This window comes from Thalassotalea agariperforans, assembly GCF_053470345.1.
The window spans coordinates 1-57,671 of the sequence record NZ_JBQMWH010000015.1 but is presented as its reverse complement, the minus strand read 5'-3'; the positions used below and the strand labels follow the sequence as shown (position 1 = coordinate 57,671).

The following is a 57,671-nucleotide window of genomic DNA, read 5'->3' as shown; positions in this document are numbered from 1 at the left end:
GCCCACCAGCGTTTATTAGGCGATGTTTCTCATGAACTGCGTTCGCCGTTAACTCGTTTACAAATGGCGTTAGGCTTAGTTGAAAGGTATCAGCACTCACCCACAGAGCAAGCTCGACATTTAGCACGCTGTGAAAAAGAAATCGATCAACTCGACAATATGTTATCTGATGTATTAACCCTATCACGATTAGAACACAGCGCCGTAAAAGGACATTTTAATCAAGTATCACTCGATAATTTATTAACGACGCTTATTGATGATTACCAATATCTTGCTAATGAAAAAAACGTCACCATCATAGCGCCACCGCTGAGTAATACTTTAATTAAAGCTGATGAAAAACTACTAGCCAGTGCCATTAGTAATATTTTGAACAATGCCGTGAAATATTCTCCCGCACACAGTGAAATTACAGTTGCACTAAAAATTTCTAACGATACTATAGACTTATCGTTTTCCGATCAGGGAACTGGTGTACCAGAAGAAAGCTTGCCAAAACTATTTAAAGCCTTTTATCGTGTTGCTGATGCCCGTGATAGAGAGTCGGGTGGTACTGGTTTAGGTTTAGCAATAGCATTACAAGCTATAGAATTACACCAAGGGAAAATAATCGCTGAAAACAATAAAAATGGCGGCTTAACCGTACATATTAAACTTCCTTTAACTACGCATTAGGTTTCGTGATATGGAAATCACTCAGTCAATAACTAACGAACAAACATTACCGAAAAGGTATAAAAATGAAATTAACCGTTTTTGGCAAACGGGGACTTTTTCATCTTTTCAAGGGGTGGATGATATTCGCATTAACTTTGCCATTTTTTGTCAAGCCAACCAGCATAAAAACCTAGTAATAGTACCCGGCCGCTCAGAAAGCTATATAAAATATCAAGAACTTAGCTATGACTTTGCTCAGCAAGGCTATAATATTTTTATTTTAGATCACCGCGGCCAAGGCTTGTCTGAACGCATGTTGGATAACCCACACAAGGGCTATGTTAATAACTTTGAAGATTATGCCGCCGACCTTAATACCTTTATCAATACCTATGTTTTGCCCCATTGCGTAGAGGGAACTAAACCTTATTTATTAGCTCACTCTATGGGCTGTGCCATCAGTTGTTTATACTTAGCCGAACATGCTGATAAAATACAAGCTGCAGTATTATCTTCCCCGATGTTTGCGATTAATACCGGTAAAATTTCACCACAAATTGCCAATGGTTTGATCTGTTTTACCAGCAAAATTGAAAAAATATTCGCTAATACCGCGTGTTATTTCCCCGGCCAAAAAAACCATGACTTTAAAGCATTTGAAGATAATAAATTATCGCACTCGCAAACCCGCTACCAAATTTTTAAAGAGTTATATCAAAAAGAAAAATCGGTACAGTTAGGTGGTGTGACAACTCAATGGTTAAAACAAGCCCATCAAATTAAAGAAAAAATTTTTAAACAATTAGATAAATTATCAACCCCCATTAGCGTGATGCAAGCGGGAGCTGACACCATAGTCGATAATCAAGCGCAAAATGAGTTTTGTCAGCAATTACACCAGCAACTGCCACAACAGTGTCCTGAACAAAAACCGCTTGTCGTTGAAGGGGCATGGCACGAATTATTTTTTGAACAAGATCAATATCGCCAACCGGCAATAGCGCATTGTTTAGCTTGGTTTAATCAACACAGCCAATAAAACTAACTCAAGCAACAACAGATTGTGGATCATGGTGAATAAACACTTCACATGACGCAAATTCAGCACATATTTCTGCTTCTATTTTGTCACCAATGGCATGCGCTTCTTTTAATGATAGATGATCAGCAAACTCTAAATGAAATTGAATAAATTTCATATTACCGGCTTGGCGTGTACGTAAGTCATGCAAGCCCAAAGCATGCGGGTGTTTATCTACAATTTGTTTAATTTTAGCGGTTTCTTCCTCCGGTAACTCATGATCCATTAAATGATTAACGCTTATCCATACTATTTTTATTGCACCATAAAGTAAGTAACTACCTACCAACATAGTAAAAAAACCATCGGCTCTAAGCCAATAGTTTTCACTTAATAACAGGGCCGCCAATACCCCTAAATTAAGAATAAGATCCGATTGGTAATGTAACGAGTCTGCGCTAATTGCCACCGACTGCGTTTTTGCAATGACCCGTTTTTGTACGACCACCAAGGCTAAGGTCATAAAAATAGTAAAAATCGTTACCGCAATACCAACATTGGTTTTTTCAATCATCACGGGATTTATAATGCGGGCAACACCATTAATCATCAATAAAGCAGCAGAGCCCATAACAAAAGCTGATTGCACTAAACCCGCTAAACTTTCCGCTTTGCCATGACCAAACTTATGCTCTTCATCAGGCGGCTGCAATGCAAAGCGAAGGATCACTAAACTCATTAAAGAAGCAAACAAGTCTAACAACGAATCTGTTGCACTTGCTAACATAGCGCTAGCATCAGTTACTAACCAAGCATACAGTTTCAGCATGACTAAAATAAAAGCGGTACCTGAAGCAAGCCAAGCCGCTAGGCTTACCCATTTTTTGTATTGAGGATCAGAGGTCATAGAACGTTGAATAAATTAAATTAAGCCTTAATAATCAGTATATACCGATATCAACTAAAGATGATAAAGGTATAACGTCAGCTTAATTTAAAGGTATGGAGAAATAACTATTGTGCGCCTTGAAAACCTAGCTGACGCCAAGCTTCATAACTAATAATAGCAACCGAGTTAGATAAGTTTAAACTACGATTATTAGCCGCCATTGGAATTAAGATTTTATTTTCTGCTGGAATAAGCTCATGTACATCAGGAGTTAAGCCATGTGTTTCAGCGCCAAATAACAAAACATCATCCGGTGAAAAAGTAACGTCGGTATAATATTTTGTGCCCCGAGTCGTACAAGCATAAATATTTTTACCAGCCATTGCCTCGGCAAATTCAAGATAGTTTTTGTGAATAGTTAAGTTGGCTAAGTCATGATAATCAAGACCCGCTCGGCGTAACCCCTTTTCTTCTAAATTAAAGCCCATTGGCTCAATAATATGTAAGGTAGCGCCATTATTCGCCGCTAAGCGAATAATATTACCAGTATTAGGTGCGATCTGCGGTTCAAATAAAGCAATATGAAACATAGCTTATGATTCTATTTTTGGTGATCGGGCTAATAAATCTTGTGCTGCCAATAACGCAGATTTACCTTGATATAACACTTGATAAACTTGTTCAACAATTGGCATTTCAACGCCTAATCGCGCTGCTAGCATATGTACTTCACGGGTATTACGATAACCTTCTACCACTTGGCCGATATCTGTCATCGCTTGTTCAACACTTGAGCCTTTGCCTAATGCTAAACCAAAACGACGATTACGCGATTGATTATCAGTACAAGTGAGTACCAGATCACCAAGCCCGGCCATGCCCATAAAAGTATTTTGGTCGGCACCAAGCTCAACGCCTAAACGAGTCATTTCAACTAAACCACGTGTAACCAAGGCTGTTCTAGCATTGGCACCAAAACCAATGCCATCAGCAATACCTGCGGCAATTGCAATCACATTTTTAACCGCACCACCGAGTTGCATACCAATAAAATCGGTATTGCGATAAACCCGAAACGATTTTTCACAATGCAATAAACGGGTAATATCTTCAGCAAAGGCATCATCTGTTGAAGCAACAGCTATCGCGGTTGGCATACCGGCAACCATTTCTTTTGCAAACGTTGGTCCTGATAACACAGCTAAAGCTATATCATCACCTAAAATATCACGAGCAACATCTTGTAATAAACGGCCAGTTTGATGATCTAGCCCTTTAGTGGCCCATGCTATCCGACTGTTTTTGGTTAAATGCGGCTTAATACTAGTTAAGGTATCGGCAAAAGCGTGCGATGGCACAACCAACAAAATATTATTGCTCGCTTGTAGTGCCTTACTTAAGTCAGCTTCTAACGCTAACGACTCAGGAAAAGTAAACCCAGGTAGATATTTTTCGTTTGAACGAGACTCAGCCATCGCATGAATATGAGCGGCATCACGCCCCCACATTAAGGTACGATGACCATTTCTAGCTAAACAAAATGCTAGCGCAGTACCATAAGAACCTGCGCCTAAAACCGTTATTTCAGCTGATGACATAAGTATTAACTAGTGAGTTTCTTGACTTGCTGGTGCATTTGCTTCAGCGGCACGTTGTTTCACATAAGAAGCAAACAATGCATCAAAGTTCACTGGTGCTAAGTTTAATTGTGGGAATGAACCACGGTTTACTAAGCTAGCAATTGATTCACGAGCATAAGGGAATAAAGTGTTAGGGCAAAAAGCACCAATAGTATGTGCTAATTGTGCTTCAGGCATATTACCAATAGTAAAAATACCCGCTTGTTGTACTTCCGCTAAAAAGGCAGTTTGATCTTCTACTTTAACTGTTACGGTTAATGAAAGAATCACTTCATAAGTATTGTCAGCAATTTTTGCAGATTTAGTATCTAAGTCTAACTGTACTTCTGGTTTCCATTCTTTTTGGAAAATAGCCGGTGAGTTTGGTGTTTCAAAAGATACATCTTTCATGTATACACGTTGAATAGCAAATTGTGGCTCTTGAGCTTGACCAGCTTCTGGGTTTTTAATTTCGTCAGACATTGTTACTTCCTATTATGCTGAAGTTTTTCATTCAGCTTTTTATGTTAATTATGTTTAGCCTTAATTTTAGCTTAATAAGGCATCTAGTTTACCCGCGGCATGTAAAGCAAATAAATCATCACAACCACCGATCGACTGATCATTAATAAAAATTTGTGGCACTGTCATACCACCATGGCTACGCGTTATCATTTCAGGACGTAAATCAGGTTGTTGATCAATTTTATATTCTTGATAACTCACTTGCTTGTCGTCTAATAACATTTTTGCCCGGTGACAATATGGGCAATGCCCTTTGGTATAAATTTCAACAGTTGCCATAATTTATCTCTATTTGAATGAGCCGTTTATTTTTTCGCAAGCGGTAAACCTGCACTTAACCAAGCGTTCAAGCCGCCTTTAAGCACGTTTACATTCGCAAAGCCCGCTTTAAATAATGCCGATGACGCTTTACCAGCGGTCATACCTGCGGCACATACAACAATAATGGGTCTGTCTTTATATTTTTCAAGGCTAACAAAGTCATTATTGTTCACTTTATCATTGGCAAAATGCACCGCATCAACAATGTGGCTAGCTTTAAAGTCTTTTTCTGAACGAATATCAATGACAACGCCATTTTCACGATTCACCAAAAAAGTTAATTCTTGTGGTGAAAGTTGTTTGATCGGAGAAAGCTTCATCTTAATTGTCGTGAAAATAATCAAAACAACTAACACAGCCCAAATTGCACTTAATAACGGATGGTTACCAGCAAAAGTAATAAATTGTTCCATAAATAAATGAATCACATAGTCAAAAAAATTGGCTACAGTATACAGATTAAAAAGCGATTACAAAACTGCTAAATTCATCTCTAAAATCGTTCTGCTTGCACGCTTGCAGGTATAGACAATCCTTATCATGATAATAACCAATTTAAACTTTCAGATAGTGTAAATATTCTATTAAATATGTCAGAATAGCAGGGTTAATTAACAGCGCAATTTAATAGGAAATAGGCATGCCAAATAAAAAACCAACGGTTTTGATTATTTTAGATGGTTGGGGTTACAGCCAAAACACCGAATCAAACGCAATTTTTCATGCAAAAACTCCAGTTATTGATAATTTAATGGCAAATTATCCTAATATGCTTATTGGCACTTCTGGTATGGCAGTAGGCTTACCTGAAGGTCAAATGGGTAACTCAGAAGTAGGTCACGTTAATTTAGGTGCTGGCCGTGTGGTTTACCAAGATTTTACCCGTATTACTAAATCAATTGCTGATGACGAATTTAAAGATACACCAGCACTTTGTCAGGCGGTTGATAAAGCAGTAACTAACAATAAAGCCGTTCATATTTGTGGTTTATTATCACCGGGTGGTGTGCATAGTCACGAAGATCACATTATTGCTATGATTGAAGCGGCCAAAGCCCGTGGTGCTGAAAAAATTTATTTACATGCCTTTTTAGATGGCCGTGATACGCCACCAAGAAGTGCTGAAGCGCCACTTAAAAGAGCCAATGACAAGTTTGCCGAACTTGGTTGTGGCCAAATTGCTTCTGTCATTGGTCGTTATTATGCCATGGATCGTGATCAACGTTGGGAACGTGTTGAAGCCGCATACAACGTTATGGTTGATGGCAAAGCAGAATATCAATACAGCTCAGCTGCAGATGCCTTAGCAGCCGCTTATGCTCGCGATGAAAATGATGAGTTTGTTGCCGCAAGTGCGATCACAACACCAAATGGTGACACCATTAAAATTGAAGATGGCGACTCGGTTATTTTCATGAACTTTCGAGCTGACCGCGCTCGACAATTTACCCGTGTCTTCACTGATGAAAACTTCAATGGTTTCACAAAAGCACGTGCGCCAAAACTCGCTGATTTCGTGATGTTAACTGAATATGCTGCCGACATTACTGCCAGCTGTGCTTTCCCACCTGCGGAATTAACTAACGTATTAGGTGAATGGTTAGAGAAAAAAGGCAAAACACAATTACGTATTTCAGAAACCGAAAAATATGCTCATGTGACCTTTTTCTTTAGTGGTGGCCGTGAAGACGAATTTAATGGTGAACAACGTATTTTAGTACCATCACCACAAGTGGCTACTTATGACTTACAACCTGAAATGAATTCTGTGTTATTAACTGACAAGTTAGTTGCGGCCATTGAATCAGGTGAGCATGATGTCATTATCTGTAACTATCCGAACGGTGATATGGTTGGTCATACGGGTAAATTTGATGCCGCTGTAAAAGCCTGTGAAGCCGTAGATACAGCCATTGGTCGTGTAGTAACAGCATTAGAAAAAGTTGGTGGTGAATGTTTGATCACCGCGGATCACGGTAATGCTGAACAAATGACTGACCCAACATCAGGTCAAGCGCACACTGCACACACCTGTGAGCCCGTGCCATTAATCTATTTTGGTCGTAAAGCGACAATGGCAGAAACCGGTACCTTGAGTGATATCTCACCAACCATTTTACAATTAATGGGCGTTGAACAACCAAGCGAAATGACCGGTACTAGCTTAGTAAACTTAACTAACTAGTTCTGCTCAATGTTTCAGCCAAGCTGGAAGCATTATAGTATTCGCTTACTATGTAGTTTTTGCTGCATAGTAAGCCTTGCTACCTTTGCTTTTGAGCAAAAAGCTAATTCTGATCAGCAGCTTGATGAAATTAAGCAAAAAATTAATTCTGAAAAAAACAAAATAAGCCAAGTTAGCCAACAAGCAAAAGATTTAGAAAAACAACTCAAAAAAGACGATTTCGCCATTGCCAAGGTCGCCAAAGCACTCAATAAAACCAGTGCCGACCTTAAAAAAACACAAACAAGAATTACTGAGTTAAGCAAACAGAAAAAACAACTAAGCGAACAAAAGCAACAGCAAGAAACGTTACTCGCCAAGCAATTACAAGCCGCTTACACGTCAGGTAATCACGATTATTTAAAATTACTTCTCAATCAAGAAGATCCGAGTAAAGTTCAACGAGCGATTACTTATTATCAATATTTAAATAAAGCACGTATTGCAGAAATAGAAACGTTTAAAGCAACAATTACTGAATTATTAACCGTTGTTACGGAATTAGAAGAAAAGTCAGCCACTTTAAACAACTTAAAAACTCAGCAAATTGTTCAGCAAAACAACCTCAAGCAATCAAAAAATGAACGTGCTAAAACGATTCAAAAGCTCAACCAAGAACTTTCAAGTAGTAAACAACAACTTGCGAAATTGGTTGAAGCAGAAGAAAACCTATTAATTGAAATTCAACGCTTAGCACGCCTTGCTAAAAAGTCAGTTGAACTAAACGGCTTAAGTAAATTGAAAGGCAAACTAGCGTGGCCGTTAAATGGCAAAATTCGCCGTAGTTTTGGCTCTCGTAAGCAAGGTTATTTGAAATGGAAAGGCGTTTTATTAACCGCGCCGGTAGGCAGACAAGTCAATAGCATTTACAATGGCAAAGTTTTGTTTTCTGACTGGTTAAAAGGCTACGGTTTAGTCACAGTTATTGACCACGGTAACGGCTATATGAGTTTATATGGTTTTAACCAAGCTTTGCTTAAATCAGTTGGTGATACTGTTGAAGCCGGTGAGCCTATTGCCTTAGTCGGTCAAAGTGGTGGACAAGATCAAGCGGCGCTATATTTTGAAATACGTCACCAAGGGCAAGCTGTAAACCCTAAAATTTGGTGTAAATAACCCGAACTCGGAATAAATAATGATTTAGCGCTTATGACCAATCATAAACCTGAATAATCTCCTGTTAGCTTTTAAAAGAATAATAATATCATGCGTTTTTTCTTCACTTTTATTTTCACTATTTTCTGTCTGTTTTTAAGCGTTTTAAATAATGTTTCATCAGCAACAACAAACAAAGTTGTCATTGTGATTGATGATTTAGGTTATCGACCAACCGATGCTCAAGCCTTATCTTTACCCGGAGCGATCACGTTTTCGGTATTGCCTCATACTCCTTATGGTCAAAAGCTTGCAATTGAAGCACACAACAATGATAAAGATGTACTACTGCATATCCCGATGGAATCCACTATCGGTAAAAAATTAGGACCCGGTGCCTTAACCAGCGAGATGAGCGAGCAGGATATTAAATCTCAGCTTAATAAAGCGTTTCTTGAAGTGCCCTTTGCCATTGGCATTAATAATCATATGGGTAGTAAGCTCACACAATTATATTCCCCCATGGCCTGGACAATGCAGGTATTAAAAGAAAAAAACGTGATGTTTTTAGACAGTATGACCACCAAATTAAGCCAAGGTGAAGCGGTTGCCAAGCGCTTTGGTGTACCGACACTGCATCGTCATGTGTTTTTAGATAACCACTTAACCGAAGCTTATATAAGCAAACAATTTCAACAGCTGATTAATATAGCTAAAACCAACACAACAGCCGTTGGCATTGCTCACCCGCATCCAGAATCAATTGCTGTATTAAAAAAGCTGATCCCAACCCTAGCAGACAACAATATTGAACTCGTCGCGATTTCAACGTTAGTGAATCAAACCGCAGCTGCCATTAAAACCGCACAAGTTACCGAATAAAAAAGGCTACCATGGATAGCCTCTCATAACTTGTATCTCGTACCTTGTAGCTCGTAGCTCGTACCTTGTAGCCTGTCTCTTATACAAAAGTTTCTATTTTCTTATATTCATGATCTAATAAAAAAAAGTTTAGGTCATGAATATGATAAGCAGTGAATCTATCGAATGGGCGCAACTTATTTTTAGCAAAGCTAAATTAAACGATCCACGCCGTACAAAACGCCTTGTGAATATAGCCGCTTCTTTGGCAAGTCATGCGGGTAAGTCTTTAATGTCTTCTTGCCCTGACCCTGCTAGCATAGAAGGTGCGTATCGCTTTATCCGTAATGATAACATTTCAGCTCTTGATATAGCGCTTGCGGGCTATACCCACACTGACAATATTGTGAAAGAGCGACCACTTGTTCTTGCTCTTCAAGATACAACAGGGTTGAGCTATAAACATTCTGTGTGTGATCAGTTAGGTGAAGTCAACTCAGCATCAAGCGAAAAACGCAACCCCAAAGGTCGTACTCTGTACGCACATTCAACACTCATGCTTGATGCAAATGAAGAAAAAGTCATTGGACTTGCCTATCAACATTATTGGTATAGAGAGCGCAAACAAACAGGCAAACAAAATACCCTTCAATGTCGTGATAGAGAGCTAAAAGAAAGCTATAAATGGCAAAACAACGTTGAAGAAGTAAAGCAACGACTGGGTGACTTAAGTAATATTATCGATGTATGTGACCGCGAAGCAGACATGTATGAATACCTTGATTATCAAATACAGAATGGGCATCGTTTTATAGTTAGGGCAAAGGACAATAGGCGCCTTATTGGAGAGCAACCTAAGTTAGAAGATGTTTTGCCAACACTGAACTCGGCAGGACAATATGAAATTGATATTCAACAAAAAGGTGGACGAAAAGCACGGACAGCGAGCATAGATGTCAGCTTCACACAGATAAAATTAAAAAAACCTCAAAGAGCAAAAGGTGAAAAAGAAGTCCCACTTACACTTGTAGTATGTACGGAGCAAAATAATAATAATAAAAATAAGCTGCAATGGTTACTGTATACGACCGAACGAATTGTTGATGCTAGGAAAATTGCCCGCTACTACGAGCTAAGATGGCGTATTGAAGAATTTCATAAAATCTGGAAAACAGAAGGAACTGAAGTCGAAAAATTGCGCATGCAACACCTAGAGAATTTAAAAAAGCAGCTGTAATAGAAGCTTTTATAGCTGTCAGATTATTACAGTTAAGAGAGCTTGCACAAAACAGAAAAGAAGCAGAAAAGGTCAGTTGTGAAGTGTATCTAAACACGCTCAGTTGGAAGCTTCTTTTTAAAGCGACAACCCCAAAAGCCCTCTTACCGAAAAAGGCACCATCATTAAAATGGGCTTATTACGCCATAGCAAAACTAGGGGGCTGGCATGATAGCAAACGAACAGGGCGAGTCGGCATAAAGGCAATATGGGATGGCTGGATAAAATTAATGTTTTTAGTCGAGTCCTATGCTTTTATGAAAGAACTCGACTTGTGATCAAGAGACAGGCTTCAAGCTTCAAGCTTCAAGCTTGATGGCTTCTGACTTCTGGCTTCTGGCTTCTGGCTTCTGGCTTCTGGCTTATAACCGAATATTATTTTTTTCTAATAACTCATGAACATACTTAACTGGAATAGCATAAGTAATACCACTCGGTTTACTGATCACTGACTCTTTGGTTTCTTGCACAAACACTTTATTAATCACGCCAATCACTTTGCCATTATCTGCTTGATATAAAGCACTACCACTGTTACCTGGATACGCAACCGCATCTAATTGATAAACCATATAAGGATCACGCATACGTTTTAGCATTTTAATTGAAATTTGGCCGGCATCATCCACAGGAATAACCACAGGTGTTACCGCTGAAATAATACCGCGGTGAGTTACTGGATATAAACCTAACACAGCGCCAATCGGAAAGCCGGTAAACGCAATACTGCTGCCTTCATCCAGATAATTTTTGTCTGCTAGTTTCAGCGCCGGTAACTTTTTTCCTGATAGCTTTAAAATAGCTAAATCATAAGTTTTAGAACGATCAACTATCTCAGCATCACGCACTTGTGCATTATTACCTGTACCAACAAATACCGCCATTTTTTGATTTAACGCTTCATCTAATAACAAAGGTAAAACATGATCATTGGTAATAACATAACTACCATCACCAATAACAAAGCCTGTACCTCTTAAAATATTTTGTGGTCGTGTTAATGGCGTATGAATACCAATGCCAACCACCGAAGGTTTAACTTGTTTGATCACCTTAGGAAGCGCATTAGCAAATGCACTACATTGGAAAACACTTATAATGATTATCAAAGCCTGAAGTAACAAACGCATAACATATCCTTAGTTATTTTTAACAAATAGAGGCAAAAAAAATAATATTAACCATAATTACCGATATAACAATACTTTATTCACTTAAAAATTGAGCGATATGGAAAATAAAAAAATAGTCCCTATTTTTGCTGGTGGAGGAACACGTCTCCCTGCTCATGTTGGTATTTTACAAGCTTTATTAGAATATGATATCCAATTTGATCATTTAGTTGGCGTTTCTGGCGGAAGTATTGTCAGTAGTTTATTTGCTGCTGGCTTACCTGTCGAAGAAATCAAGCATATAGCATTAGAAACAAACTATAATCAGTTTCGTGAATTCTCATTAATAAAGTTAATCCGTAATGGCGGCTTAAGCTCTGGTGATTTATTCGAACAATGGATAGACAGATTATTACAAGGTAAAACCTTTGCCGATTTAGACAAAAACTTACATATTGTCGCAACCGATGTTAGAAAAGGCGCACCGGTAATTTTTGATAAAGAGCGTACACCAGATATCAAAGTTTCATTAGCGGTTCGCTTTTCTATGTCTATCCCGTTAGTGTTTAGCTTTAAAAGTTTTGGTCAACATTTAATGGTTGATGGCAGTATTTTATCTGAAGACGCGTTACATCGAGATTGGGCTGGCGATGGTACTCCCGTGTTATGTTTTCGCCTTAGAGGAGAACATTCGCACGATGAGCTAAAGGTTACGGGATTTTTTCCGATATTTAATTATGTCACTATGTTAATACGCACATTTATGACCACTATTTCACGTGAATATATTAATGAAGCATTTTGGCATAATACGATTGTTATTAATACGGGCTGCAGCTCTGCTATTGATTTCACAATGAATAACGAAGGCAAGGAAGAATTGTTTCAAAAAGGCTACCTTACCGCAAAAAAAGTTATCCCAATAAAAATATAACAATAGTGATAAATATTCCTAGCTAGATTGGGATAGTTAGATATACTAAATATCTGGAGTTTTTGTTCAATATTGACGATTTGGAACGTATAACAAACTTATATTTAAGTTTACGAGGTAAGGATGAGCTGGAGTAAAAAAATCTTAAATACGCCTCTTATTGGCGATGTGGCTAAAAAAGTTGCATCAGTAAAAGTCAGTCATGATGCCCATAATATTGCCCAGCATTTTATTCAATTTCTACAGCCTGAAGTAGCAACCACTACCGAGCTCAGAGAAGAAGTGTTCCGTATTCGTCATAATGTTTATTGTGAAGAGCTCAGTTTTGAACCGCTTAGACCGGATCAAATGGAAACTGACGATTTTGATGCTCAATCTCTGTTTGCTCTAATAAAGCACAAGCCATCAAATACCTATACTAGCTGTGTTCGCCTAGTGACTTCATCAAATACCGAGGAACTACTTCCAATTGAAAAATATTGCCGTAACTCAATAGAGCACGATGAATTTGATCCTGCGTTATTTAAGCGTGATGAAATTTGTGAAATATCCCGTCTTGCCGTTCGATCTGATTTTCGCCGTCGTCAAACAGATAAATTTGCCGGTTCAGCTACCGGTGTGATCAGTGAAAGTACTTATTCTGAAACAGAACTGCGCTGCTTTCCTTTTATTGCCATTGGTTTATACATGGCTGCCGCTTCGTTAGCATTTAAAGCAGGAAAAAAGCATGCTTTTGTTATGATGGAACCAAGACTTGCAAGAAGTATGAAATTTGTTGGTATTAAATTTATTCAACTAGGTAAGCCCGTTGATTATCATGGTTTAAGAGCGCCTTATTATATCAATGCTGAAATTTTCATGGATAATCTAACATCGGGCTTTCAAAGTTTATTTCGTGTTATTGAAGCGGATATGGCGCGCCAACTTGCACTAAGTAAATAAAGTAACTTATTTACACCACGCTGCTGATAAGAGTAACTATACTACTTAGCATAAATTCAAAATATCATGATACCAATAACAACCACATACAACACCTATTGAACACTTAAGGAATAACTATGTTCGATTATAATAACGCCTTCTCCCGCAATATTGGTTGGGTAACTGAACAAGAACAACAACTTTTAAAGCAAAAACGCGTTGCTATGGCTGGCGCTGGTGGTGTCGGTAGCGAACATATAGTGACCTTAGCAAGGCTTGGCATTACAAAATTTAATATCTCTGATTTCGACGAATATGAAGTGCATAACTTTAACCGCCAAGCCGGCGCCTTTATGTCGACCATCAATCGCCCAAAAGCTGAAGTGATGGCCGAAGTTATTCATGATATTAACCCTGAAGCTGATATTCGCTCCTTTCCTGAAGGTATTAATGAAGATAACGTTGACGAATTTTTACAAGACGTTGATATTTATGTTGATAGTTTAGATTTTTTTGCTTTAAGCGCACGTAAACTGGTTTATCAAAAATGTTATGAAAAGCAAATTCCTCTTGTGACTGCTGCGCCAATAGGTATGGGTGTCGCCCTATTATGCTTTATGCCTGGCTCGATGAATTTTGAAGAGTATTTCCGCTTCAATGACTGTAAAACCGAACAAGAACAGCTGGTTAAATTTTTAATTGGTGTTAGCCCGTCATTAATGCAAAAAACTTATTTAGTTGATCCATCATCAAGTGATTTTATCGCCCAAAAAGCGCCGTCTTTAGCGATGGGTGTTAAGCTTTGTGGCGGTTTAGCGGGTTCATACGTGCTGAAAATATTATTAAACCGTGGTGAAGTACTTACTGCGCCGTGGGGGCTGCATTTTGACGGCTACCGCAATAAAATGAAAAAAACGTGGCGACCGTTGGGGAACAATAATCCCATTCAAAAGCTTGCCTTTAACATAGTTAAAAATGTTGTACTTAAACCTAAGCCAGTTAAGCCTGAACCAAAAGAATTAACGCCAATAGAATTTCTCTACGATGAATATGCTAAATGGGCACCTAGCGGTGACAACATGCAACCACATCAAATAGAAGTAATTGATGACACTAGTTGTATTATTCATGGTTCAGATACCCGTGATCATGTGGTTTATGACTTACAAGGTAACGCCAGTAAATTAGCTTTAGGCTGCTTATTAGCAAATTTTGAAATAGCCGCTAATTCTCATGGCTATGAAATATCAATAACCCCATATAAAAATAAATTTGATATTGAGCCAAATGAAGCCAGCTATGATTCACACCCAACCTTTAAAGTTATTATCACTAAAAACGAAGAAAAAACACAGCAAAGCCATTTATTACCCTATATCCAAACCCGTTGTGTTCAACGTAAACGTATGGGAACACGGGCGCTTTCAAGCAATGAAAAACAGCAATTAGAAGCCATATTACCGGAGGGGTACTCGGTGATTTGGCAAGAGTCATTTGCCGAGCGCTGGCGCAACGCTAAATTTATGTACGCAAATGCTACAACACGTTTAAGTATGAAAGAAGGGTTTGACGTACATTCTAAAATTATGGAATTCACGCCAATCAATAAAGACTCAAGCCCTGAGCAAAACTGTAACTCAACCTTTAGTAAAGATAAACTACCCGCTAAGTCACTTGGTTTAGACCCACTGAATATTGCCATGACACAATGGGCCATGAACAGCTGGGAGCGATTTAAATTATTAAACCAACTTGGTGGCACCATTATTCCAAAATTGCTGTTAGACTTTTCTACCGCGATTAAAAGCTGTGCACATTTTGTGATTGTGGCAGATAAACAACCTGAAACAATGGAAGATTATGTTAATGCGGGTAAAGCGGTACAAAAATTCTGGCTACAAGCAACGGCTTTAAAATTAGGATTTCAACCTGAGCAAACACCGATTATTTTTTCAGAATACTTACGTAATGGCGTTGATTTCACCACCAATCAAGACACCATTAAAAACGTCGTCAAAGTAGATGCCGAGTTTAAAGCTATGATTGGTGAAGACAACGTACAACGTTCTGTTTTTATGGGACGATTAGGCCGCTCTACAACCCCTAACAGCCGCTCCGTAAGACTATGTTTAGATGAGCTTAGGTTTACCAAAGACTAGCTTCCGAATCAATTGCTGTATACAAGCTAATAAATCACTCCAATAAAAAAGCATTACTAAATCGGTTAGTAGTGCTTTTTTAATTCTTAGCCTAAATACATCAACATAACTGAACAAGAATTTGCCAACGAATACTTTATCTATTCCAGCATCCAGCATCCAGCATCCAGCATCCAGCATCCAGCATCCAGCATCCAGCATCCAGCATCCAGCATCCAGCATCCAGCATCCAGCATCCAGCATCCAGCATCCAGCATCCAGCATCCAGCATCCAGAAAAATGATACAACCCAATAAATTATAGGCAATAAAAAACCCCGCCGAAGCGAGGTTTTTTGGTAACTAGTTTAGTTATAAACTATAGCGTTAGTGATTAAGCTTTACGACGACGGCTTAAACCAAGACCTAATAAACCTAAGCCAAAGATAGCTAAAGTAGTAGGCTCTGGAACAACACCAAATTCATCAAGAGTTAAATCAAGCTTTGGAAGATCTGATCTTAAAGTAACAATAACAGCAGCTACATCAGAAAAATCAGCTGAACCAACAAACTCACTAAATGCAATATTTCTAGTAGAAGGAACCACTGTTTGTGCAGAAACAAAACCAATTGAACTTGCGAAACCATTAGTATCGAAAACAGTTACATTTACGTCGAAATTTGCATCACTAGAAACACGCGTAAAGTAAAAATATTCACCAAGTAGAGGTAAATCTAAAGGACCCGCAGAATTTCCGTTAAAGTCAGAGTAAGTTAACACTAAAGTAGACTTACCGGTAGACGAATTGTTTAAAGATAAAGTACCTGTTAATTCATCTGTTACTGTAGCTGAACCAGTGCCGCTGTTCAACGTTAATTCATGATTAACATCACCGTTAAAATCGTTAATATCATAAAAATTTTCAAAATCTACTGGGTTAGTAGTATTAACCGTTAAGTCAGATGCATAATCAAATGCGTCTAAAACCACTGCCTGCGCTGAAGTCATTGTACTTAAAACAACAATTGCAACAGCACCTAATTTTTTTCCTAAGTTTAAATTAAACATGTTTTACTCTCCGTTAAAAATAATTTTATAAAGTATTGGAACCTTTACCTGTTGTAGTAAATGCACCCAACATGCCAACTATTAAAAGCCATTATTTAACAACAAGTTATACTTTCTAGTTGTAATTACCATTAAACTATTGTAAAAAATACTGACAATCTATTGAAGATTATTTAGTAAATGTTTAATTTCTATATCTTCTGATACGTTATCGGTACTCAAACTGATCAAAAGCGATTTAGCTGCTTGTACTTGATTATTTAATATTAACGCTTTCGCCTTATTGATGCTAATTTCAATATTATCTCTATCTAATAACAACGCTTTATCATAAGCAGCAATACTTTCTATCAGCTTATTATTTGCAGCTAATACTTGACCATAAGTATCTAAAACAGCAGGTAGCTGAGGCGCTACCGACACTGATTTTTCAGCATACTTTAGTGCATCCCTATTATTACCTTTTTGTAATTCTAAATATGCTAGATTATTCAAAGCTATAATATGCTCAGGTAGACTCACTAATACTTGCTTATAAATTTCACGGGCTCGTTCATCCTTTTTCTTTGTCAAATAAGCCCCCGCTAACATCACTTGTAGAGTAATATCTTGAGGATTCTCTAATAAATGCTTTTCCATAAATGCTATAGATTTACCATACTCTCCAGCCAAAACTAATGTTTTAGCCAAATCAGCTGCGTTTTTACTTATTGGCTTTTTGTTATAAGCGGATTGATATTCAATAATCGCCAAAGAAAAACTTTTATTATTATAATGTCGGTTACCTAATACTTTATTTAGTAGCCAATGTTTGGCTATTTGCGCTGATTCCTGCAACTTTTGGATGTCTTGTGGAACAATAGGTTTATTCAATTTTGATTGAAAATAGACTTTATACAATAAAAGACCATCATTCGCTTGATGCTCTTTATACAATTGCTCGACAAGAGTTAAAGCATTATCATACTGTTTATCCACTTCGTAAACATTCAGTAGCCTTTGTCCAATTAATAAGTTACCTGTTTTTTTGTCTAACAATTTTTTGTACGCTGATATAGCAGCAGGGATATTTTTTAATTCAATGTATGAATCACCTAAAGCAACCTCAATATCTTCAATAGGCTGTCGGCTTTCTAGAATTTGCAGATATAAATCAACTGCTTTTTTATGATTATTGGTTACTTTATAAATGTACGCTAAACCTAATTTAGCGTAATTATCATTCTGATCCTTATCGATATTTTTTTGATATAAATTTATTGCTTGGGTGTGAAATTCAGGGTTAGTAGATACAAAGCGAGTAAAGTTAATAATACCGCGAAGATGATCCGATTTTATCTTTAATAATTTTTCATACAAGCCAAAAGCACTATCGACTTCATTCGCTGAATGAGCATAAAAAGCTAATTTATAAATAGCAGGGATATTACTCTCATCAATAGCTAAGACATCTCTCAATAATTGTTTAGCTTTATCTAAATCTTTTTGTTTATTAGCTATTTCAGACTCTAATAGCAAGCCCTGAATTTTTTTATCTTCCTTTGTTTGCCATTTTTTAGCTATTGCTAACGCCTGCTCAAACTGCTGATTATCTAAGTAACCTAAGGCTAAGCCTGCTTCTGCTTTTTCTGAATTAGGATCTAACTTTAACGCATTTTCAAGCATCTCAATACCTGAACCTAATTCATTCAACTTTAATTTCATAATACCTTGATTGGTAACATCAGTTGGGTTATCAGAATTTAAATTAATTGATTGTTGTAATAATTCTTGCGCTGCCGCTTTATTACCTGATTTTAGTAACTCATTACTAGCTGCTGTTAATAAAGAAGTGCTAGCAGTGCCTGCTTCAGATAATTGGTTAATTGATTCTAATGCTTCGTTGTCATAACCTAAGCGTAATTGCAACTCTACTAACACTTTATTAACTAAATGTTCTGCTGATACTTTGTTTTTAACTTTTATTAACTGTTTATAAGATTGCTCATAATCTCCCAAATAATAAGAGCTCATACCCGCGATAATAATAGCAAATGTTAAATCATCTTTTTGCTGATAAGCTTTAACGCCAAAATCTTTTGCTGCTTGGTAATTTTTACGATCAAATTCTATTTGAGCTTTCATTTGATTAGTTAACGGGTGATGCTCTGAAATTTTTAATAATTTATTTATCACTGGCTCAGCTTTATCTAGTTCGTTTGCAGATAAATAATTTTGCGCAATAAAAAACTGCACTTGGTATTCTTGCGGACGTAATTGAGCGTAAGCTTCAAAAGCTTTAGCTGACGCTAAATATTGTTGAGCACCTTGTAATAAATAAGCTTTTAATAAATAAGTATCGGCAATATCAGGAGCATAAGCGATTAAACTATCCAATACCTTAAGCGACTTTTCAGCCTCTTCCGCTGTATTAGCTAAATACGCTTTACCGATTTGACCATAAACCGATTCACTACTAATTTGATTAGCACTATCAATATACTCTTTAGCCTGTTCTCTTTCACCTTGGTATAACGATGACAAACCAGCATAGGTTAATGCTTGAACATATGCACTATCAGGTAACGCATCCGCAGCCTGAGTTAATGAATAAACTTCATCGTATTTATTTAACTTAAATTTTGTTTCAATTAAGCGCGGTAAATTTTGAATAGGGTCAAAGCCTAGCTGTTCTGCCTTTTCTAATTCTTTTTCGGCACCAGCATAATCTCCTTGATTTACATACGAATTACCTAATTGAAAACGTAACTCTGCGTTGTTAGGTGCTATGGCAACGGCGTTTTTTAACGCAATAATCGCGCTTTTATGATCTTTCTGCTCAATAAATTTTGCTATATCAACCTGGTATTCTTCAACAGTTTTAGAGTCGGTACAGGCATAAGAGCCCATGACCATCGATGATGTTACTAAAACTTTTAGCCACTTATTAACCTGCGTCATTGCTAGCGTCCTTTTTAATTTTATTATTTCTTTAGATATTCAAAAATACTGAAAATATTGTACGTTAATTGATTGATTACACAAGGAAGTAAAGATGAGTTTTTATAAAATAAAATACGCTTATTTTTGCGTAAACTGCTCTTTTACCAAACGTAATATTTGCTCACAAAACAAAGCTAAGCTTGAACGATAAAAACAAAACATCTGCTGCTGATACTGATGATTAGTTAGTGATTTTTTATAACGGGCATCACCAGCCAGAAAATCGTACTGCTTCAATCCTAATGCTTGATAATGCTCTATCGCTTTTTGCTGTAATAACATGCCAAGTTTAATCTTATTGTTTGGCAACTCAGCTAACGCCGATAAATAAAAATACACTTTATCTTGGTAAATAAAATTAACCAGATAGGCAATTGGTTTATCATTTAATAACAAACACAAAAATTCAGCCTCAGGTCGTGCTATCACTTGCTCCAACATTTGTTGGAAATACTGATTTACAAAACCACTCGGCGTTGCTGTATTTTGCCAGCGCTGAATATGTAATTGTGCTATCTGTGATAAATGCTGATTTTTTTCATTGTTCGTACTGAACACTTTGAACGATAATTGACCCGATTGCTTTAATAACTTTTCAGATTGCCGAAGTTTTTGGCGAGTATTTCGAGAAAGCACATGTTGTTGATAGCTATCATCCGCAGAGTCATTAATATCAGCATAATTAACAGCATAGCCAATATCATCAAGTAATACTCTGTGCTTCACTGAGACTACTGAAAAACCATCTAGTGTTGAACGGCTAGCCATGCCAACATTCAACTCTTGCCAAGAATTATCGGCCTTTATAAAAGCTAATAGTGCGGCTCTTATTTGTTCTTGTTTAACTTCTGCTAGTAAAAAATCATTTTCTTCAATCCAGCATTGATCAAAACATTGTTCACCGGTGCGATTAAGCCACCATTGTTCAACAGGTATAAAGCCGAATACTTTTCGCTTGGTCTTAACAATAATGCTTAAGCCAACAGTTTGTTTATCTGAGGTAGCTTTCAATAAATAATATTTACCTTTAAATACTTTAAGCCAATTGCCTATCCATGCCCAAGTTAAAAAAAACGAACGATTGCCTTGCTTTTCCAACGCCAACCAATCTGCAGCTAATGTGTCTAAATCGATTTCATGATGAGGCACCATGATCACTGAAATCTCAGATTGCATATTTTTCCATCTATTTGTTAATAAAACCGATTCATTGATTGACAAGGAACACCGATAGGCCGCAATATTTATCACCTATTTTTTAATTTACAGTGTATTGTTTTTTGGATGATGTTGGAAGTTCCATTTAGTATTGGCAGTAAACCAGCTGCAAACAATAAAAATCAATTGGTGAGCTTTTCAATTCCATTATCTAAATCCACTGTTTATTCAGTTGATCAGTTAGTTGTTATTGATGAAAAAAACACGCAGTTAAATGCCGATTTTATCACTACCACTTTCTGGCCAGATAATTCGATAAAATGGCTGCGCTGTGAATTTATTCCTCAAAGTACACAACAATCGCCAACTGGCTATAAAATAGTCTTAGCTGACAAAAATCATTCGCCAGCACAAAAGCCAATGTTTGCTATCAGCGAACAAGCAGAACAATTCCTAGTAAATTGCCAGCAACATCAATTTTTAGTAAATAAGAACCAATTAGGCTTTAACTGTTTACCTTGGCAAGTTGCATTATTTGATAACAACGGACAATTGCTCAAACAAAAAGTCACAAAAGCCCAAGTGCTTGAACAAAGTGCTAAGCAGTTTAGCCAACAAATATCGCTAACTGGTAACTTCAGTAATAATCAAGAAGTTCTGGCCGAATTTGATGCCAAACTGACCTTTTTCAATTATCAATCAAGTGTGCAAGTAGATTTTACCTTACGCAACCCCAAAGCCATGATCCATCAAGGCGGTAAATGGGATCTAGGTAATGCCAATTCGTTGTTTTTTAAAGCCTGCAATATCGTTTTTGAACAAACACAAGAAAACCAACATCAAACACAAATAAAATTAGCGCCTGAAAAAAACTGGCAAGCATTTAACAACCAAAGCTTGTTTCAAGCGAGCTCTGGCGGTGAACATTGGCAATCAAGTAATCATGTTAATGCCGATAGGAAAAACAATTTAGCGTTTCAGGGTTATAAAATATTTGATAATAACAACCTTGAACTTGCAGCCGGTTCAAGAGCACAGCCGAGTGTTATTTTACCGATAGACGCTACTAAGCAGCTCGCTATTACCCTTGAAAATTTCTGGCAAAACTTCCCTAAAAGCATTACAACTGAAGCAAATAAAACCATTGTGGGTTTATTTCCACAGCAGCATCATGAATGCCATGAATTACAGCCAGGCGAACAAAAAACACATCGTTTTTATCTAGCATTAAACGAAGCTGATTTAACTGCGATAAGCTCACCAAAACAAGTTAATGTTTGTCCAAAATATTTAGCAAAAACTAATGTTTTACCATTTTTTGCTGATAATGAAACAAGTGATGATATCGATAAACTGATTAACTTAGGTTTAAGCCACCCAAACAACTTTTTTGAAAAGCGTGAACAAATTGATGAATTTGGTTGGCGTAATTTTGGTGACTTGTACGCCGATCACGAAACCTTATCGTTTGAAGGTGAACAAGAATTAATTTCTCACTACAATAACCAATATGACCCTTTATATGGTTTTATTCGTCAATATTTATTAACCAAAGATGACAAGTGGTGGCAACTCGCACAAGACTTAGCGCAACACGTTAAAGATATCGACATTTATCATACAGACTTAGACAAAGCCGAATATAATCATGGCTTGTTTTGGCATACTGATCATTATTTACCAGCAGAAACGGCAAGTCACCGTACTTATTCCAAATACCAACAAGCAGACGCTTATCAAGACCATGCCGGTGGTGGTGGCCCTGGCGGGCAACATTGTTATACCACAGGCTTAATGCTGCATTACTTTTTAACCGGTGATGAAAGCTCAAAAACAGCTGTGGTTGATTTAGCAGAGTGGATCAGCCATGTCTACGAGGGTTCAAATACCGTATTCGACAATTTATTAAAAATAAAAAATCGCCATATCCCAGGTTTAAAAGATGTATTAACCGGACAATATCCACTTGATCGTGGTACCGGCAATTATATTGTTGCCTTGCTGGATGCTTATGAAGTGTCCAATAAACAATCTTATTTAGACCAAGCCAGTTTAGTGATCAAAAATACCGCCTCACCAGCCGAAGATTTAGCACAAAGGCAGTTAGACAATGTAGAAGAAACCTGGTTTTACACAGTATTTTTACAAGCGGTTGGCCGTTATTTGCATAACAAAGAAAAACTAGAACAGTTTGACCAATCGTTTGATTATGCCAGAGCCTTGTTATTGCATTTTGCTGATTGGATGACTGAGCACGAACAACCTTATCTCACTAAACCTGAAATTTTAGAATATCCCAATCATACTTGGGCAGCACAAGATATTCGCAAAACCAATGTGCTGTATTTAGCTAGTTATTATGCTGACAATTCCGAACAACAAGTAAAATATCAACAAAAAGCGGATAGCATTTACCAATATGTCGGCGACGAATTAAGCCAAGAAGAAACGCATTATTTCACCCGTATTTTAAGTATATTAATGCAAAATCATGGTATTAAAGCCTATACCCAAACCAATCGTTTTAATGAAAAGCGTTCGCAATTACAGTCTACCGACTCAAGCGAGATATATAAACCTAGCACCCCACAAACCGATTCAACTAAAAAACAAATGTTACGGGTATTAATGCGGAGTTTATCAACCACTTCAGTTAAAAAAGAACTTAACTGGTTAAGAAAGCGGGTAAAAAAAATAGACGATATGTTATTAAAAGTGGGGATTAAATCATGAAAAAAGTCAGCTTTATCATCCCCCACAAAGGTCGCGAGGAGTTTCTTCAACAAACAGTAGCCTCTATTTTTTCCTTAGACTTTGACCATCTACAAATTGAAGTAATTGTTGTCACTCAAAACGAGCAGTTAACTTCTCTGGTTGAATTTGAGCAACAAGCTATTGATTTAACTGTTTTGTATCAGCCAAGTAACATTACTATTTCTGCCTTAAGAAATCATGGCGCTAAACAAGCGCAAGGCCAATATTTAGCGTTTTTAGATGCTGACGTTGCATTATCGGCAAACTGGTTAACAGCAATGCTTAACTTACTTGAAAGTAAAAAAGAGCGACTTTTAGTTAGTGCCATGCAAATTAATGGTGAAGCGCCACCGCCATTAGAGCAAATTAGAACGGTATTAAGTAATGCCGAAATTGACTGTAACGTAAACTTTTTACCCGGCAGAAACTTATTATTATCCCGTCACACCTTTGACCAAGTACAAGGCTTTCCTGAGCATTTAGTTACTTGCGAAGATTATTATTTTACTGACAAAGTGCATGAATTAGGCGAGCTTTATTACAGCTCTGATGCCACTTATGTGCATATTGGTGAAGATAAAGATTATAGCCAAATGTACCATAAAGAAATTTGGCGTGGGCAATCAAACCTACAATCCATTAAAGGTAGAAGTATACCGCTTAGAGAGTGGCCAAGCTTTCTAATACCCATTGGCATGTTAGGCTTAAGCTTACTTAGCATTATATTTTTGTTACTTGGCCAGTTTTCATTGGCGTTAACTTCTGTATTATTAACCTTATTTCCCGTAAGCTTATACAGCTTGCGATTATTTAGCATTGCCAAACAGCAAATAAAATTAACTTATATTCTCAAATTTTATGCAATGTATTTTCCAGCCCGTGCTATTGGTACTGTGGCCGGTATTTTTAAATCAATAACAATAAAAGAGGCAAAATAAGCCCATGTCATCAAGTGTTGTATCGACATCATCAAAGAAAAAAATTAACGTTTTACAGTTTATTTGCTCAACTGGCTTTTATGGTGCCGAACGTTGGATTTTAGCTTTAGCTAAACATTTAAATGCCGACAATATTCGTTGCGATTTAGCGATTACCTTAGAAGAAAACTCGCAGGATTTAGAGCTAGTAAAACACTATCGTGAAAAATGTAGCTTTATTGGTGATGTGTTTGAAGTCCCCATGAGCAGCAAGTTTGATTTAAAAGTCATTAACAAACTCGTAGCTCTGTTTAAAGAGCGCGAAATCGATATTATTCATACTCATGGCTATAAATCAGATATTTTAGGCGTTATTGCTGCTAAAAAAGCCGGTATTAAAGTTATTGTTACACCACATGGCTTTGAAAACGCGAAAGATTTTAAATTAAGAGCGTTTATTTGGGCGGGTTGCCAAGTAATGCGCTTTGCCACCAAGGTCGTGCCTCTTTCTAAACAGCTTTGTGATGACGCCAGACGTTTTGGCGTAAAAGAGCAAAACCTTGAATATATTCAAAACGGCGTTGATTTATCAGAAGTTGAAGAACAACGTTTAAAACCATTTACTCCTGATGAAAACGTCAAACATGTCGGTTTTGTTGGCCAAATGATCAGCCGTAAAAATATTTTCGACCTATTAGATATTTTTAATACTCTACAAGAAAAGCACGGCAACTTAAAACTGAGCTTATTAGGTGACGGCGAGCAGCGGGCAGAATTAGAACAATACGCCAAAACCCTAAAACACCATGATGCTATGCACTTTTTAGGCTTTAGAGACGACCGTTTAGAGTTACTGCAAAGTTTCGACTTGTTCGCTATGACCTCGTCACTAGAAGGCATTCCTCGTTGCTTAATGGAAGCTACAGCCATGGGAATTCCGGTAGCGGCCTATAACATTGCCGGCATTGATCAACTGATCACCCATAACGAAAGCGGTTTATTAGCACCATTAGGTGAAAAAGAAACCTTAACAAAATATTGGGAACAATTATTGTTTGATCAGCCGTTAGCAGATAAACTCGCTAATAACGCACGTGATTACGTCAACAAGCACTACTCAGCCCAACGTATGGCCGACGAGTACGACACCCTATTTAATCAAATGGTAAAATAAGAACGACATGGATAAGCCGTCTGTTACTTTCATATTGTCAGTAGATACTGAAGAAGAATGGGATTGGTCTGGACCTTTTCCCAGTGAAAACTTTTCCGTTAAAAACATTTATGAAATTCCGGCTTTTCAATTATTTTGTCAAGAATTGGGGATAAAACCTACCTATTTAGTTGATTACGCTGTGGCAAACGATGCCAATGGTGCTGAAATATTACGTAATATTGATCAGCAACATTGTGAAATTGGTGCTCATTTACACCCTTGGGCGAATCCGCCATTTTACGGTGAAACCAGTGAATTTTCATCTCACGTGATTAATTTACCGCTAGAGCAGGTTGAAGCTAAGTTAACTGAGTTAAACCGCGTGATCGCCGATAATATTGGCTGTCAGCCAAAATCGTTTCGTACCGGTCGCTGGGGCATTAATGGCGAGGTATTAAAACTGATTCATGCAAGCGGCATAGAAACCGACACAAGTATTTACCCCTTATATCACCATCAATATTTTTCTTGTGAATCAGCACCTAGCCAACAATATTGGCCAGATTTTACAGATACTAATAAAAGCAGCTCGCAGCGCGATATTTTTGAAATACCAGTAACTTGTGGTTTTAATCGTTCTAATTACCGTTTAGCTCAAAAACTCCATAAAACCCTAGAGTCAGCACCCTTTACTTGGTTAAGAGCAAATAGCATTCTATGGCACAGTTTATTGTTACGAAAACTATATTTAAGCCCTGAACTTTGCTCGGCTAACGACATGATACGTTTGATAAAAACCGGCTTAAAACGGAATGAAACGGTATTTCACATGTATTTACATAGTTCGAGTTTAATTGACAACACCACCGGCTTGAATAATGAAATAAATGCCCGCGAAAATATTTGCCAGCGTATTGCACAAGTTATTGAGCATTTACAGCAACATGCCAATATAGAATTTTGCACTTTGTCACAAGCGCGTGAAAAATTAATAACCAAGGAGCCTGCCGTATGAGCTCAATTAGATTAGCCAGCGCGCAAGATGAAAAAAAGTGGGATAGTTATGTTAGCCAACACCCAGATGCTACGCCTTATCACCGCTTTGCTTGGTTAACATCAGCACAAAATGCCTATGACCATAAAGCTATTGCTTGGTTAGCCGAAGATGAACAAGGCAATATTATCGGTGTATTACCCTGTGTATTAATTAAGCCACCGATGAAAAGTGGCAAATTATCAGCCTTACCTTTTTGTGATGTTGGTGGTGTTATTGCAAATTCCGCTGAGGTTAATCAGCAACTATTAAACACCGCCAACCAATATTGTGCCGATCACCGCATTAATACCTTTGAGCACAGACAAAGCATTGAATTATCAGAAAATAGTCCTGAAGCTATCGCCAGCGCTAGCAAGGTTCGAATGCTATTAGCCTTACCAGAAAGTGCTGAAACACTATTCACTGGTTTTAAATCTAAATTACGTAGCCAAATTAGAAAAGCCGAGAAAAATGGCTTAACCAGCAGTACTGGCCGTGATCAAAAACATTTAGACGGTTTTTATCACGTATTTGCCCGTAACATGCGTGATCTAGGCTCACCTGTTCATAGCAAAAAATGGTTTGAACAAATTTTAGCAAATTACCAAGATAATATAATTATCGCCAATGTCTATAAAGACGACATCGTTGTTGGTGCCGGTATTGTGTTAATTAATGGTAAAAACTCCTCCATTCCATGGGCATCAACCAACGCTGACTATAACCGTTTAGCGCCCAATATGTTGTTATATTGGTCGTTATTATCATATGTTGCTGATAATGGTTTTAGCACCTTTGATTTTGGTCGTTCAACACCAGGTGAAGGCACCTATAAATTTAAACAACAATGGGGCGCTGAACCCGTCGCACTTGATTGGCAAACCTTTCAACAAGGCCAATGTTTACCTGAAGAAGCTGCGGGCAGCAAAGGTAAATTACGAGAAATAGTTGAAACATGCTGGAAAAAACTACCGGTTAACACCTCGGTTATGATTGGTCCAGCGATCAGAAAATATATTAGTTTATAAGCTTATTTATCATCACAGGAATGCAATAAATTATGTGCGGTATTGCCGGATTCACCACTTATAGCCATCAAACAGGCGATCAAGTAACATTACAAGCAATGGGACAAGCGATATTTCATCGCGGCCCAGACGCAGGTAGTGAATATGTTGATAGCGGTGTTGGTTTATGTCACCGCCGTTTAAGTATTATTGATTTATCTGCTGCTGGTACCCAGCCAATGCATTCTGACAATAATGATTATGTTATTGTTTTTAATGGTGAAATATATAATTTTTTAGAGCATCGTGAAGCACTAATTAATAAAGGTTATAACTTTAATACCCATACCGACACCGAAGTCATTTTAGCGCTTTATCAAGAATATGGCGTGAAATTATTAGAAAAAATCAATGGTATGTTCACCTTTGCCTTATGGGATAAAAAAGCCCAGTCACTATTTATTGCCCGTGATCGCATTGGTAAAAAGCCTCTTTATTATACTCATGTAAATGATGAACTGGTTTTTGCCAGCGAATTAAAAGCCTTATTACAAGTTGATGGTATTGAAAAAAAAGTACGCCTTGATGCAGTATACGACTTTTTTGCTTATCAATACGTGCCTGATCCCAAAACAATTTTTGAAAATATTCATAAATTAGCCCCAGGCCATTACATGGAAGTAACGAAAGACAGCTTTAATATCAAACAATACTGGGATATTTCCTTTGCTAATCAAATTAATGACAGCGAAGTTAACATTAAAGCAAACGTACAAAAAATGGCAAACGACTGCACTAAAAGCCGAATGTTAGCCGATGTACCCTTAGGCGCATTTTTAAGCGGTGGTGTTGACTCAAGTGGCGTAGTGGCGCTGATGGCAAAAAACAGTGAGACACCAATCACCACATGCTCCATAGGCTTTGACGAAGAAAAGTTTAACGAAACTGAATTTGCCCAAATTGTCGCTGATCAATATAAAACCAATCACCATGAATTAACCGTACATCAAAATGTTGAAGATAACCTTGAACATATAGTTTCATTTTTTGATGAACCCTTTGCCGACCCATCATTAGTGCCTACTTACTTTGTTTCACAGCTCGCGCGTGCAAAAGTAACGGTAGCAATTGCCGGTGATGGTGGCGACGAAGTATTTGCTGGTTATGAAAAATACGCCGTTGACCATATTGAAAACAAACTACGTGACAAATTTCCAAAATCAATACGTGAAAACGTGTTTCCACCACTGGCCAAGTTTTGTAGCAAAATAAATTTAACGCCGTTTAAAAAAGCCAATTCGTTATTAACCAGTTTAAGCTTAGACCCTGCAATGGGCTTTTATATTACCAACTCTTTTATTACCGACAGCACTTGGCAAGCTCTGATCAATGATAAAACCCAAGCAGAGCTAGGCGATTATCATCCGTCAAAAATCACCACTGACGCTTATGCACAATGTGATGGCAATGATCATATCTCTAAAATTTTATACACCGATATGAAAACCTATTTACCCGGTGGCATTTTAGTGAAAGTAGATCGCATGAGTATGGCTAATTCATTAGAAGTACGCGCTCCCATTCTTGATTACACATTAATGGAATATGCCGCCAGCATTCCTTCTGAATTTAAATTTAGAAACGGTGAAAAAAAATACATTCTCAAAGAAGCATTTAAAGACTATTTACCAGACGATATTTTATACCGTAAAAAAATGGGCTTTTCTGTACCATTAGCGTCATGGTTAAGAAACGAATTAAAAACACTATGCGAAGAACGCTTATTTACCCGCCAACACGGTTTAAATGACTATTTTAAAGCCGAAACTATTACTAACCTTTGGCAAGAGCACATTAGCACTAAGAAAGACCACGCTACCGTTTTATGGAGCATGTTAATGTTTCAAATGTGGTGGGATAAATATATGGCTGAGCCAAACAACACTTCTAATAAGAGTGCTGCCTAATGACCACTAAAATCATGCACATCACTTATGACATGCGCATTGGTGGCACTGAAATGGTTATTAAGAACCTCATTGACGGCGCTGACAAATCACAATTTGACATGTCGGTATTATGCATTGAATCACCACTTGGCCCATTTGCAGAAGACTTAATAAAAGATGGTATTAAGTTTCATGAACTTAATCGTCAACCCGGTTTTGATAAAAGCTTAATTAAAAATATTCGCAAAATTATCAAACAAAACAACATCGACATCATTCACTGCCATCAATACACACCTTGGGTATATGGTGTAATTGCTGCCATGTTTACCCGCACCAAAGTCATATTTACTGAACATGGCCGCTTTTATCCAGACTCAAGCACTTGGAAACGAAAGTTAATTAATCCAGTTTTAAACTGTTTTACTGACCAAGTAACCGCTATTTCTAAAGCCACCAAGCAAGCATTAGTGGAATTTGAAAACATTCCTGCAAAAGATATTGAAGTAATCTACAACGGCATAGCACCATTAACCTTTGATGCAGAGAAAGTAGAAGTGCTTAGAAAGTCGCTAAACATTCCCGACAATCATACGGTATTAGGTACCGTCGCCCGTTTTGACCCGATAAAAAATCACACCATGATGTTAAAGGCCTTTGCTAAAGTATTAAGCCAGCAACCTAACTGCACTTTATTAATTGTTGGTGACGGTGAAGAGCGTGCAAATATTGAAAACTGCATTACCGAGCTTGGTATTAAAAACAATGTAATATTAGCGGGCTATGAACCTAAACCTGCTGAACACATCGCGCTGATGGATATATTTTTATTATCATCATTAAGTGAAGGTACTTCCATGACCTTATTAGAAGCGATGTCGTTATCTAAGCCTTGTGTCGTAACTAATGCCGGTGGTAACCCTGAAATAGTGGAAGATAACATCAACGGATATGTGACCGAAAATGACAATGAGGCTGAATTTGCTTTAGGGATCAATCGTGTTATTGCAGCAATGACAGCTTCAACTGATTTAGGTAGTGCATCACAGAACATCTTCAATAACTTATTTTCTGAAGCCCAAATGAACAAAAATTTTAATCTGCTTTATCAAAAAGCATTTTCCAAAAAAAATAATCAATAGGCGTATAACACATGAACTTACCTGGTCATATAAAAAAGTTATTGCTTGAATTGTTTATTAAATTTCAAACTCATGAAAAATCACAAGCAGCCCTAAATAAGACAATAAGTGCTCATTCACAAAATTTAGGTGTGATCACCAATAAGCCATGCCCTTATTTTAATAACAACCTCGTCAATAACGAAATTTCACAACGTGATGATATTGTTTTTATTAATAGCCGCTTTCGAAGTGGTTCCACCGTGCTTTGGAATGTTTTTCGTAATATCGACACATGTACCGCTTATTACGAGCCATTTAACGAACGACGCTGGTTTGATAAACAAGCCCGTGGCGAACATGTAGATACCACACATATAGGCGTTGATGACTATTCAAAAGAGTATGATGGTCTTGAGCATTTAAATTTATTCTATCAAGAGGATTGGATCCGACACCATCTGTTTATGGATGAACAAGCATGGGATCCTAAAATGAAGGCTTACATTTGTGAATTAATTCAAAGCGCTAAGGGCCGCCCTATTTTGCAGTTTAACCGTATTGATTTTCGCTTACCTTGGCTAAAACAACACTTTCCTAACGCAAAATTTATACATTTGTATCGTCACCCTCGTGATCAATGGTTTTCATTTTTAACAGACAAAACATTGATGAATAAAGACGACGTAATTAATACTTATCAAGACGCCTTTTATTTAAATAGTTGGTGTGATGATCTAGCCAAACACTTTCCCTTTTTAGATAGTATTTATACACCGCATCCTTATCAACGTTTTTATTATTTATGGAAATTATCATTTTTATACGGGCAAAAGTTCTGTAATCAAAGCATCGCTTATGAAACTTTAAGCGCAGAGCCAATAACAACACTTACCCATTTATTTAATGAATTAAATATAGATTTAAGCTACGTAAAACAAGCTGCATCCGTATTAGAAAAGCCACGTTTAGATAAATGGAAAAAATATGCTGACAACAACTGGTTTGCAACATTAGAAGCTGAGTGTGAACATAATTTATCACTGTTTTTAACTCACCAAGAATCATAAATATGACTATAAAAAGAATAACGGTAGGATTAACAGAAGCGCACGGTATGGCGCTTGAACAAGCCCAGTATCCAAACGATGAAATAGAATATAAATTCTTAAATGTAGCACGAAAAGGCTCGCCTATTTTTCATAGTCCTATAATAGGCTACATGAGTAAATTTAATGAAAACGAATGCGATATTGTAGAAGCAATACTAAGCCCCACACACACAAAAAAACCTTGGCTATACTCTTTAGCCGTATTTCAGGAAGCTTTAGCTTTTAATATTAAAGGCATACCAATTCCAAAGTATTTACGTTGTAAGTATGCCGAATATCTATTTTCTCAAGATAACTTTAAAAAATTTTTATTTTGGAGTGAAGCTGGGAAAAGCACATTAAAAACTTATGGTAATATTACCAATCAAACTTTATGGGATAAAAGCGAAGTCGTTTATCCTGCTATTAATGCTCCTGATGAAGCTCTAGTCCAATATAAAAAAAGTGATTTTTGCCTACTATTCAGTGGTGATTTTTTCCGCAAGGGGGGGGTAAATGTTATTGATGTATTTGAACGAATACAAAAGATATACCCCTCCATTAGGCTCATCTTAGCTTGCGATGAAAATATTGACTTTAAAACTGACGACCTAGCATTAAGAAATAAATATTTAGAAAAAATCAGTAAAAGTCCTAAAATATCTATGGGTAGAATTCCTCGTAAAAGGATGCTTAAAGAAATACTTCCTCAAACCGATGTTTATTTATTACCTACTTATAATGAGGCTTTCGGCTTCGCCGTTTTAGAAGCTATGGCTTTTGGTATACCTGTTATTGCCACTAACTGTATGGCAATGCCAGAAATGATCACACAGAATGAAACCGGACTTATGATTGACACCTCTAAGTATGATTGTGAACAACTATTTAAAGGATATTATGTTAAATCTATCCCTCAAAATTTTTGTGAAGATGTTACCCATCAATTAAGTGAATATTTAACTCAAATTCTAGCTTCTGAAGACTTAAGAAGACACTTAGGCACTAAAGCTCGAGAGGTTGCAAAAAACAAATTTTCTTTTGCACAAAGACATAAGACAATGAAAAAAATTTACCGTGATGCCATCACTTAACGTCATTTTTACAGGTAGCAGTCTAAAATGAAAAAAACATTATTAATCAGTGAAGTTTTCCCCCCTGTACATGGCGGAAGCGGTCGATGGTTTTGGGAGCTATATAATCGCCTTCCTAAAAATGAATATGTTATAGCTGCTGGTGAATGTGAAGGGCAGGAGACATTCGATAAAACTCATGACCTCAATTTAACGCGATTAAACTTGACCTCAAATAAGTGGGGATTGAGAAGTATTACTGCTTTATTATTTTATTGGCGAACCTTTTGGGCACTGAAAAAAATAATTAAAACAGAAAAAATAACACATATTCATTGTGGTCGCTGTCTGCCAGAAGGCTTTATGGGGTATTTATTACATAAGTTTTCTGGTGTGCCTTATATTAGTTACATACATGGAGAAGACATAGAAGCGGCTAATACAAGCAGAGAGCTTCGATGGATTGTATCAAGGGTATTAAAGAATGCTTCAACACTCATTTGTAACAGCCAAAACAGCCAGTCTTTACTTGTTAATAATTGGCCTGTTGACCCAAAAAAAACAACGGTACTCAACCCCGGTGTAGATGCCGAACAATTTAAACCGACGACCAAGGATGAAACAATAAAAAAAGGCTTAGGATGGCATGAACGTACCGTTGTATTAACCGTTGGCCGTTTGCAAGAACGTAAAGGGCAAGACATGATGATTAAAGCGTTACCAGTAATAATCTCCAAAATACCTAACATTTTATATGCAATTGTGGGTGGGGGTGAAGAAAAAGCAAAACTAGTAGCCTTAACGAAAACATTAAACATCGAAAAGCACGTGCTATTTATGTCAGAAGTTAACGATCAGCAGATGATTGAAGCTTATCAACAATGTGATATTTTTATTTTACCTAACCGAACGGTTGGCCAAGACATTGAGGGTTTCGGTATGGTACTTGTAGAGGCTCAAGCATGTGGAAAACCTGTGATAGCAGGTAACTCGGGTGGAACAACTGAAACAATGCGACTAAACGAAACAGGATATATTATTGACTGTACACAACAGGACAATATCAGTCACACATTAATCAAACTGCTAAACAATAGGGAGTTACTTACAGATATGGGCGCACAAGCTCGGCAACATGTAGAGCTAACTCTCGATTGGAAAGTTCACACCCAAAAAGCTATTAAAATATTTGATGCAACTTAATCAGAAACTCGTTTCAAGCTCATTATTATTAGTGGTAGCAAGACTATTTGAGCGTGTATCAGGCTTAATTAGCTTACTTATTTTAGCGCGCCTTCTTACTCCGGAAGACTTCGGGGTTATCGGAATAACCGCATTAATAATATATTTTTTTGACATGCTTTCAAATATTGGTAGTGAACAATATATTATTCAAAAAGAAAAAGTAAATGAACAAGACTTGGATACCGCTTGGTCACTAGACTGCCTTCTAAAGTCTTCTTTATGGCTCCTATTATTAATATGTAGCCCCATTATTTCAACTTTTTTTAATCTACCAGAATTACAATACACAATTTATGCTCTTTCATTCATCATCTTAATGAATGCAATTAATAACCCTCAATTATTTCTACTTAAAAAGCAATTGAATTATACCGGCATATTTAAACTATTGATCATAAAAAAGATTACCGCGTTAGTTGTTGTCATTACCATTGCATATTTATATAAAAGCTTTTGGGCAATTATCATCGCAGATTTAGTGGCAAGTTTGATATATTTAATAGGGAGCTACCTTATTAAACCATACCGGCCTACATGGACTATCAAACATTACCATGCTCAGTTTGCTATCTCAAAATGGCTACTTCTAAAAGGTATTGTTGGCTACACAAGATCACAAATAGACAACCTTATTGTTTCAAAGTTTTTTAGCACAACACATTTTGGTAATTACTATATGGCAAGAGATATTGCTATGCTGCCCAATAGCAATATTCTTCAACCCGCGTTAGAACCATTGCTTGCTATATTTAGTGAAAATAAAGAAAACTCAATAGCCAATAAAATTGAAAATTCACTTATAATGGCCTCTTGCTTTATATTACCTGTTTGCTTTTACGTTTTTAATTTTTCTAATATTTTAATTAAAACGTTGCTTGGTGAACAATGGGGTTACGCCACTGAAATATTGAGTTCAATGGTATTAATCATTTTTTATTACGGTTATTTATTAATATGTGAACATGTATTAATTGCTACTAAAAAAGTAAAGTTATTGTTTTACAATGACTTATTTAGCTTAATTTGTATTATTAGTATAATAAGCACCTACCTCCTCTTAACAACTTCAAACCAAGTTACAGATATTGCTTGGATAAGAGGCGCCATTGGTATTTTCTTTACATTGGGCATGCTAATTTATTTGTATTATCTTTTCTCGTTTAACGTGTTGAAAGTCTTATCTATACTTATTTTAATCAGTCTTATTTCAATATCATCAATATATATTGCTTCTAATATTTTATCAAAAGCACAACAACATAACTGGCTAGATTTACCGCTAAGTTTAAGTGCTTTTTTGTGTGCTTATGTATTACATGCTTTCGTGTTATATTTAACCTACTACATTTATAAACGAACAATTCGATAATCAAATAAAATTTATATTTTTCAAGTTAATATAAATTTATATATACTTACGTTTTATTATTGCGACAAAAATATATAACTGAATTTACCAATGAACTATAACACTTAAAATGTCGATACAAAAAGCAAGCCTCATATCCATATCAAGCAAATATATCTCAATATCTTTACAGCTAATAAGTAGCTTTATAATTGCGAGGCTATTAACACCAGAAGAGTTTGGTCTATTCAGTATTGCCATTATATTTTTAGGTGCTACAAATGTAATAAAAGATTTTGGAATTAGTAATTACATCATAAAAGAACAATCGCTCAACCAACAAAAGGTTAGTAGTGCGTTCACATTCAGCTTAATGGTAAGTATCGCTTTATTTTTACTGCTATTAATAACGTCAACGCCGATTGCTAATTTTTACGATAACTCAAAACTTGCATTGATAATTCAAATCATTGCCACAACCATTTTAATTTCACCTGCCACTATTGTATTTTCATCAATTTTACGGAAAAACTTACAATTTAAACAGGACCTCTACTCCTCACTCTTTGCTGGTATAACAAGCGTTACAACATCAATTACACTCGCATATAATGATTACGGCGTTTTATCACTAGCACTTGGAATGGTGGCATTTTCCTTGACTGAATTAGTCGTTATTTATTATTTTCGCACACGTGAATATTCACTAAAAATCAATTTCACTGAAATACCGAATATACTGAAATACTCTAAATTTGTTGGGTTATCGTCAGTCGTTCAATACATGAGTGATAATTCCGCAGACTTAGCTGCTGGTAGTGTTTATTCTGTAGAAACAACAGGTTTGTTGAATAGAGCATCATCAACCACGTTAATATTTTCAAGACTCGTTACCGATGGCCTAAGCCCTATATTGTCACCATATTTTTCTATGATGAAAATGACAAATGTAGAAAAACAAAAGACTTACCTACGTATCACCAGTTTGTTTCTCTGTATGGCACTTCCATTCTTTTTATTTTTGGCTTATTACTCGCAAGAGATAATCACTCTAATGTTTGGTGCTCAATGGCTTCAATCAGCTGAATGGTTAGTATATTTCTGTATAGGCAAAGCCATTTTCTGTATGACACAGTTAGTCACACCTGTGTTACTTGGTTTAGGCATTTCAAAAGAAATTTTTTGGGCGAATACGTTCATGGCGACCATAAGGTTAACTTTCACGTTAATTGGTATATCTATTTCAATTGAAGTAATGCTGATATTACTTTGTATCGTAGCTCCACTAATACGTACTACAATATTTATTTGGTTATTAAACAAACATTTACATGTAGCACCTGTAAACTTTTTTAATACCATTTTAAAAGAGGTAGCGATACTTGTTTTGATTGTTGCTTTCAGTTTCATTTGTTCATTAGCACTGCCTGAATCAGACATTTCTTATGTATTCGAATGGATTATAATTATGGTTATCTGGTTCATCCTAAACCATAAAAGAGAAATAGGGTTACAACTCAAGAAAGCGTTTTAATGGTTTATATATTGATATTGATGATCGCTAAGCATGAAGGTAGAATAGTGAGCTAACTACATCATAAATTTAAATATTGTTATGTCAAATCATCGGAATGTAATCGAAGTATTTTTTATCAACATTCTAAAGGCGATGATTATATTTTATGGTATATTCACCGTTTTTTCTTGGATAATGCTTGTTGCGAATATTTCTTTCAACACATTCGCCTACGTACTTTTCCCCGTAGCGATTCTTTCAAGTGGAATTTTCTACTATTTAATTCAAAATAAAAATATAACGCCAGTAGAAAACACCCAAAGAAATAAAATTTACCAACAACCACACAACACACAGTTATTTAACTTATATTTGATCTTGGGCGCGTCGCTGTTATTTTTAACATCATTTGTTATTACATTTGTTGGTATTGAACCACACTTCACTGTTGCTTGGTTATTATTAACCGCTGGTTTTATTCCTCTTTATTTCTATATAAAACAACGTTCTTCTCATAAACCCTGCCCACCAATTAAAGCGAAAAACGAGGTAGTACCCGCACTAATTCTTGGTGTATCTCTTATTGTTTTATATTTTTACTGTGTATGGTGGGACAGTGACGACACACACTTTTTATCTTATACCGCTCGTTCTTTGCACAACCCAAACGAAATATTTGGTATGTACGATGGTATATTTAACAAAGGAGGATTGTCATTTATTTTCCCTTTGAATTTTGGGCAATCATGGGAATTACTAACCGCCTCTATCGAATACACAACAGGGTTCAGCGTTTTTACCTCTTATTACCTTGCTTTACCTGCTTTAATTTTATTCCTAACCCCTTTTTTATATATTCAAGTTATTAAGCACTACTCAAAAAGGTTTAGTTTTTTTGCTGCCATTTTTTGTATACTTTTCCTTATTGCTTGGTCGATAAATAATCATCTACATGGCATGTTTTTTATTCCTCGCATTTATCAAGGAAAAGGAGTATTACTTACTTTTTGCATGCCTCTCGTTATTTGGTGTTGGCATAACTATATAAACACCAATAACCTCACAAATAAAATTCTACTTTCATTGTCGTTAATATGTTGTGCAGGCTCTAGTACAACAGGCGCTTATATTTCTATAATTCTTCTAGGCGTTTTATATTTGGCTCATTGTATTGAAACTAACAAAATTAATATCAAACAAATGGCTGTTATCGCCTTAATTTGTTTACCAAATTTAGCCGCTCTGATGGTGATTAAAAGTAACATAGACAACTTTAAATCATATAGATATCAACAAACTCAAGCTGCAACAATGAATGAGCAACAAGCAATCGATTATAAGCCACACAAAAAAATAGAGAAAAAGCGTGATACTTCATCAATGTATTGGCTTTTTGGTGGTAATAAAAATTTATCAATAATATTGCTAATGATAGGTATTTCAGCAATTTTATGTGCTGTTAATATGAATATAAAAGAAAGCATTAAAAGTGTTAGCGTGCTTTTTATGATCTCATTTTTAACATTAAATCATTGGTTGGCTATGTTTATTGCTGAGAATATAGGGCCTCCTAATATCGTTTGGCGCCTTCATTGGGCGATGCCTCTTGTTATAATACTTGGGTTGTTTACTATTTCGCTACTACAAAGTACACAAATAATATTATCTAAAATAAACACATCATTAAAGTTACAACTAAATGCTAAAGTCATTGTGTTTTTGTCATTTATTCCTTTATTGGTAGTATCTCTTTATATAATAGAAAGAGGTTCTCCTTATATTAAACAAATTTATACCAATAAATTTCGCCCTTTCAAATATAATCACACTGCTTTTAATGTGGCAGACATTGTCGCTAAAGAAGTAACCGATGATAAACTTATTCTTGCTGACAGTCGCGTTGCTCAATTGCTACCGATGTTACCCAGAAGCAGCAAACTACTCACTTCAAGAGTACTTTACCAGCACGTTTATCCACTAACCAAAAAAGAAGTAAAGCAACATAACACGCTACAACACTACATTGATAACATAAACACACTTAAACACGATGAACTGATGACTTTGTTAATGTTAAGCAAAGCAGCTGGAGTTACAGCGTTAGTTTTTGAAAGTTCAATCTCAACAAACAAAACACTGGAAAACTATTCAAGTTATTCTTGTAGGCCGATGGCAGAACAATGGTATTTTTGTCAATAATTAACGTTCAAATATAAAAGGCAACAACAAGTGTTAAATGTATTATTATTTTTATCCAGCATTATGTATTGTTCAATGCAGGCCTTGTTCAGAAACCATGTATATGCCTTCGTACTTTATCAACTAATTTATTTTTTCTACCCTAAAAACCGCTGGTGGGGAGGCATGGTACCAGATCTTTCATACTCATTTTTTAGCGTGTTATTAATGTTCTTATGCTTATTAATTGGCTTTAAACAATATAAAAATAACCACCCATTCAAATCCAGAGAATTCAAGATTATTTATGTATTATTGGCCTATATATGGTTACTAAGCTTTTTTGCTATTCTACCGTTTTGGCATAACGACGCTCTGGTTAACTACGTAAAAATGGTTATAACCATGAGTATTGCCTACTGTCTAGTTAAAGATAAATTCGATTTAAAGCTTATTCTCCATGGCTATTTAATTGGCGCAGCTTATCTATCTTTCATGGTGTATCAAGTGGGTAGAACGTCTGGCTCTCGAGTTGAAGGTATTGGTACGGTTGACTCACCAGAAGCAAATGGCTTAGCCACAGTTATTGCTCCATCGTTAATTTTTTCCTTTTATTTTTTTTGGCGCAACCCTTCATATATCAAAAAACTATTTTATTTAGCCTGTATCGCTTTTTCAGCTAACGCCATTGTATTGATCAACAGTAGAGCCTCAATGCTTGGTATTATTGGGTGTTTTGCAATATTCTTTTTTAGAATGTACGCCTCTAAAATTCGTTTTAAAAACCAACGATTTGTTGTTATTGCTTTTATATTTTCAGGTTTAATTGGAGCAACCCAGGTAATTGACGACTCCTTCGTAGAAAGATTTAACTCTATCTTTTCTCAAAAAGTAGATGAAAACAAAGAAACAGGTGCTACACGAACGGTATTCTGGAGCGCTGCAATGGATATGGCCAAAGATTATCCGCTTGGTGTAGGTGCTCGAGGTTTTGAATACCTTGCTCCGCAATATATTCCAGAAAATGTTGCAACTGGCAAATCACGTAATAAATCTGTACACTCAACATGGTTTGAAGCAATCAGTGAATTTGGTTACATTGGTTTTAGTTTATTACTTTTAATAATATACGCTTGTTTTAGATCAATGCGGCAAGCATTAAAAATATTAAAAGCATCTAAAAACACTGAAGATTACTACTTAGTTTTAGCTATTTTTTGCGCTTTAATTTGCTACTTAATTACCGCTTCATTTATGAATAGATATAGAGCAGAAATTTTATATTGGCTATTTTTATTTGCGGCATGCATATATAAAGTGTTTGTTAGGCCGCAAAAAGGTATAAAAAATGATTAGTATTGTTTTCTCTACTTACAATGGCAATAAAACTCTGCCTTTGATGTTGGACTCTCTAATAGGCGTTAAGGAAGCATTCAGCAGTGCTTGGGAAATAATTGCAGTAAATAATAATAGCACTGATAACACCGAAGCTATTTTGAATCATTACGCAAAAAAGCTACCCATCACCATAATTAATCAAACAACACCTGGAAAAAATGCCGCACTAAATAAAGCATTACCCTTAATTAAAGGTAGCTTGATTATTTTCACTGATGATGACGTTATCGTACCTAAAAATTGGCTTGAGCAATACTGGAATGTTTCGGAAAAACACAGCGAACATGATGTGTTTGGTGGTCCCATTCGCCCTTACTGGGAAAGATCACCAAACCCAGAAATACTGACAAAAATCCCAATGGGAATTGCATTTGCCGTTCATTCAGACAAACTTACTTCTTCGCAAATGAGCCCAAGTAACCTTTGGGGGCCAAACATGGCCGTTAGAAAAGCCGTGTTAAACAAAGTAACCTTTAATGAAAATATCGGTCCAAGACCAGGTAGTTATGCTATGGGTAGTGAAACTGATTTTTTAGACCGCGTTGCACGGCATGGTTTTAAAGCATACTTCGACACAGAAATAACACTACAACACTATATTAGAGCAAATCAAATAACCCCTAAATGGCTTCATGGCAGAGCTTATAGAGCGGGAAGAGGAGCGTTACACAGTGATGTTCGTAATCAAAAGTTTACACAATACGCCACTTTATTGGGATACCCACGATGGTTAGTGTTTAAACTACTCAAGAAAAAGATAAATATATTACTAAAAAGCCTTACGAATAATGAATATCAGCTACTCGATAAAGTGTGGGATTATTACTATTGGAAAGGTTACGCAAGTGAATATAAAATCATGGAAAAACAACCGTGATCCAATATTTATTCACTAAAATTAACACATTGCATTTTTTATTGCGACGGTTAAAAAACAGCCTATTTATAAAAAAAAATAAAAACAGAGTACTATTTAACCTTGGGTACCAGTTTCAATGTGGGCAAACAAAAGCTTTTTTAAATTTAGCTCATCACTTACTTGATGAATACGATGTTTATTTTTATGCCCCTAAAAATTCACTAATACTCGATCAGCTTCACCCTGATGTTATCGTGATTAACTTTCACTATAAAGCTGGATTTTTAGCTGTTATTACTGACATTACGGGCTTTGAACTGTCCCGATACAAAAACGTAGAGAAAAACGTAATATTGTCTATTCATTCGCTACTTCAAAGTGGCCACAATATTCCACAAACTGTTATTGAATCAGCCATAGATAACGCTTCGTATATTCACTTTGTGTCCAATATTCAAAAACTTAATTTCACTGAAAACTTGAATTTACCAAAATTACATACACACAGTTTTATTATTGGAAATTACATTTCGGAAAACACCGCCAACGGCTTAACTAACACCAACAACGTAGGTATTGTTGGGCATTTAGAACGGCCATTAAAAAATGGTATACAAGCAATTGAAATAGCACAAAGCTCACTGGCAAACCAAATACATATATGGGGAGCGAAGCAAACACATAATAGTGAGAATATAACAATAAACAAAGATAAAGTTATTTTTCATGGCTGGAGTAACAATGAAAACCAACTATACCAATCATTTGATGTTTTAATTTCAACCAGCAAATCTGAAACATTTGGTTTAGTGGTTATGGAAGCATTATCACGAGGTAAGCCTTGTTTATTAAGTCCCATTCCAGCACACATTGAATTATTTAAAAACTTTCCTGGTGTGTTGTTTACCTCTGAAAACTTAAATGAAAATATAGAGAAACTAAACACTTTAATTCAAAATAAAATGCAATTAAGTCATAAAATAATCACTTACTACCAACAACATCACGCTAACAACGTTATCACCTTAAATTGGAAGAAAAAAATTCATTACATTACACAGGCTTGCCGTAATGAGCTATAAAATTACCGTACTAAAAAATAGCTTTTATTATTACCTTAATAAACTAACTTTACGGGCGAAACCAACTCAAAAAACACGTCATATTCATTTTGTTTGTACTTTTCATGAAAATACAGGCGGCAGTAGCGCCATGTGTACTTTGGCTAACACCTTAGCCGATAATATACAGGTAACATTTTATTCATACCCTGCCAGTAAATTAAATCAGCACCTCAACCGAAAGGTAAAAATAATCAATCAGCAAAATATAAATGCTAATTTTTATATTATTGATCTTTCTTGTAGTACCCAGGTTGTAAAAGCCCTTAAAGCTAGAAACAAAGAAATTATTCTTTCTATTCATGGTCTAAGAAACACAGGACATGCATTAACAGAAACACATATCAATGAAATGCTGTCTCTGGCTGATCATATACACTTTGTAAGTGATTACCAAAAAAACAATTACAACGCCCCAGCACATAAAACATTTGTTATACCCAATGCTATTCCCTATTTTCCTGTAAATAGACCACACAATAGGAAAAACGTAGGCTGTGTAGGAAACCTAGACATACCCGAAAAAAATTGTGCGCTTACAGTAAAAGCCGCCTTAAAAGCTTCAACGGTAAACGAAATACTCTTATGGGGTACAAATAAAAACTGGTCTGAAAGTGACAAAGTTAAAGCTATGGGTTGGGAACACAACAAAAGTAAAATATACAGCAGCTTTGACGTATTAGTTTTTTTAAGTGAAAGTGAAACATTTGGATTAGTCGTCGCCGAGGCATTATGCGCAGGCATCCCCTGCGTACTTTCCACAATCCCAGGCTTCGCGCAATTTGAAAACATACCCGGAGTTAAATTGGTAAACAAGAATAGCAATAACATAAATGATAGTATTGATGATATGTTAAATTATTCTCATGATGAACGAATGGTAATAGCCCAAATAGCAAAAAAAAAATTTGGCTTAGCATCAATCACAAACACATGGCTAAAAAAATTAACAAAGGATTCGTAATGAACAATATAACATTAACGCTAGTTGGTTTTATATTCACACTTTTAATGTTGCCAACTTATGCAAATAACTCAGCTGACATACTACTTGACGAGCAAAGCATTTATCTAAAATATGCTGGCGGCTTTAAGTTTCAACCTGGCACATTAGGAGCTTCTTCCATCGCCTTCTCTCAAGGAACGTTTACAGTTGAAGACAACGACAGATCTATTTACGTAGTAGGAAATGCTCAATCGCAAGCACTTGGGCAATTTAATATCCCTAAGCTATCGGCAAACCACCAAAATGTTGATGATTTTCCTGTCGCCAAAAATATCCAAACATTTTTTAAAATATTGCCTAAAGGTAAAAGCTTAAAAAAAGAAAAAATAAATCGAATTACGGGCTTAGAGTTGATAGACAACGAGTTATTTATTAACGCCATTGAATACTACGATGCTGACGCTAACAACCTTAGTACCACACTTATTCTTCGTTCACCTGAAAAGCTTAGAAAAAGTGATGTTGACGGCTTTTATCAATTACGTGGCAAAGCAAAAGCAGCAGGCTGGATGAGTAAAATTACAGACAAACCCCAACAGGAAAAACTTAAAGGCAACTACATTGTGGGTTACGCCAGTAACCCACCTATAAATGGCCGTTTAAGCATAGGACCTTCTGCATATGCTGCATACCTAGACAACTACACAGGCTTTAAAAGCAATTATAAACAAATAAATACTAAAGAAGTTTTTTCATATTCGCTAGCAAGCCCACTTCATGAAGATCTTTACAACAAAAAGCTAAATAATAAAATTTGGACTGAAGTATCTAAAGCTGTATACGGCTTCATAATACCTAACACGAATAAATATTTGGTATTAGGTTCTACCGGTGGCCACAAATTTGGTATTGGTTATAAAATAAAAGAGTCAAACGGTAATGTATGCGGAGGCCCTTGCGCGTATAAAAGTGGCGATTACAACAATTACTTTTGGCTTTGGGATTTAAACAACCTAAACGGTAGCAATACAAGTGTAGTAGATAAAAAGCTCACAAAACCTATTGCTTACGGTAACTTACCAATACATATACCCCCTAAAGAGCAAAAAAACCTAATAATAGGTGCAGACTTTAACCCTAACACAAACAGGTTATATATAATGCTTTCGCATACCGACAGAACAAGCAACCGTTTTGAACCTCAGCCTATCGTGCTAGTTTACGAATTAATATAAGTTTAGGAATAATAGATGAAAAATATTTGGTGCATTATTCCCACACTAAATAGACATAACGACATAATTAACTTAGCAGAATCATTCACTAACGTTAAAACATGTGAAGACATAACGTTATCCATTATTGTTGTTGATAACAGCCACGATGCTAACGCTAAAGAAATTGTCAGCAATGCTAACTTTAACTTTGCCACCACCTTTTTAAACGAAACAAAAAAAGGGTTAAGTAACGCAAGAAATTGCGGATTACAGTATTTAATTAAGCAAACAGAAAATATTGATTACGTCATAACAATAGACGACGACATAATAATACCAGAAAGCTTTTTGCACGACTTAAATAACGCGATTAACAGCCACTCTGAAGCAAGTATTATAGGCGGAAGAGTAGAGCTTTATAACCCTGAAGACTTACCTATCACCATTAAAACCGACAAAGAAAAACAAATATATTCAGGTGACCAATTCTTTGGCTTTATATTTGGCTGCTGTCTTGTAATAAAATACAATTTAATAAAACAAGTAGGTAAGTTTGACACCCACATGGGGGCAGGAACAAGATCTCCAGGGTCAGAAGACAGTGATTTTATCTATCGTATTTGGGCACTACACCAAGGCGATGTTGTATATATACCTGAATATTATGTTTACCATAACCATGGCCGCAGAGACCCTAACAGCTTTGCTCAATTAGCAAAAAACTATGCTATAGGACAAGGTGCTTTTTTAACAAAACATATTCTATTTAATAAAAGTAAACATGTGCTTAAACGTACATGGTGGGAACTAAATAACGACCTAAAAAAAACAAGCCCTGTATTCAATAACATGCCAAGAAAAAACAAATGGTATTATCGATTTTTAGGTTCAATAAACTACATTAAAGCACGGATAACACAATAACATTTATGAGCATTTTATCTTACCCATTCAACCCTAAATTGTTTTTACCACAAAAACACGTTTTTTTATTAAGCCACATGCGAGCACGCACAAGTGTGTTATCTCATGTTATTGGCTCCAACGAACAAATTAGAGGCTATTATGAATGCCATATCAGCTATTATTCATGGAAAAGCTTAGTAAAGCATCAATTAAAGTTTCATAAAGAACACGCAAATGTTTCAGTAGCTAAATTCTATTTCGACAAGGTTTTGCATAATCACCACCACATTGCTGACCAAGTATTAACCAGTGATAATTGCCAATTTATTTTTATGTTGCGTAAACCTGCAGACACCATTCGTAGTATTATGAAACTACATGGTTCAGACAACCCTCTGTCAGAAATAGCAGGGGCAACAAAATATTATGTTTCTCGCCTAAACGAACTGGAACAGCTATCAAAAAAAATAGCACCAAAACAAATGCTATACATTGATGCCGACGCACTTGTAGACAACACAGAGAGGTCACTTGAGATTCTAACTAGCTGGGTGGGATTAAAACAACCATTAACCCCAAGCTACAAAAGCTTTAAGCATACCGGTAAAGGGCACTACGGCGATAACTCAGCAAGCTTAACATCAGGTAGTATTATAGAAACCAAACCTGAAAACACCATAGAGCTTGATGAAAATTACTTAACACTTGCACAAAACAAATATGAGCAAGTAAAAAATGAGTTAATTCAAAAAAGCACAATAGCTATATAAAATACAAACCAATTATAAAAACCAAATAGAACGTTACCTGCAACTGAAATATTTGTGTTCTGCACAACTAATTCAGGACACTTTCCTAAAGGAATTTAACTCATACTCTACTGGGGATTTATCCCCATTAACCGTATGAAGCCTTTCTAAGTTTTAATAGCTCATATACGCTGCCACGTCATTTTTCATATGCTCACGAGTTGGTTGTGGTACTTTTAATAACCAATCATATTTTAAACTACCGAAAAACCTTTCAACAACAACGTTATCCCAACACGCGCCAACATCTCCCATGCTGGGTCTCACTCTATAATTCATCAGTAAATTGCGATAGCGCTTACTGGTATATTGCGAGCCACGATCGCTATGAAACACTAAGTCTTTAGTGTGGCTGTCTTAAATTAAAGGCTTTTATCATTGCCTTACTCACCAAGTCTGTCGTCATGCGCTTATCAATATGCCAACCAACAATACGACGAGAATATAAGTCCATCACGATTGCCAAATACATCCCCCCTTTAGCCGCTCTCAGATAAGTCACATCACCAGCCCACACCTAATTTGGCACAACAGGATGAAGTTCTGGTTCAGCAAGTTATCAGCAACAGCATCACTATGCTTACGTTTGGTTGTTACCTTGTAAGCAATTCGCTGGGTGACAATCAAGCCAAGTTTAGCCATTAGCTTTTGAACGCCATAATCGCTAACTTTAAAGCCCTCATTACATAACCGTTTTCTAAGTTCTCGATAACCTAAGCTATTTCGACTTTGCTTGAAAATCGCTTTGGCTCTTCGATATAAATTAAGCTGATCTGCTGTAATTATCTTTGCCGGACGTTTGAGCCATGCATAATAGGCTGAACGGCTTACTTCCAGGACCTTGCAAAGCTGAATCACTGAAAAATCAGAAGATAGCTGCTTATACTTTTAAACGTTACTTGATTTCCTTTAGCAAGAGGGCGCTGGCCTTTTTTTAATATCTCTTTTTCCATCCTTAGCTCTTTATTTTCCTTGCGAAGTCTGAGTAACTCAGCTCATTCATCAGTATTTAAAATAGCCCCGGATTTCTCGGATTCAAACTTGACTTTCCAGTTATAAAGCAATTTATCTGTAATGCCTAAAGACGCAGCAACCTTGGGGGCGCTATAACCTTGGTCGGTGACCAAGGCGACAGCTTCTTGTTTAAATTCAGCCGTATAATTTCTGTTTGTTCTTTTTTGTCATTTCACACCTCAATAATTGGATTATATTCCATTATTAAAGTGTCCTGTTTAATTAAAGCAGATCATTGTTATCGCCGTTTTCAAAATTGAATTAAACGAATACAAAGCACTCCCTTATGGATAGAATAAAATTAACAACTGGTTTCACCATTTTATCAGCTAAACCCAACTCAGCGACGTTAGTTTATATTGAAAAACAAAAAGCTTCATTAAAAAAGAATAATAAATAACCATACACAACAATATAAGTTATCAACTTATATGGGCTTTTAACGAAATAACGGTTGTTTACGATTAAGTTTTAGCCGTAAAATAACAAATTATATATTTTGAATTTAATAACAAAGTAGCCACCACAACTGCTTTACATTTTTATATCACGCAATTATCACTTTTAGGGAATTTTATGTCGAATTATGCAACTGAAAATGTCAATGAAATCATTGTATCACCAGCCCAACTAAACGGTACCGTAAAGGTCAGTGGCGCCAAAAATTCAGTATTGCGATTAATGGCGGCATCAATTTTAAGTGAAGAATCAATTACGCTAAAAAATTACCCTGCAACATTGCTTGATGCACAAGTACATAAAGACATGTTAGAAGTTTTAGGGAAGAAATGTACGATAAAAAATGACAACGAAATTATTATTAGTGAGGCTAGTGGCATTAAAAATAAATTAGAGTGGGATGGTCGCTCTATTCGTAACACGCTACTTATTCTAGGTAGCCTAGTTACACGAACAGGCTATGGCGCAGTTCCTTTACCAGGTGGTTGTTCTATTGGCGGTGGCGATGGTGACCGGGCATATGACTTACATGTAATGTTATTGCGAGCTCTTGGCGCTAAAGTATGGGATGAAAATGGTTATTTATGTGCTGAAGCACCCTCGGGAGGATTAGTAGGAGCTGATATTCGCCTACCTATTCGTTCTACTGGCGCCACAGAAAATGCTATTTTAGCCGGCGCTTTGGCAAATGGTATTACGCGCATTTGGAACCCCCATGTTCGCCCTGAAATACTTGACCTCATTGATATGTTAAATTCTATGGGAGCTAAAATTACCGTATATGGTCAAGAACACATTGAAGTCATTGGGCAAGAAGGTTTATTCGGAACTGTTCATGCGGTTATACCTGATAACGTTGAGGCATTAACCTGGTTAGTTGGGGCATCTGTAACTGATGGCGAAGTAGAAATTCTTGATTTCCCTTATCAACATTTAGATGTTCCGTTAATATACCTACAAGAATCAGGAGCTAAGTTTTACAGGCATAATAATTCAATGATAGTCAAAGGTTCAAAATGCTACCCTTTGGAGCTTAGTACTGGCCCTTACCCTGGTATAAATTCTGATATGCAACCTATCCTTGCTGTTTATTCAGGAAAAGCTAATGGCCAGTCTAAATTTGTCGATTTACGCTTTCCTGGCCGCTATGGTTATGCTTCTGAATTAAATAAAATGGGATTAAAGTCACGAACAGATGGAAACATGTTAATTGTAGACGGTGGTCAACCGCTTATAGGAACAACTGTTAAAGCATTAGACCTTCGTGCCGGTATAGCTTTGGCATTAGCCGGATTATTTGCCGAAGGTGAAACTCATATTCAAGATGCATGGCAAATTACGCGTGGTTATGATCGCTTTGTAGAAAAAATGACATCACTAGGCGCAAAAATAACCACAACTAAATAATGAATAAATTACCTATGATTACAGCAAGTGTGGTATCCAAACTACACTCGCTATGCCCCAACATAAAACAAAATATCTCGTTAGCAAGCATAAGCCGATGGAAAGTAGGCGGGCTTGCTAAGTGTATAGTGTCGCCAGAAAACGAAACCCAAATTTGTAACTTAATACAGTATTTATCTGCTGAAAAACTACCCTATATAGTAATAGGCTCAACCACTAATTTATTATTTTCAGATCAAGGGTTAAATGTTATCGCGATACAGCTTGGTAACCATATGGCGCACTATCGCATAGAAGAAAACAATGTGTGGTGCCAAAGTGGCATATGGGTACCTGGTTTCGCTCGTATTGTTGCAAAACACAACCTAACAGGAATTGAGCATACATGTGGTATACCCGGCACATTAGGCGGTTTAATATGCATGAATGGAGGTAGCCAACGCAAAGGTATTGGTAAGCATGTTATAAGTGTAAGAACCGTAACTCCTAATGGTGAAATTAAGCAATACACACATGACGAATGCCAATTCTCTTATCGCAGCTCCATCTTTCAGCATGGCGGTGAAATTATCGTTAGTGCTAATTTTAAGTTTCAAAATGGGCATTATTCTAAAATAAGAAAAGAGATGCTTGAAATATTAGGTTCTCGCCGAAAAAAATTCCCTCAAAAGTATCCCAATTGCGGCTCAGTCTTTGTAAGTAACCCTGCAATGTATGCTGATTATGGCCCTCCCGGTGCGGTTATTGAACAATGTGGTTTAAAAGGTACAATCAGAGGCGGGGCTTGTATATCGCCATTACATGCAAATTTCATTGTAAATCAAAATAATGCTACTGCTGACGATATATTGTATTTAATACACTTAGCTCGCACCTCAGTATTGCAAAAAACTGGCTATGACATGCCCGCAGAAGCGCATTTTATAAGCGAATCAGGCCAAATTATACCGGCTCATATCAAAGCAGACGAAGTATGGGGTAACTCATTTAATGACTAAACCAAGGTCGTTACTTACCGATGTTATATCTGTATTTAGCTCTAAAATAGTTGTACTTGTTTTAACCTTTTTAGGCTCTGTTGTATTAGCAAGAGCATTAAGCCCTGAAGGGCGAGGTATATTAGCTGCCGCCCTGATATACCCACAATTACTTCTCGCCCTTACCGAGGGAGGAATGCGCCAAGCCGCTATTTATTATATTGGTCAAAAAAAGGCCGACAAAACAGAAGTTATCGGTGCATTATTTTCTTATATACTTTTAGCAAGTATTGGTGGTTCATTATTAATTTATAGTTTAATGGCTTGGTTTGGTACTGAATTTTTTGATAATGCAATGATGATAGTTACCGCATTAATTTTACCAACATCACTTGCTGTTAACGCATTAAAAGGTGTGTTTTTAGGTAATCAAAACATTAAAACCTTTTCCAAAATTTTATGGGTGCAAAAGCTATTTTACGTTATTGCCATTTTCATCTTGTTTTTATTAAATGCCTTGACTATTTTTAGTGCTATTGTTGTAACCGCACTAGCGGCTTTATTTAATGTTTTACAAGCACTTTATTACCTCCAAAAAGATAAACAACTAAACTGCAGTTTTAATAAAACCACCCTTATTTCAATGCTAAAAATGGGTATAGTTTATGCGGTAGCTTTATTTTTGATTACCGCTAATTATAAAATTGATATTTTCTTATTGGGCTTATTAAGCACTCCCGAGCAAATTGGTAACTACGTGATAGCTGTTCAAATAGGCGAATTAGCTTGGCAGCTTCCTGCTGCAGTAACCGTTGTAATGTTAGCCAAAAGTGCCAACTCCAAAGGAGGGGAAGTTATATCGCAAGTCTGTCAAGCCTCCCGCTTAACCATCACCATTACATTGTTTGTTCTATTGGGGCTTTTATTTATTTCATACTTTCTCATTACGCCTATTTTTGGTGACGATTATAAAGGCGCTTATGAAATGCTGCTTTATCTTGCTCCTGGGTTACTACTTGCCACTATTTTTAAATCAATCAATACCTATTTTGCAGGTCAAGGAAAACCTCATTTTGCTTTAATCATTATGGGGATATCGGTAACGGTTAATGTAATTTTTAATTATATTTTAATACCTGTTTATGGCGCCAAAGGCGCAGCAATAGCCTCATCCTTAAGTTATTCTCTGTCAGCAATTATTTCCCTTTACTATTTTACTAAGCACACGAACTCAAAAATTTTAAAAATCTTATTTATCAATAAGCAAGATATACACATGTCCATAACTAACCTTAAGAGAAAACTATAAAACATGTTAAGCACAATATTTAATTTTATAATTACAGGATTTTCCATTGAGTACCTTTACTCTCGAGCAAGAAATGCGTATATAAAAAAAGGGATACATAAATACCTTTCGCTATATTTAACAAAAAAAATTCAGAGAAAATTTGCATGTTATTTATCCCCCATGGCAAAGGTAGGAAATAATGTGTTATTCAAGCACCCTGTCGGTATAATTATTGGTGAAGGCGTAGAGTTGGGCAATAATGTGACTATTTATCAAAATGTCACATTGGGTGCGGCTAGGGTTGGTGAATTAACAGAATCTCGATATCCAATAATAGGGGATAACGTTATCATATTTGCCGGCGCAAAACTCATTGGTAACATCCATATTGGTAAAAATGTAACCATTGGGGCAAACGCAGTAGTATTAGAAGATGTACCTGATAACTGCATCGCTGTAGGTATACCCGCTAAAATCAAGAAAAATAATTCTATTTGAAAAATTTACGATTAAATTTAAATTCTCTCCAAGGTAATACACCAATGTTCGCTAACTATCCCATCCATTATTTTTTTAAAACTAACAATAAATTAAGGAAGTAACTTGAAAAAGTATGTTTTAGTCATAGGTGGCACCAAATTCTCTGGTGCAGAAAAAAGGTTAATTCAAACGGCTAGATTACTTAAGGCTCAACATAACCTTGATGTTCGCCTAATTATGCGCGAAAGTTTAATGAATTCTTTAACGTATAATAAAAATATGTTTATTTCGAAAAGTGAATTAGAAAGCTTTAGTAAAATATTTACCATTAAAGATCAGATTTTTGGAAAAAAATACAACCTTTTATATAAAATATCTCGTTTAAAATTTCTATTCTTGCCTCAAGTGTTTTGGGGTAAATATGTACATATAGCATTATTAAGTCCTTTTATGTTTCCTACACTTCTTTTCGCTAAAAGAGTGTTTTTTGAAATTACGAGTCCAGATATAGCAGAGCAAAATTTTGTTAAGTCTCTTTTGAAGTTAAAGCTAGAAAAATTTAAATTAATTTCGGTCAGTGAAAGCGTGAATAACAAATTATTTGGCATTACCAATATTGATAAAATAAAATTTAATGAACGAGTAAAAGGCCGTACTCGACCTTATTCTGAAGTTGAATGTGTGGAAGAAGATGTTATATCAGAAAAGAACAATACGGTTATATATGCCCACCGCCTTCTAAAAAGAAAAAATCCAGATATAGCTACAAAGGTTTTTAAGAGGCTTGCTATTGAATTTCCAACATGGGAATTTCGAATTTATGGTGACGGGCCACTCAAAAAAGATATTGATGAGTCAATGCTAGGGTGTAACAGCAATGTATCCTCCTCTGGCTACTCCAACGATATGAAAATGCTATTACAAAAAGCTAAAATTTTCATCAGTATTATTGAACCGGATAGTTACCCTTCTCAATCGGTTATAGAGGCATTGAGCCAGGGATGCGCAGTAGTGATTGGGAATGTAGGGTATGGCGCAAAAACATTTGTAAAAGGTAATGGATTCGCTTGTGAAATAAATGAAGATGATGTTTATGCGCAGTTAAAAAAAATACTTTTAATGCGTGAAGCTGAAATAAACCAATTGTGTTTGAATTCTATAAAACTAAAAGAAAAAGAATTTTCTTTGGATAAATATATATCAGAGAGCTACGATATTATTTTCAACTAATAGAGAGATGTTGAATTACCAATATGGGTATAACTGTGGTTCTGTAAAGAAATCAGGACACTTACATCAAAGCTTAAAACTGGAATAGATCATATAATGCAATACAGAGAAGATATTAATGGCCTAAGAGCAATAGCTGTATTGCCTATAGTTTTATTTCATGCTGGCATAGAAACCATGACTGGCGGCTTCATTGGCGTTGATATCTTTTTTGTTATCTCTGGCTACTTAATTTCAAAAATAATCATTAGTGAACTCAAAGATGACAAGTTTCGTTTAATAGAGTTTTATAAACGCAGAACTATTCGTATTTTCCCTGCGTTATTATTTATGCTTTCAGCATTACTTACGGCAAGCCTTTTTTTAAGCCTACCCTCCGAGCTCGCTCAACTTAATAATAGCGTTATCGCAACATCCTTTTCTTTATCGAATATATACTTTTGGTTCGTAACTGATTATTTTAGCCCTGCTGCAGAGCTACAGCCTCTCTTGCATACTTGGTCATTAGGTATAGAAGAGCAATTTTATCTCTTTTATCCTATTATTTTGTTATTAATACATAAATATTTCAATAAACGTTACACCATATTTATTGTCTCTATAATAATTATTTCATTAATGCTTAGCTGGTTTTTATCCTTTAAAGATGCAGAAGCTGGTTTTTATTTATTGCCAAGCAGGGCATGGGAACTCGCTTTAGGTGGGTTAGTAGCGATTAATTTCTTCCCTAAAGTAAAATCAGCGAAAATAATCAATGCTCTGTTTTTATTTGGATTGACATGTATATTTATAGGCTTGTTTTGGATTAAACCTAGCTATAGCTTCCCTTTCCCTTGGGCGTTAATTCCTTGTTTGGGAACCTTTGTGCTTCTTGCGTATGGCGATAACGCCTCTTTTAGCAAGCTACTCTCATTTACACCATTACAATTTACAGGGAAAATTTCGTATTCCCTTTATTTATGGCACTGGCCTATTATTACCTTATATCGCATTGAAACAGGTATCGAACTTGATCTATTAGAAACCATTAGCTTAGTCACCACCTCTTTTATTTTTGCAATAATATCTTATTATTTAGTTGAGCGTTTTTTTCTAAAAAAATATAAAAAATCGAGTGCCGCTAAGAATATAGTAATGACCGGCATATTAGCTTTAGCTTTATTCTGCATATGTTCCAGCTTTTTTATCAAAAATATCGAAAAATTCAGAGCGACTCCAGAAAGCGTACTACGGGTCGATTCTTTTAACGATTACAGAGAAACTAGTGATTACCTATATCAATTTCGAACTGGCTCTCCTTGTTTTAGAGGTTCCGAACACAGACATATTCCTTTTGATACAAACCTTTGTGTTTTACCTCAAGAGAATACAAGAAATATAGTTGTCTTGGGGGATAGCCACGCTGCACAACTTTGGCGAGCATTTAAATTAAAATACTCTGAGGCTAATGTCATGCAAGCAACGGCTTCAGGATGTAGACCCTTACTCGAAGGTAAAGGCGCAGATTATTGCTTAGAAGTAGTAAAGTACGTATTAGGGCCTATGCTAAAAAACAACTCTTTTGATACGATTATTTTATCCGGTCGATGGAGAAGTAATGAGATCACTCTATTAAAAGAAACGGTAAGTTTTCTTATCCAAAGTGGCATCAAGGTTATTGTTATAGGTAGTACCGTTGAATATCATGGTGAGTTTCCAGCACTTTTAGCGAGGGCGTTAAAGAAAAATGATCTGCAATTTATACACAGTAAACGAGATAAAAACAAAGAACAGCTAGATTTAAAGATCAAATCTGCAACCTTAAGTGCAGGCGGGCATTTCATTTCACTACATGAAAGTGAATGCCCACTTGGAAACTGTAAGTTAACTACAGATGACAATTCACCAATGCATTTTGATTATGGACATCTAACGCTTTCTGCAGCCAAATGGCATATATCGAGGATGGATGATTTTTAGCGATTTTATTTGTTTAAGAATATTTTGCTCTATGCAGAGAATATGCTCAAAACGATAACGGACAAGGCTTAATTTAATCAAAAGATTGACCATAAAACCATAAATAACCTATTACCATGCTTTAATTTATTAAGTGAGCTACATTTGCAATTTAGAAAAGATATAAATGGACTTAGGGCTATTGCTGTTACAGCTGTTGTGCTATTTCACTTTAATGCATCATGGATGCCTGGTGGTTATGCTGGGGTAGATGTATTTTTTGTTATTTCTGGTTTTTTGATGACCAGAATAATCTTCAGAGGGATAGAGCAAGAAAATTTTTCTATTTTGAAATTTTATATTGCAAGAGCAAATAGAATAATACCTGCATTAGCCATTCTTTGTCTGGTTTTACTTATTTTTGGTTGGCTCTATCTAAGCCCAACAGACTACAAAGCATTAGGCAAACACGTTGGCAGCAGCATTGGGTTTTGGTCAAATATCGTTTATTGGAGTGAATCTGGCTACTTTGACGCTTCATCACACGAAAAATGGCTATTACATACTTGGTCATTATCTGCTGAATGGCAATTCTACATAATCTACCCACTAGTAATAGTCGCTATACGAAAGTTTTTTCCTATACGAGCAATGAAGGCTACTGTGTTAGTTGGAGCGCTAATAGGCTTCATCTTCTGCGTCATAGCTACCTATAAATGGCCTGATTTTTCTTATTTCTCATTACCTACAAGAGCGTGGGAAATGTTGCTTGGCGGTGTTGCTTACCTTTACCCTATTGTTTTAAAAGAAGAGCAAAAAAAACGCTTAGAATGGTTCGGATTGGCTTTAATTATAGGTTCTTATTTTTTTATATCCAAAGAAACCCCTTGGCCTGGTTATTTAGCATTATTTCCCGTTTTAGGGGCATTCCTTATAATTCAAGCACAGAGTAATGATAGCTTTATTACCAGTAATATCATTTCCCAAAAAATAGGAAGCTGGTCTTATTCAATCTACTTATGGCATTGGCCACTCGTTGTTTCTATTTATTACTTTTCGTTAAATCAGGCATACAGTTACTTGGGAATTATTTTATCGGTACTACTTGGTTTTTTGAGTCATAAATATATTGAAAGAATTAAGTTTAGAAGTGATTTCACCCGTTCTTTTGGCTATTTAACATGCAAGCCTTTGCTCATATCCATTCTACTTATGTTGTCGAGTAGCTTTATCTATAAATACCCCGATATTATTTATTATCATATACCAAAAGATATATTTTATGGGATGACTGTAGATAAAAATACGGATGACAATGGAAAGTATACTTGGGATAAGCATAGGAAGTTAAATAAAAAACAATCTTTTACACAAGACAAATTAAAAGTTCTTATAATCGGGGATTCTCAAGCTGGCGATTTCATAAACATCTTATATGAAACAGGTATTAGCAATGATACCGATGTGATATCAAGAATTATAAGCAAGCGATGCGGAGTTTTTTACTTGGATATCGAGACACTGGATCAGCTATTTAATAATCAAAAGAGTAAGCCTAGTAAGAAAATTCGTGAAAAATGTCGCCTGTCTATGTCAAGAATTATTGAAGGTATTGAGATTGAAGACGCTGATATTATTATTTTGGCTATGCAGTGGAGTGATGAAAATGTTCCTTTCATTTTAAAATCTTTGTCTAATATTAGACAAAAGAATATAACATCGGGGGTCTATCTTATAGGTGGAAAGGCTTTCGACGAAAATATACCAACGATGCTGTATAATTCATATTCAATCGGTATGAATATAAATAACTATGCTTTTAATAAGGTAGGGAGGAGTGGTATCGTGAATTATCAATATCAAAATGATATTTTCGAGAAAGCACAAGCTTCTATTGATGTAAACTATATCAACATGACTAATATTTTGTGTGAGAACAAGGCATGCTCTGTCGTGAACACAAATAACGAACCATATTACTATGATAGCGGTCATTTGACTCAAATAGGAGCTAAGTACTTAGGTGAAAAAATAAAGTCTAAACAGATACTCCCTTTATCGTTATATTCTAAATAATTAGTGGCTAACGCTTTTAGTACATATTCAAAACATGATCTCATTGAAAACTAACTTGATATTAGCTTGCCATATTGTCTTTGATTAGTACTACTTTAGGGCTGGGTTTAGCAAAAAGCGTTCAGGATCTGTTGTTATGAGTGGTACGAAAGGTATGGTCTTGAAATCCTTTTTCACATCTAATAACACTAAAGTGATTAAAGATTTCAGTTCAAATCGACCCTGTAACACATTTTGTGTAACTGCCAAGTTTAAATAACATCTTTCAAACGGTCTTCGAATTCAATCATAAATCGATTCAAGGCCGTTTTCCAATTTCTTATCGGCATCGTCCATTTTTTAGAT

Annotated in this window: 47 protein-coding genes and 1 pseudogene (1 of these 48 running past the window's edge); 36 read left to right on the top strand and 12 right to left on the bottom strand. The window is 36.1% G+C overall.

What is annotated here, in order from left to right; genetic code table 11:
• Positions 1-678, top strand: partial view of an ATP-binding protein gene (locus tag ACSLUO_RS15385; protein ID WP_448249831.1) — the end only. Its footprint begins 711 nt before the window's first position; only the last 678 of its 1,389 coding nucleotides appear in the window; its start codon lies beyond the left edge, outside the window; its stop codon occupies positions 676-678.
• 10 nt (positions 679-688) lie between these two features.
• Positions 689-1,699 carry an alpha/beta fold hydrolase gene (locus ACSLUO_RS15380; protein WP_448249829.1) on the top strand — a complete coding sequence of 337 codons (1,011 nt, stop codon included), beginning with the start codon at positions 689-691 and terminating at the stop codon, positions 1,697-1,699.
• 7 nt (positions 1,700-1,706) lie between these two features.
• Here the strand turns inward: ACSLUO_RS15380 and ACSLUO_RS15375 are convergent, their stop codons facing one another.
• The 6 genes from ACSLUO_RS15375 to ACSLUO_RS15350 form a co-directional block, all read right to left on the bottom strand.
• Positions 1,707-2,588, bottom strand: coding sequence for a cation diffusion facilitator family transporter (locus ACSLUO_RS15375; protein ID WP_448249827.1), 882 nt, complete (start codon positions 2,586-2,588; stop codon positions 1,707-1,709).
• A gap of 107 nt (positions 2,589-2,695) precedes the next feature.
• Positions 2,696-3,160, bottom strand: a complete 465-nt coding sequence (locus ACSLUO_RS15370; protein ID WP_448249825.1) for a tRNA (cytidine(34)-2'-O)-methyltransferase — start codon at positions 3,158-3,160, stop codon at positions 2,696-2,698.
• Positions 3,161-3,163: 3 nt separating this feature from the next.
• Entirely contained in the window at positions 3,164-4,168 is a 1,005-nt protein-coding gene (gene gpsA, locus ACSLUO_RS15365) for an NAD(P)H-dependent glycerol-3-phosphate dehydrogenase (protein WP_448249823.1), read from the bottom strand.
• A 9-nt stretch (positions 4,169-4,177) separates the two neighbouring features.
• Positions 4,178-4,672: a protein-export chaperone SecB gene (secB, locus tag ACSLUO_RS15360; protein ID WP_448249821.1), complete on the bottom strand. Its 495-nt coding sequence runs from the start codon at positions 4,670-4,672 to the stop codon at positions 4,178-4,180.
• Positions 4,673-4,738: 66 nt separating this feature from the next.
• Positions 4,739-4,993: a glutaredoxin 3 gene (grxC, locus tag ACSLUO_RS15355; RefSeq protein ID WP_448249819.1), complete on the bottom strand. Its 255-nt coding sequence runs from the start codon at positions 4,991-4,993 to the stop codon at positions 4,739-4,741.
• Positions 4,994-5,019: 26 nt separating this feature from the next.
• Positions 5,020-5,448, bottom strand: coding sequence for a rhodanese-like domain-containing protein (locus ACSLUO_RS15350; protein WP_448249818.1), 429 nt, complete (start codon positions 5,446-5,448; stop codon positions 5,020-5,022).
• Positions 5,449-5,675: 227 nt separating this feature from the next.
• On the opposite strand from ACSLUO_RS15350, the gene gpmM reads away from it, so the two are divergent.
• The 4 genes from gpmM to ACSLUO_RS15330 all read left to right on the top strand — a co-directional run bounded on the left by gpmM (position 5,676) and on the right by ACSLUO_RS15330 (position 10,452).
• The gene (gene gpmM / locus ACSLUO_RS15345; RefSeq protein WP_448249816.1) at positions 5,676-7,220 is read left to right on the top strand and encodes a 2,3-bisphosphoglycerate-independent phosphoglycerate mutase; all 1,545 of its coding nucleotides are present in this window, start codon (positions 5,676-5,678) and stop codon (positions 7,218-7,220) included.
• Positions 7,221-7,229: 9 nt separating this feature from the next.
• Positions 7,230-8,375: a murein hydrolase activator EnvC family protein gene (locus ACSLUO_RS15340; RefSeq protein ID WP_448249814.1), complete on the top strand. Its 1,146-nt coding sequence runs from the start codon at positions 7,230-7,232 to the stop codon at positions 8,373-8,375.
• A 90-nt stretch (positions 8,376-8,465) separates the two neighbouring features.
• Positions 8,466-9,236 carry a divergent polysaccharide deacetylase family protein gene (locus ACSLUO_RS15335; RefSeq protein WP_448249812.1) on the top strand — a complete coding sequence of 257 codons (771 nt, stop codon included), beginning with the start codon at positions 8,466-8,468 and terminating at the stop codon, positions 9,234-9,236.
• Positions 9,237-9,378: 142 nt separating this feature from the next.
• Entirely contained in the window at positions 9,379-10,452 is a 1,074-nt protein-coding gene (locus ACSLUO_RS15330; RefSeq protein ID WP_448249810.1) for an IS4 family transposase, read from the top strand.
• Between the two features lie 401 nt (positions 10,453-10,853).
• Here ACSLUO_RS15330 and ACSLUO_RS15325 read toward each other — a convergent pair whose 3' ends face one another.
• On the bottom strand, positions 10,854-11,621 hold the full coding sequence (locus ACSLUO_RS15325) for a S1 family peptidase (RefSeq protein ID WP_448249808.1): 768 nt from the start codon (positions 11,619-11,621) through the stop codon (positions 10,854-10,856).
• 100 nt (positions 11,622-11,721) lie between these two features.
• Between ACSLUO_RS15325 and ACSLUO_RS15320 the strand changes: the two genes are divergently transcribed.
• The 3 genes from ACSLUO_RS15320 to ACSLUO_RS15310 all read left to right on the top strand — a co-directional run bounded on the left by ACSLUO_RS15320 (position 11,722) and on the right by ACSLUO_RS15310 (position 15,620).
• Positions 11,722-12,537, top strand: coding sequence for a patatin-like phospholipase family protein (locus tag ACSLUO_RS15320; RefSeq protein WP_448249806.1), 816 nt, complete (start codon positions 11,722-11,724; stop codon positions 12,535-12,537).
• Positions 12,538-12,660: 123 nt separating this feature from the next.
• Positions 12,661-13,479, top strand: a complete 819-nt coding sequence (locus ACSLUO_RS15315) for a PEP-CTERM/exosortase system-associated acyltransferase (RefSeq protein WP_448249803.1) — start codon at positions 12,661-12,663, stop codon at positions 13,477-13,479.
• Positions 13,480-13,598: 119 nt separating this feature from the next.
• Positions 13,599-15,620 (top strand): ThiF family adenylyltransferase, encoded by a 2,022-nt coding sequence (locus ACSLUO_RS15310; RefSeq protein ID WP_448249801.1) that lies wholly within the window; start codon positions 13,599-13,601, stop codon positions 15,618-15,620.
• Here the strand turns inward: ACSLUO_RS15310 and ACSLUO_RS15305 are convergent.
• The 4 genes from ACSLUO_RS15305 to ACSLUO_RS15290 all read right to left on the bottom strand — a co-directional run bounded on the left by ACSLUO_RS15305 (position 15,591) and on the right by ACSLUO_RS15290 (position 20,825).
• Positions 15,591-15,884: a hypothetical protein gene (locus ACSLUO_RS15305; RefSeq protein ID WP_448249799.1), complete on the bottom strand. Its 294-nt coding sequence runs from the start codon at positions 15,882-15,884 to the stop codon at positions 15,591-15,593. The genes ACSLUO_RS15310 and ACSLUO_RS15305 overlap by 30 nt on opposite strands.
• A 108-nt stretch (positions 15,885-15,992) precedes the next feature.
• Positions 15,993-16,667, bottom strand: coding sequence for a PEP-CTERM sorting domain-containing protein (locus tag ACSLUO_RS15300; RefSeq protein ID WP_448249797.1), 675 nt, complete (start codon positions 16,665-16,667; stop codon positions 15,993-15,995).
• A 159-nt stretch (positions 16,668-16,826) separates the two neighbouring features.
• A complete protein-coding gene (gene prsT, locus ACSLUO_RS15295; protein WP_448249795.1) occupies positions 16,827-19,607 on the bottom strand; it encodes an XrtA/PEP-CTERM system TPR-repeat protein PrsT in 2,781 nt (926 codons plus the stop codon).
• Positions 19,608-19,727: 120 nt separating this feature from the next.
• Positions 19,728-20,825 carry a GNAT family N-acetyltransferase gene (locus ACSLUO_RS15290; RefSeq protein WP_448249793.1) on the bottom strand — a complete coding sequence of 366 codons (1,098 nt, stop codon included), beginning with the start codon at positions 20,823-20,825 and terminating at the stop codon, positions 19,728-19,730.
• 108 nt (positions 20,826-20,933) lie between these two features.
• Between ACSLUO_RS15290 and ACSLUO_RS15285 the strand changes: the two genes are divergently transcribed.
• The 20 genes from ACSLUO_RS15285 to ACSLUO_RS15190 all read left to right on the top strand — a co-directional run bounded on the left by ACSLUO_RS15285 (position 20,934) and on the right by ACSLUO_RS15190 (position 46,415).
• Positions 20,934-23,540 (top strand): RIFT barrel domain-containing protein, encoded by a 2,607-nt coding sequence (locus tag ACSLUO_RS15285; protein WP_448249791.1) that lies wholly within the window; start codon positions 20,934-20,936, stop codon positions 23,538-23,540.
• Positions 23,537-24,499 carry a glycosyltransferase family 2 protein gene (locus ACSLUO_RS15280; RefSeq protein WP_448249789.1) on the top strand — a complete coding sequence of 321 codons (963 nt, stop codon included), beginning with the start codon at positions 23,537-23,539 and terminating at the stop codon, positions 24,497-24,499. The genes ACSLUO_RS15285 and ACSLUO_RS15280 overlap by 4 nt, the downstream gene beginning before the upstream one ends.
• Positions 24,500-24,503: 4 nt before the next feature.
• Entirely contained in the window at positions 24,504-25,652 is a 1,149-nt protein-coding gene (locus tag ACSLUO_RS15275; RefSeq protein ID WP_448249787.1) for a glycosyltransferase, read from the top strand.
• A gap of 7 nt (positions 25,653-25,659) precedes the next feature.
• Positions 25,660-26,649, top strand: a complete 990-nt coding sequence (locus ACSLUO_RS15270; protein WP_448249785.1) for a polysaccharide deacetylase family protein — start codon at positions 25,660-25,662, stop codon at positions 26,647-26,649.
• Positions 26,646-27,698 carry a FemAB family XrtA/PEP-CTERM system-associated protein gene (locus ACSLUO_RS15265; RefSeq protein WP_448249783.1) on the top strand — a complete coding sequence of 351 codons (1,053 nt, stop codon included), beginning with the start codon at positions 26,646-26,648 and terminating at the stop codon, positions 27,696-27,698. The genes ACSLUO_RS15270 and ACSLUO_RS15265 overlap by 4 nt, the downstream gene beginning before the upstream one ends.
• A 32-nt stretch (positions 27,699-27,730) precedes the next feature.
• On the top strand, positions 27,731-29,644 hold the full coding sequence (asnB, locus tag ACSLUO_RS15260) for an asparagine synthase (glutamine-hydrolyzing) (protein WP_448249781.1): 1,914 nt from the start codon (positions 27,731-27,733) through the stop codon (positions 29,642-29,644).
• Positions 29,644-30,768, top strand: coding sequence for a glycosyltransferase (locus ACSLUO_RS15255; protein ID WP_448249779.1), 1,125 nt, complete (start codon positions 29,644-29,646; stop codon positions 30,766-30,768). The genes asnB and ACSLUO_RS15255 overlap by 1 nt, the downstream gene beginning before the upstream one ends.
• Before the next feature lie 11 nt (positions 30,769-30,779).
• A complete protein-coding gene (locus ACSLUO_RS15250) occupies positions 30,780-31,817 on the top strand; it encodes a sulfotransferase (RefSeq protein WP_448249778.1) in 1,038 nt (345 codons plus the stop codon).
• A gap of 2 nt (positions 31,818-31,819) precedes the next feature.
• Entirely contained in the window at positions 31,820-32,932 is a 1,113-nt protein-coding gene (locus tag ACSLUO_RS15245; protein ID WP_448249776.1) for a glycosyltransferase family 4 protein, read from the top strand.
• 27 nt (positions 32,933-32,959) lie between these two features.
• Positions 32,960-34,114, top strand: coding sequence for a glycosyltransferase family 4 protein (locus ACSLUO_RS15240; protein ID WP_448249775.1), 1,155 nt, complete (start codon positions 32,960-32,962; stop codon positions 34,112-34,114).
• Positions 34,104-35,525, top strand: a complete 1,422-nt coding sequence (locus ACSLUO_RS15235; RefSeq protein WP_448249773.1) for an oligosaccharide flippase family protein — start codon at positions 34,104-34,106, stop codon at positions 35,523-35,525. Before ACSLUO_RS15240 ends, ACSLUO_RS15235 begins: the two co-directional genes overlap by 11 nt.
• 109 nt (positions 35,526-35,634) lie before the next feature.
• Positions 35,635-37,038, top strand: coding sequence for an oligosaccharide flippase family protein (locus tag ACSLUO_RS15230; protein ID WP_448249772.1), 1,404 nt, complete (start codon positions 35,635-35,637; stop codon positions 37,036-37,038).
• Positions 37,039-37,119: 81 nt separating this feature from the next.
• On the top strand, positions 37,120-39,219 hold the full coding sequence (locus ACSLUO_RS15225; RefSeq protein ID WP_448249770.1) for a DUF6077 domain-containing protein: 2,100 nt from the start codon (positions 37,120-37,122) through the stop codon (positions 39,217-39,219).
• 30 nt (positions 39,220-39,249) lie between these two features.
• Positions 39,250-40,554, top strand: coding sequence for an O-antigen ligase family protein (locus ACSLUO_RS15220; protein WP_448249768.1), 1,305 nt, complete (start codon positions 39,250-39,252; stop codon positions 40,552-40,554).
• Entirely contained in the window at positions 40,547-41,473 is a 927-nt protein-coding gene (locus ACSLUO_RS15215) for a glycosyltransferase family 2 protein (protein ID WP_448249766.1), read from the top strand. The genes ACSLUO_RS15220 and ACSLUO_RS15215 overlap by 8 nt, the downstream gene beginning before the upstream one ends.
• Entirely contained in the window at positions 41,470-42,537 is a 1,068-nt protein-coding gene (locus ACSLUO_RS15210; RefSeq protein WP_448249764.1) for a glycosyltransferase, read from the top strand. The genes ACSLUO_RS15215 and ACSLUO_RS15210 overlap by 4 nt, the downstream gene beginning before the upstream one ends.
• Positions 42,527-43,540, top strand: coding sequence for a glycosyltransferase family 4 protein (locus tag ACSLUO_RS15205; protein WP_448249762.1), 1,014 nt, complete (start codon positions 42,527-42,529; stop codon positions 43,538-43,540). The genes ACSLUO_RS15210 and ACSLUO_RS15205 overlap by 11 nt, the downstream gene beginning before the upstream one ends.
• On the top strand, positions 43,510-44,757 hold the full coding sequence (locus tag ACSLUO_RS15200) for a hypothetical protein (RefSeq protein ID WP_448249760.1): 1,248 nt from the start codon (positions 43,510-43,512) through the stop codon (positions 44,755-44,757). The genes ACSLUO_RS15205 and ACSLUO_RS15200 overlap by 31 nt, the downstream gene beginning before the upstream one ends.
• A gap of 15 nt (positions 44,758-44,772) precedes the next feature.
• Positions 44,773-45,663, top strand: a complete 891-nt coding sequence (locus tag ACSLUO_RS15195; protein ID WP_448249758.1) for a glycosyltransferase family 2 protein — start codon at positions 44,773-44,775, stop codon at positions 45,661-45,663.
• A gap of 5 nt (positions 45,664-45,668) precedes the next feature.
• A complete protein-coding gene (locus ACSLUO_RS15190; RefSeq protein ID WP_448249757.1) occupies positions 45,669-46,415 on the top strand; it encodes a sulfotransferase in 747 nt (248 codons plus the stop codon).
• Between the two features lie 72 nt (positions 46,416-46,487).
• On the opposite strand, the pseudogene ACSLUO_RS15185 reads toward ACSLUO_RS15190, so the two are convergent.
• Positions 46,488-47,581, bottom strand: a pseudogene (locus ACSLUO_RS15185) (IS3 family transposase).
• A gap of 463 nt (positions 47,582-48,044) precedes the next feature.
• Between ACSLUO_RS15185 and ACSLUO_RS15180 the strand changes: the two are divergent.
• The 7 genes from ACSLUO_RS15180 to ACSLUO_RS15150 all read left to right on the top strand — a co-directional run bounded on the left by ACSLUO_RS15180 (position 48,045) and on the right by ACSLUO_RS15150 (position 57,326).
• Positions 48,045-49,334 carry a UDP-N-acetylglucosamine 1-carboxyvinyltransferase gene (locus ACSLUO_RS15180; RefSeq protein WP_448249755.1) on the top strand — a complete coding sequence of 430 codons (1,290 nt, stop codon included), beginning with the start codon at positions 48,045-48,047 and terminating at the stop codon, positions 49,332-49,334.
• Positions 49,334-50,332 carry a UDP-N-acetylmuramate dehydrogenase gene (gene murB, locus ACSLUO_RS15175; RefSeq protein WP_448249753.1) on the top strand — a complete coding sequence of 333 codons (999 nt, stop codon included), beginning with the start codon at positions 49,334-49,336 and terminating at the stop codon, positions 50,330-50,332. The genes ACSLUO_RS15180 and murB overlap by 1 nt, the downstream gene beginning before the upstream one ends.
• Positions 50,325-51,620: an oligosaccharide flippase family protein gene (locus ACSLUO_RS15170; RefSeq protein ID WP_448249751.1), complete on the top strand. Its 1,296-nt coding sequence runs from the start codon at positions 50,325-50,327 to the stop codon at positions 51,618-51,620. Before murB ends, ACSLUO_RS15170 begins: the two co-directional genes overlap by 8 nt.
• Before the next feature lie 3 nt (positions 51,621-51,623).
• On the top strand, positions 51,624-52,100 hold the full coding sequence (locus ACSLUO_RS15165) for a serine O-acetyltransferase (protein ID WP_448249749.1): 477 nt from the start codon (positions 51,624-51,626) through the stop codon (positions 52,098-52,100).
• A 105-nt stretch (positions 52,101-52,205) separates the two neighbouring features.
• Entirely contained in the window at positions 52,206-53,312 is a 1,107-nt protein-coding gene (locus tag ACSLUO_RS15160) for a glycosyltransferase family 4 protein (RefSeq protein WP_448249747.1), read from the top strand.
• 96 nt (positions 53,313-53,408) lie between these two features.
• Positions 53,409-55,271 (top strand): acyltransferase family protein, encoded by a 1,863-nt coding sequence (locus ACSLUO_RS15155; RefSeq protein ID WP_448249745.1) that lies wholly within the window; start codon positions 53,409-53,411, stop codon positions 55,269-55,271.
• Between the two features lie 144 nt (positions 55,272-55,415).
• The gene (locus ACSLUO_RS15150) at positions 55,416-57,326 is read left to right on the top strand and encodes an acyltransferase family protein (RefSeq protein WP_448249743.1); all 1,911 of its coding nucleotides are present in this window, start codon (positions 55,416-55,418) and stop codon (positions 57,324-57,326) included.
• Positions 57,327-57,671 lie beyond the last annotated feature (345 nt).

What these genes read in the sequence shown, in the direction of transcription:
- ACSLUO_RS15170 (WP_448249751.1), top strand. Translation starts at nt 50,325, where the DNA reads ATGACTAAACCAAGGTCGTTACTTACCGATGTTATATCTGTATTTAGC.
- ACSLUO_RS15290 (WP_448249793.1), bottom strand. Translation starts at nt 20,825, where the DNA reads ATGCAATCTGAGATTTCAGTGATCATGGTGCCTCATCATGAAATCGAT.
- ACSLUO_RS15250 (WP_448249778.1), top strand. Translation starts at nt 30,780, where the DNA reads ATGAACTTACCTGGTCATATAAAAAAGTTATTGCTTGAATTGTTTATT.
- grxC (WP_448249819.1), bottom strand. Translation starts at nt 4,993, where the DNA reads ATGGCAACTGTTGAAATTTATACCAAAGGGCATTGCCCATATTGTCAC.
- ACSLUO_RS15320 (WP_448249806.1), top strand. Translation starts at nt 11,722, where the DNA reads ATGGAAAATAAAAAAATAGTCCCTATTTTTGCTGGTGGAGGAACACGT.
- prsT (WP_448249795.1), bottom strand. Translation starts at nt 19,607, where the DNA reads ATGACGCAGGTTAATAAGTGGCTAAAAGTTTTAGTAACATCATCGATG.
- ACSLUO_RS15245 (WP_448249776.1), top strand. Translation starts at nt 31,820, where the DNA reads ATGACTATAAAAAGAATAACGGTAGGATTAACAGAAGCGCACGGTATG.
- ACSLUO_RS15215 (WP_448249766.1), top strand. Translation starts at nt 40,547, where the DNA reads ATGATTAGTATTGTTTTCTCTACTTACAATGGCAATAAAACTCTGCCT.
- ACSLUO_RS15200 (WP_448249760.1), top strand. Translation starts at nt 43,510, where the DNA reads ATGGCTAAAAAAATTAACAAAGGATTCGTAATGAACAATATAACATTA.
- asnB (WP_448249781.1), top strand. Translation starts at nt 27,731, where the DNA reads ATGTGCGGTATTGCCGGATTCACCACTTATAGCCATCAAACAGGCGAT.
- ACSLUO_RS15380 (WP_448249829.1), top strand. Translation starts at nt 689, where the DNA reads ATGGAAATCACTCAGTCAATAACTAACGAACAAACATTACCGAAAAGG.
- ACSLUO_RS15375 (WP_448249827.1), bottom strand. Translation starts at nt 2,588, where the DNA reads ATGACCTCTGATCCTCAATACAAAAAATGGGTAAGCCTAGCGGCTTGG.
- ACSLUO_RS15370 (WP_448249825.1), bottom strand. Translation starts at nt 3,160, where the DNA reads ATGTTTCATATTGCTTTATTTGAACCGCAGATCGCACCTAATACTGGT.
- ACSLUO_RS15310 (WP_448249801.1), top strand. Translation starts at nt 13,599, where the DNA reads ATGTTCGATTATAATAACGCCTTCTCCCGCAATATTGGTTGGGTAACT.
- ACSLUO_RS15165 (WP_448249749.1), top strand. Translation starts at nt 51,624, where the DNA reads ATGTTAAGCACAATATTTAATTTTATAATTACAGGATTTTCCATTGAG.
- ACSLUO_RS15330 (WP_448249810.1), top strand. Translation starts at nt 9,379, where the DNA reads ATGATAAGCAGTGAATCTATCGAATGGGCGCAACTTATTTTTAGCAAA.
- ACSLUO_RS15230 (WP_448249772.1), top strand. Translation starts at nt 35,635, where the DNA reads ATGTCGATACAAAAAGCAAGCCTCATATCCATATCAAGCAAATATATC.
- ACSLUO_RS15300 (WP_448249797.1), bottom strand. Translation starts at nt 16,667, where the DNA reads ATGTTTAATTTAAACTTAGGAAAAAAATTAGGTGCTGTTGCAATTGTT.
- ACSLUO_RS15265 (WP_448249783.1), top strand. Translation starts at nt 26,646, where the DNA reads ATGAGCTCAATTAGATTAGCCAGCGCGCAAGATGAAAAAAAGTGGGAT.
- ACSLUO_RS15275 (WP_448249787.1), top strand. Translation starts at nt 24,504, where the DNA reads ATGTCATCAAGTGTTGTATCGACATCATCAAAGAAAAAAATTAACGTT.
- ACSLUO_RS15270 (WP_448249785.1), top strand. Translation starts at nt 25,660, where the DNA reads ATGGATAAGCCGTCTGTTACTTTCATATTGTCAGTAGATACTGAAGAA.
- ACSLUO_RS15280 (WP_448249789.1), top strand. Translation starts at nt 23,537, where the DNA reads ATGAAAAAAGTCAGCTTTATCATCCCCCACAAAGGTCGCGAGGAGTTT.
- ACSLUO_RS15235 (WP_448249773.1), top strand. Translation starts at nt 34,104, where the DNA reads ATGCAACTTAATCAGAAACTCGTTTCAAGCTCATTATTATTAGTGGTA.
- secB (WP_448249821.1), bottom strand. Translation starts at nt 4,672, where the DNA reads ATGTCTGACGAAATTAAAAACCCAGAAGCTGGTCAAGCTCAAGAGCCA.
- ACSLUO_RS15225 (WP_448249770.1), top strand. Translation starts at nt 37,120, where the DNA reads ATGTCAAATCATCGGAATGTAATCGAAGTATTTTTTATCAACATTCTA.
- ACSLUO_RS15350 (WP_448249818.1), bottom strand. Translation starts at nt 5,448, where the DNA reads ATGGAACAATTTATTACTTTTGCTGGTAACCATCCGTTATTAAGTGCA.
- ACSLUO_RS15335 (WP_448249812.1), top strand. Translation starts at nt 8,466, where the DNA reads ATGCGTTTTTTCTTCACTTTTATTTTCACTATTTTCTGTCTGTTTTTA.
- ACSLUO_RS15325 (WP_448249808.1), bottom strand. Translation starts at nt 11,621, where the DNA reads ATGCGTTTGTTACTTCAGGCTTTGATAATCATTATAAGTGTTTTCCAA.
- ACSLUO_RS15195 (WP_448249758.1), top strand. Translation starts at nt 44,773, where the DNA reads ATGAAAAATATTTGGTGCATTATTCCCACACTAAATAGACATAACGAC.
- ACSLUO_RS15305 (WP_448249799.1), bottom strand. Translation starts at nt 15,884, where the DNA reads ATGCTGGATGCTGGATGCTGGATGCTGGATGCTGGATGCTGGATGCTG.
- ACSLUO_RS15190 (WP_448249757.1), top strand. Translation starts at nt 45,669, where the DNA reads ATGAGCATTTTATCTTACCCATTCAACCCTAAATTGTTTTTACCACAA.
- ACSLUO_RS15285 (WP_448249791.1), top strand. Translation starts at nt 20,934, where the DNA reads ATGATGTTGGAAGTTCCATTTAGTATTGGCAGTAAACCAGCTGCAAAC.
- gpsA (WP_448249823.1), bottom strand. Translation starts at nt 4,168, where the DNA reads ATGTCATCAGCTGAAATAACGGTTTTAGGCGCAGGTTCTTATGGTACT.
- ACSLUO_RS15240 (WP_448249775.1), top strand. Translation starts at nt 32,960, where the DNA reads ATGAAAAAAACATTATTAATCAGTGAAGTTTTCCCCCCTGTACATGGC.
- ACSLUO_RS15205 (WP_448249762.1), top strand. Translation starts at nt 42,527, where the DNA reads ATGAGCTATAAAATTACCGTACTAAAAAATAGCTTTTATTATTACCTT.
- ACSLUO_RS15255 (WP_448249779.1), top strand. Translation starts at nt 29,644, where the DNA reads ATGACCACTAAAATCATGCACATCACTTATGACATGCGCATTGGTGGC.
- ACSLUO_RS15180 (WP_448249755.1), top strand. Translation starts at nt 48,045, where the DNA reads ATGTCGAATTATGCAACTGAAAATGTCAATGAAATCATTGTATCACCA.
- murB (WP_448249753.1), top strand. Translation starts at nt 49,334, where the DNA reads ATGAATAAATTACCTATGATTACAGCAAGTGTGGTATCCAAACTACAC.
- ACSLUO_RS15155 (WP_448249745.1), top strand. Translation starts at nt 53,409, where the DNA reads ATGCAATACAGAGAAGATATTAATGGCCTAAGAGCAATAGCTGTATTG.
- ACSLUO_RS15340 (WP_448249814.1), top strand. Translation starts at nt 7,230, where the DNA reads ATGTTTCAGCCAAGCTGGAAGCATTATAGTATTCGCTTACTATGTAGT.
- gpmM (WP_448249816.1), top strand. Translation starts at nt 5,676, where the DNA reads ATGCCAAATAAAAAACCAACGGTTTTGATTATTTTAGATGGTTGGGGT.
- ACSLUO_RS15315 (WP_448249803.1), top strand. Translation starts at nt 12,661, where the DNA reads ATGAGCTGGAGTAAAAAAATCTTAAATACGCCTCTTATTGGCGATGTG.